45 protein-coding genes (2 of these 45 only partly in view) are annotated in these 57671 nt (G+C 71.0%); 18 read left to right on the forward strand and 27 right to left on the reverse strand.

The annotated features are described in order from the left end of the window. Positions 1-437, reverse strand: partial view of a DNA polymerase gene (locus OEB96_RS16635; protein WP_266216920.1) — the beginning only. The gene continues 1228 nt to the left of window position 1, outside the view; only the first 437 of its 1665 coding nucleotides appear in the window; its start codon is at positions 435-437; its stop codon lies beyond the left edge, outside the window. Positions 438-514: 77 nt separating this feature from the next. Between OEB96_RS16635 and OEB96_RS16640 the strand changes: the two genes are divergently transcribed. Further along, a complete protein-coding gene (locus tag OEB96_RS16640) occupies positions 515-1414 on the forward strand; it encodes a ribulose phosphate epimerase (RefSeq protein ID WP_266216921.1) in 900 nt (299 codons plus the stop codon). A gap of 31 nt (positions 1415-1445) precedes the next feature. On the opposite strand, the gene OEB96_RS16645 is transcribed toward OEB96_RS16640, so the two are convergent. The 8 genes from OEB96_RS16645 to rplM all read right to left on the reverse strand — a co-directional run bounded on the left by OEB96_RS16645 (position 1446) and on the right by rplM (position 10060). Further along, complete coding sequence (locus OEB96_RS16645) at positions 1446-2468, reverse strand: class I SAM-dependent methyltransferase (RefSeq protein ID WP_266216922.1); 1023 nt, start codon at positions 2466-2468, stop codon at positions 1446-1448. 31 nt (positions 2469-2499) lie between these two features. Next, the gene (locus tag OEB96_RS16650; protein ID WP_266216923.1) at positions 2500-2907 is read right to left on the reverse strand and encodes a hypothetical protein; all 408 of its coding nucleotides are present in this window, start codon (positions 2905-2907) and stop codon (positions 2500-2502) included. A gap of 18 nt (positions 2908-2925) precedes the next feature. Beyond that, positions 2926-4137 (reverse strand): hypothetical protein, encoded by a 1212-nt coding sequence (locus OEB96_RS16655; protein WP_266216924.1) that lies wholly within the window; start codon positions 4135-4137, stop codon positions 2926-2928. Positions 4138-4269: 132 nt separating this feature from the next. Continuing rightward, positions 4270-4809, reverse strand: a complete 540-nt coding sequence (locus OEB96_RS16660; RefSeq protein WP_266216925.1) for a TlpA family protein disulfide reductase — start codon at positions 4807-4809, stop codon at positions 4270-4272. Between the two features lie 48 nt (positions 4810-4857). Next, the gene (locus OEB96_RS16665) at positions 4858-6996 is read right to left on the reverse strand and encodes a UbiA prenyltransferase family protein (protein WP_266216926.1); all 2139 of its coding nucleotides are present in this window, start codon (positions 6994-6996) and stop codon (positions 4858-4860) included. A 26-nt stretch (positions 6997-7022) separates the two neighbouring features. Further along, a complete protein-coding gene (locus tag OEB96_RS16670) occupies positions 7023-8996 on the reverse strand; it encodes a MopE-related protein (protein ID WP_266216927.1) in 1974 nt (657 codons plus the stop codon). A 177-nt stretch (positions 8997-9173) separates the two neighbouring features. Continuing rightward, positions 9174-9572, reverse strand: a complete 399-nt coding sequence (gene rpsI / locus OEB96_RS16675) for a 30S ribosomal protein S9 (protein WP_456320258.1) — start codon at positions 9570-9572, stop codon at positions 9174-9176. Between the two features lie 53 nt (positions 9573-9625). Next, complete coding sequence (gene rplM, locus OEB96_RS16680) at positions 9626-10060, reverse strand: 50S ribosomal protein L13 (RefSeq protein WP_266216928.1); 435 nt, start codon at positions 10058-10060, stop codon at positions 9626-9628. 175 nt (positions 10061-10235) lie between these two features. Here rplM and OEB96_RS16685 point away from each other — a divergent pair, with 175 nt between their 5' ends. The 5 genes from OEB96_RS16685 (at position 10236) to OEB96_RS16705 (ending at position 16362) form a co-directional block, all read left to right on the forward strand. Then, entirely contained in the window at positions 10236-11213 is a 978-nt protein-coding gene (locus OEB96_RS16685; protein ID WP_266216929.1) for a GGDEF domain-containing response regulator, read from the forward strand. Positions 11214-11244: 31 nt separating this feature from the next. Next, entirely contained in the window at positions 11245-12135 is an 891-nt protein-coding gene (locus tag OEB96_RS16690) for an NAD(+)/NADH kinase (protein WP_266216930.1), read from the forward strand. 159 nt (positions 12136-12294) lie between these two features. After that, entirely contained in the window at positions 12295-12645 is a 351-nt protein-coding gene (locus tag OEB96_RS16695; protein ID WP_266216931.1) for a hypothetical protein, read from the forward strand. A gap of 316 nt (positions 12646-12961) precedes the next feature. Beyond that, positions 12962-14266: a hypothetical protein gene (locus tag OEB96_RS16700; RefSeq protein ID WP_266216932.1), complete on the forward strand. Its 1305-nt coding sequence runs from the start codon at positions 12962-12964 to the stop codon at positions 14264-14266. A gap of 5 nt (positions 14267-14271) precedes the next feature. Further along, positions 14272-16362: an MFS transporter gene (locus OEB96_RS16705; RefSeq protein WP_266216933.1), complete on the forward strand. Its 2091-nt coding sequence runs from the start codon at positions 14272-14274 to the stop codon at positions 16360-16362. Here OEB96_RS16705 and OEB96_RS16710 read toward each other — a convergent pair. Both OEB96_RS16710 and argS read right to left on the reverse strand, forming a co-directional pair. Further along, entirely contained in the window at positions 16281-16835 is a 555-nt protein-coding gene (locus OEB96_RS16710) for an HIT family protein (RefSeq protein ID WP_266216934.1), read from the reverse strand. The genes OEB96_RS16705 and OEB96_RS16710 overlap by 82 nt on opposite strands. 110 nt (positions 16836-16945) lie before the next feature. Then, entirely contained in the window at positions 16946-18808 is a 1863-nt protein-coding gene (gene argS / locus OEB96_RS16715) for an arginine--tRNA ligase (protein ID WP_266216935.1), read from the reverse strand. A gap of 148 nt (positions 18809-18956) precedes the next feature. Here argS and recN point away from each other — a divergent pair, with 148 nt between their 5' ends. Together recN and OEB96_RS16725 are read left to right on the forward strand one after the other, a co-directional pair. Beyond that, entirely contained in the window at positions 18957-20696 is a 1740-nt protein-coding gene (recN, locus tag OEB96_RS16720; protein WP_266216936.1) for a DNA repair protein RecN, read from the forward strand. A gap of 38 nt (positions 20697-20734) precedes the next feature. Then, positions 20735-22033: an AAA family ATPase gene (locus OEB96_RS16725; protein WP_266216937.1), complete on the forward strand. Its 1299-nt coding sequence runs from the start codon at positions 20735-20737 to the stop codon at positions 22031-22033. Between the two features lie 676 nt (positions 22034-22709). Here the strand turns inward: OEB96_RS16725 and OEB96_RS16730 are convergent. From OEB96_RS16730 to OEB96_RS16745, 4 genes are all read right to left on the reverse strand, one after another. Next, positions 22710-22949, reverse strand: a complete 240-nt coding sequence (locus OEB96_RS16730; protein WP_266216938.1) for a hypothetical protein — start codon at positions 22947-22949, stop codon at positions 22710-22712. Then, positions 22946-23710, reverse strand: a complete 765-nt coding sequence (locus tag OEB96_RS16735) for a hypothetical protein (protein WP_266216939.1) — start codon at positions 23708-23710, stop codon at positions 22946-22948. Before OEB96_RS16735 ends, OEB96_RS16730 begins: the two co-directional genes overlap by 4 nt. Positions 23711-23764: 54 nt before the next feature. Continuing rightward, positions 23765-26353, reverse strand: a complete 2589-nt coding sequence (locus OEB96_RS16740) for a protein kinase domain-containing protein (RefSeq protein ID WP_266216940.1) — start codon at positions 26351-26353, stop codon at positions 23765-23767. A 172-nt stretch (positions 26354-26525) separates the two neighbouring features. Further along, positions 26526-28028, reverse strand: a complete 1503-nt coding sequence (locus tag OEB96_RS16745; RefSeq protein WP_266216941.1) for an OmpP1/FadL family transporter — start codon at positions 28026-28028, stop codon at positions 26526-26528. Between the two features lie 211 nt (positions 28029-28239). On the opposite strand from OEB96_RS16745, the gene OEB96_RS16750 reads away from it, so the two are divergent. Then, on the forward strand, positions 28240-29295 hold the full coding sequence (locus tag OEB96_RS16750; RefSeq protein WP_266216942.1) for a hypothetical protein: 1056 nt from the start codon (positions 28240-28242) through the stop codon (positions 29293-29295). 61 nt (positions 29296-29356) lie between these two features. After that, positions 29357-30343 (forward strand): hypothetical protein, encoded by a 987-nt coding sequence (locus OEB96_RS16755; protein ID WP_266216943.1) that lies wholly within the window; start codon positions 29357-29359, stop codon positions 30341-30343. Between the two features lie 123 nt (positions 30344-30466). Here the strand turns inward: OEB96_RS16755 and OEB96_RS16760 are convergent, their stop codons facing one another. From OEB96_RS16760 to OEB96_RS16775, 4 genes are all read right to left on the reverse strand, one after another. Further along, a complete protein-coding gene (locus OEB96_RS16760; RefSeq protein ID WP_266216944.1) occupies positions 30467-31516 on the reverse strand; it encodes a coiled-coil domain-containing protein in 1050 nt (349 codons plus the stop codon). Positions 31517-31553: 37 nt separating this feature from the next. Beyond that, the gene (locus OEB96_RS16765) at positions 31554-32531 is read right to left on the reverse strand and encodes a coiled-coil domain-containing protein (RefSeq protein WP_266216945.1); all 978 of its coding nucleotides are present in this window, start codon (positions 32529-32531) and stop codon (positions 31554-31556) included. 432 nt (positions 32532-32963) lie between these two features. Next, positions 32964-33914, reverse strand: a complete 951-nt coding sequence (locus OEB96_RS16770; RefSeq protein WP_266216946.1) for a PLP-dependent cysteine synthase family protein — start codon at positions 33912-33914, stop codon at positions 32964-32966. Between the two features lie 142 nt (positions 33915-34056). Next, positions 34057-34446, reverse strand: a complete 390-nt coding sequence (locus tag OEB96_RS16775) for a DoxX family protein (RefSeq protein WP_266216947.1) — start codon at positions 34444-34446, stop codon at positions 34057-34059. A gap of 95 nt (positions 34447-34541) precedes the next feature. Between OEB96_RS16775 and OEB96_RS16780 the strand changes: the two genes are divergently transcribed. Then, a complete protein-coding gene (locus OEB96_RS16780) occupies positions 34542-35507 on the forward strand; it encodes a LysR family transcriptional regulator (protein WP_266216948.1) in 966 nt (321 codons plus the stop codon). Positions 35508-35529: 22 nt separating this feature from the next. Here OEB96_RS16780 and OEB96_RS16785 read toward each other — a convergent pair whose 3' ends face one another. Both OEB96_RS16785 and OEB96_RS16790 read right to left on the reverse strand, forming a co-directional pair. Next, positions 35530-36582, reverse strand: a complete 1053-nt coding sequence (locus OEB96_RS16785) for a hypothetical protein (protein WP_266216949.1) — start codon at positions 36580-36582, stop codon at positions 35530-35532. A gap of 80 nt (positions 36583-36662) precedes the next feature. Then, positions 36663-37598 (reverse strand): exopolyphosphatase, encoded by a 936-nt coding sequence (locus tag OEB96_RS16790; RefSeq protein WP_266216950.1) that lies wholly within the window; start codon positions 37596-37598, stop codon positions 36663-36665. Between the two features lie 161 nt (positions 37599-37759). On the opposite strand from OEB96_RS16790, the gene OEB96_RS16795 reads away from it, so the two are divergent. Beyond that, positions 37760-39631, forward strand: a complete 1872-nt coding sequence (locus tag OEB96_RS16795) for a hypothetical protein (protein ID WP_266216951.1) — start codon at positions 37760-37762, stop codon at positions 39629-39631. A gap of 13 nt (positions 39632-39644) precedes the next feature. Here the strand turns inward: OEB96_RS16795 and OEB96_RS16800 are convergent, their stop codons facing one another. The 5 genes from OEB96_RS16800 to recC form a co-directional block, all read right to left on the reverse strand. Beyond that, positions 39645-40928, reverse strand: coding sequence for an RNA polymerase sigma factor (locus OEB96_RS16800; RefSeq protein ID WP_266216952.1), 1284 nt, complete (start codon positions 40926-40928; stop codon positions 39645-39647). Further along, positions 40925-41320 (reverse strand): YciI family protein, encoded by a 396-nt coding sequence (locus OEB96_RS16805; protein ID WP_266216953.1) that lies wholly within the window; start codon positions 41318-41320, stop codon positions 40925-40927. The genes OEB96_RS16800 and OEB96_RS16805 overlap by 4 nt, the downstream gene beginning before the upstream one ends. A 122-nt stretch (positions 41321-41442) precedes the next feature. Continuing rightward, positions 41443-43323, reverse strand: coding sequence for an exodeoxyribonuclease V subunit alpha (recD, locus tag OEB96_RS16810; protein ID WP_266216954.1), 1881 nt, complete (start codon positions 43321-43323; stop codon positions 41443-41445). Then, positions 43320-47021, reverse strand: a complete 3702-nt coding sequence (gene recB, locus OEB96_RS16815; protein WP_266216955.1) for an exodeoxyribonuclease V subunit beta — start codon at positions 47019-47021, stop codon at positions 43320-43322. Before recB ends, recD begins: the two co-directional genes overlap by 4 nt. Continuing rightward, positions 47018-50404: an exodeoxyribonuclease V subunit gamma gene (recC, locus tag OEB96_RS16820; protein WP_266216956.1), complete on the reverse strand. Its 3387-nt coding sequence runs from the start codon at positions 50402-50404 to the stop codon at positions 47018-47020. Before recC ends, recB begins: the two co-directional genes overlap by 4 nt. A 142-nt stretch (positions 50405-50546) precedes the next feature. Between recC and OEB96_RS16825 the strand changes: the two genes are divergently transcribed. The 3 genes from OEB96_RS16825 to OEB96_RS16835 are packed head-to-tail and all read left to right on the forward strand — an operon-like array spanning position 50547 to position 54250. Next, positions 50547-51191, forward strand: a complete 645-nt coding sequence (locus OEB96_RS16825; protein WP_266216957.1) for a CAP domain-containing protein — start codon at positions 50547-50549, stop codon at positions 51189-51191. Between the two features lie 12 nt (positions 51192-51203). Further along, positions 51204-52919, forward strand: a complete 1716-nt coding sequence (locus OEB96_RS16830) for a DUF1592 domain-containing protein (RefSeq protein ID WP_266216958.1) — start codon at positions 51204-51206, stop codon at positions 52917-52919. Between the two features lie 11 nt (positions 52920-52930). Next, a complete protein-coding gene (locus OEB96_RS16835; RefSeq protein ID WP_266216959.1) occupies positions 52931-54250 on the forward strand; it encodes a DUF1552 domain-containing protein in 1320 nt (439 codons plus the stop codon). Here the strand turns inward: OEB96_RS16835 and OEB96_RS16840 are convergent. Beyond that, on the reverse strand, positions 54245-55648 hold the full coding sequence (locus tag OEB96_RS16840) for an N-acetylmuramoyl-L-alanine amidase (protein WP_266216960.1): 1404 nt from the start codon (positions 55646-55648) through the stop codon (positions 54245-54247). The two genes, OEB96_RS16835 and OEB96_RS16840, sit on opposite strands and share 6 nt — an antisense overlap. Before the next feature lie 217 nt (positions 55649-55865). On the opposite strand from OEB96_RS16840, the gene OEB96_RS16845 reads away from it, so the two are divergent. From OEB96_RS16845 to OEB96_RS16855, 3 genes are all read left to right on the forward strand, one after another. Further along, positions 55866-56642, forward strand: coding sequence for a metallophosphoesterase (locus OEB96_RS16845; RefSeq protein WP_266216961.1), 777 nt, complete (start codon positions 55866-55868; stop codon positions 56640-56642). Between the two features lie 72 nt (positions 56643-56714). After that, the gene (locus OEB96_RS16850) at positions 56715-57479 is read left to right on the forward strand and encodes a lytic transglycosylase domain-containing protein (protein ID WP_266216962.1); all 765 of its coding nucleotides are present in this window, start codon (positions 56715-56717) and stop codon (positions 57477-57479) included. Between the two features lie 107 nt (positions 57480-57586). Continuing rightward, positions 57587-57671, forward strand: the 5' end (the start) of a protein-coding gene (locus OEB96_RS16855; protein ID WP_266216963.1) for a ribulose phosphate epimerase. 866 nt of this gene lie beyond the right edge of the window; 85 of the gene's 951 nt are visible here — the first part of the coding sequence; its start codon is at positions 57587-57589; its stop codon lies beyond the right edge, outside the window.

Genomic DNA, 57671 nt, shown 5'->3' on the forward strand with positions numbered 1-57671 from the left:
GAGGCGAGCAGCACCGCCGCCACCTGGGTGCAGCCCAGACGCAAGGGCGTGGGAGCATCGTCGCGGCCGGCCCAGGTCAGCAGGCGGTGCACCGTGAGCTGTGCCCCGTGGGTGACCACGTAGGGGCCGGAGGGGTCGGCCAGCCAGGCCAGCAGGGGCTCTGGATCCAGCGTCGTGTCGATCGTCCACACGCGGGCCTCGGAGCCCTCGGTGGCGGGGACGGCCAGCGCCACCGCGCCGGGGCAGCCGCCGCGCCAGTCGTCGGCATCGTGGCGACCGCGGGTGGGATCGGGTCCGATGAAGAGCCCCACCGCGGCGGGGGCCTCGCCGTGCAGGGCGAGCACTTGGTCGCGCAGCGCGTCGGCATCGTCGAGCGCGTGAGCGTGGGACGTGGGCCACGGCGGCAGCGCAGGGGCCTCGGTTCCCGTGAGGGGCACGCGGCGCAGCATAGCCCTCGTTTGGCGTTCGCCGCTCGCGCTCGCCCGTGCGAGCGAAATGCGGGACAGTGGATGACATGAGACGGGGCATCGAGACGCTCGGGTGGGTCGTGGGCATGGCCGTGAGTGGGGCATGCGGGAGCCCGGCCACGCCCGGCGACTCGGGCGAGTCCGCGAGCACCGGAGCCGACGAGGGCACCACCTTCGGAGGCGAGGGGGGCTCGGGTCAGGTGCTGACCACGGGACCCAACGCCACGAGCACCGGTCCCGACACGCCGGCCGACAGCAGCGGCGACGACGTATCCTTCTTGCTGCCCCCCGATGGCGGCGGGGCCAACGAGTGCGATCCTACCGCGCAGGACTGCCCGATGGGCCAAAAGTGCACCGCGTGGGCCAACGACGGCGGGAACTTCTGGAACGCCACCCGCTGCGTGGAGGTGATGGGCGGCAACCAGCCGGGGGACTCGTGCATGGTGGAGGGGAGCGGCGTCAGCGGGATCGACGATTGCGACGCGGGGGGCATCTGCCTCAACACCAACGAGGAGAACATCGGGGTGTGCATCGCGTTCTGCATGGGTGAGCAGCTCGAGTGTGGGACGGGGGACGCCTGTGCGGTCTACAACGACGGGGTGCTGCCGCTGTGCCTGCCCGGCTGCGACCCGCTGCTTCAGGATTGCCCGCCGGGCCAGAGCTGCATCGACACGCCCAACCAGACCTTCATCTGCTTCCTCGATGCCTCGGGCTCGGGCGGAGCCGACGGTGACGCGTGTCCGCCTGCCGACGGCGAGAACTCGTGCGATCCGGGGCAGTGGTGCGGGCCGGGCAGCTTCGGGTGCGATGCGGGCAACTGCTGCACGCCGTACTGTGATCTCGGCGCGCCCGATTGCATCGCGCCCGACGAGTGCGTGAGCTTCTTCGGTGATCCCGAGGCGGCGCCGCCGGGGTTCGAGAACGTGGGCGTGTGCGTGCTGCCGTGAGCGGCGGCCTCGTACGCTCGCAGGCCGGGGCTCAGGCGCCGCCTTCGGCCACCTTCACGAACCGCAGCGTGCTGCGGTCGCTCTCGCCGATCGCCTCGTACTTGGCCCGGTCCGTCTCCCCGAGCTGCAGCGTGGGCGGCAGCGTCCACACGCCCTTGTCGTAGTCCTTGGTGTCCTTGGGATTGGCGTTGACGTCCGAGCGTGCGTCGAGGCGGAAGCCGTAGCCCTCGACCTTCTGCACCAGCCACGGCTCGGGCAGGTAGCCCTTGGGCGCGCTCTGGTCCGGATCGGCATCGTCGGTGGCGCGGTGCTGCACCACCCCGAGCACGCCACCGGGCTTCAGCGCCTGGTGGATTGCGGGCATCAGGCGGTCCCACATCCCGGCCCGGTGCACGTTGTGCATCATGCGGATCACCAGCACCATGTCGAGCGAGTCGGGCTGGCCGAGCACCGGTGGCGCCTGGAGGTCGGGCTGGGTGACCGTCTGCACCTTGGCGTAGAGGTTGCCCGGCGCGGTGAGGAACAGCTCCACCGCCCGCGCACCGTAGCGCTGCTGCGGGTCTTCCGAGGTGCCGTCGTACCCGGTGAGGTAGAGCGTGCCCTGCTTGGCCAGGAACGGCGCGAGGATCTCCGTGTACCAGCCGGCCCCCTGAGCATACTCGAAGACCTTCATGTCCTGGCGCAGGCCGAAGAACACGAGCGTCTCCTTGGGGTGGCGGTGGCGATCGCGATCGGCGTTGCCAGGGGCACGGTGGGGGCTCGCCAGGATCGCGTCGAGGGCTGCCTCGGGGGTGGGGTAGCCGGCGCTCACGAGCGCGTCGAGCTCGGCCTGCAGCTCGGGGGTGAAGCGGGCGCTGATCTCCTTGGCGCGCGCCTCCTGACGACGGAGCTGGGCGGCGAGCTGCGGCGGGAGATCGTCGGTCTGCGCGGCGGGAGCGTCGGTGGCCGGAGGTGCGTCACCGCTCGCGGGCGGATCGGAGGGCGGCGGGTCCTTGCTGCACGAGAGGCAGGCGAGCAAGGCCACGGCGAGCAACGAAGAGGGGAGGCGTCGCATCGGGCGTGGTTATAGCCCGGCCGAGCGATCGTCACATCGTCGATGGGCAGGCGCTGTTGTTCATCAGGCTGGGGTCGATGTCGGTCGGGTACAGGCAGACGCAAGAGGCGTCCTGCGCGGACGGGCACACCAGCACGTCCTCGTAGCTGCGCGAAGAGCAGCTGTAGAGCGCTCCCTCGCGCAGGCATTCGCAGCCGGGTTGCGTGCCCACGGCGCAGCCCTCGCCCTTGGGTCGGCACCAGCCGTAGGGGGTCTCGTTGGATGCCTCGGCCTGATATCCGGTGCGGAAGCACTCCTGGCTGTTGAAGCAGTCGTCGGCCTCCGCGCAGTCCTCGTTCTCGAGTACGGCCTCGTCCACGCACGCTACGGCCGTCCCCAGGCCGAGCAGGAGCGCGATGGCGACGGAGCGAAGGGCGGAAGGGTAGATGCCTCGGTTCATCGTGGTGGTTCCAGTTGGTTAGAAGCGCACTCGAGCCGCGACACCAGCCCCGTTCGGCATCGGGCTGGGCCCGATGAATGCGCTGCGCTGTTGGTTGAGCTTCTTGAGGCGGGTGTTGGCGAATACCGCGAGCGCCAGCCCGAAGCCGGCCGCCGCCGCGCCACCGATGAGGAGTCCGGCGCCCACGTTGATCTGGCTGATCGCCTTTTGCCGAGCTTCACCGGGATCGGTCTCGGCCACCGTGCCCTTGCCCTTGTTGCGCACGTACACCCCGCCGTAGAGCGCTCCCAGGCCGCCGAGCGCAAGGATGTACCCGGTGGCGGTGAGCGTGCCCCACAACTTGCGCTTCTTGCTGTACTCGTCATCGGGCATCGTCGGCCCGGTGTCCGGCGTGGCGGAGCCACCACCGCTGGTCGGCGAGCCGCTTCCCGAGCTGGCCACGGTGCTCCCCCCGTCGCCGAAGATCCGATCGATCGGCACCACCTCCACCCGCAACAGCGCCCCGCATCCGGGCGGCGCATCGATGTCGGACTGCGAGGCGGCGGCGCAGGAATCCTCGCTGCCGTCCTGCTTGAGCACCTCGCGCTCGGTGCCGCTGCTCGCCCCGACGCCGACGTTGCCGACCTTCACGCCCGCGCCCACGTCGGCGCTCGCGCCCGCGTAGAACGAGAACGCGCCCACCGTCAGGCCCGTGATCACGTGGGTGGCCTCGTCGCAGCGGCCCTCGAGGTCGCGCTCGTTGAACACGGCGCGCTCGGCCTCCTTGCGGCCGACGATGATCATGTCGACGTTGAGCTGGCCGGCTCGCTCGAGCTTGGCCTCGAGGCCCACCGCGCCCACGGGGAGCTGGGCGTACAGCTCGTCCATGCTCTTGATCTTCACGCCCTCGCGCTTTTGATTCAGGCCGAGGTAGCTGTAGTTGCCCTCCACGGTGCAGTTGGTGAGCACCTCCATCTCGCAGCCCTGGTAGCGCACGGCGACCAGGCTGCGGGTGGCGCGGGCCTCGAGCGCGGCACGATCGGCCGCGGGCCACTCCACCACCAACGGCTTGGCCGCGCTGGCCTTCACGCCGCACTTGGTCTGTCCGGTCTGCGTCGCGAGGTCGGGCGAGGTCGCGAGCTGCTCGGACGGCGTGCCCTTCTTGGGGCAACCGGTCGTTGCGGCGACGATGAGACCCGCCGCCGCGACGGCCAGCAGGCGAGAAGGACGACGATGCGAGGCCGCTGCCATGGCGAGGGCGAGCATAAGCGGCCGATGGCAGCCGGTGCTAGTCCTCGTGCCGGGGCTCGACACCGGGCATGCGTGTCGCGCTCGACTCGATGGTGCGTCTGGAGGGCAGGGCGATCCGCGGATCGCGGAGTCCTACCCCCCGAAGGCCGCGATCGCGGCCGCGAGGTCGTCCTCGCCCTGCCCAGGGCCGCCGACCCACTGCACCACCCCTTGCGCATCCACCACGAAGGTCACGGGCATCTCGCTCACGCGGAACCGCCCCGCGAGCACGTTGCCCTGGTCGTGCACCACGGGGAACGACAGTCCGAACCCGTCGACGAGCGCCTGGGCGTCCGAGGCGTACTCGTCCTCGCTCACTCCCACGAACGCCACGTTGGGGTGTTTGCGATGCAGCTTCTCGGCCGCGGGCAGGGTGTGCTTGCACGGCTCGCAGTACTTGGCGAAGAACTTGATGACCACCACCTGGCCGCGCAGCTCCTTGGTGTCGATGCGGGCCCCGGCCAGGGTGGGGCGGGCGAAGTCGGGTACGCCCTGCTGCGCGAGCGGGCTGGGGGCGCTGGGGGGCGGCCCCGCGGGTCGACAGGCGGCTGGTCCCAGCGAGGTCGCGCCAACCACGACCAGGGCGAGCGCGAGGGAGCGAAGCGAGGCGGGCGAGGTCACGGCCGAGATCACAGCGGGATCCCTAGCAGAAAACCGGGCCTCGTGGGTGGTGACGGCGGTCTACCAGACCTCCACCTCCCCCAGGGCGGCGAAGTTGCGCTTCTTGCCCTTGATCACCACCCCGTGCTCGCCGCGATCGCCCTGCGGCACGCTGATGTCGAAGTTCTGTCGCTCGTTGCGGCGTAGGCCCACGATGAGCTCGTGCGGGCCGGGCTGGATCTCGAGCGCCGGGGCCTCGAACTCGAAGCGGTGGAGGATGTAGTCGCCCTCTCGCCAGAGGTTGGGAGGGTAGATTCCACCGGTGAGGTCGTGCGGCTCGCCGTTGATGCGACTGGTGCGGTCCTTGAGCAAGCGGGCGTAGATCTGCGAGCCCCCGGGCAGCGGGCGGAGCACGCGGATCGACAGCTGCAGCGTCGCCTTGCGGCCACGGACCACGGGCTCGGTCACCTCCCAGCCGATGATCTCGATGTAGTTCTCGAAGCGCAGCATGGTGGGGTGGCGCAGCGGCTGCGGCTCGTCGAACAACACCCCCGGGATCGGGTTGCGATCCTCCTCGCCGCTCGGCAGGAGGTTGGCCACCAGGCGTAGATGGGCGTGGTGGTCGTCGAGGACGAAGAGCGGCCAGCCATTTTGGCGATGATCCTGGTGCAGCGCGGGGAGATCTCGCTCACGGATGAGCGCCGCGCGAGGCTCGTCCGCGCCGAGGTAGGTCGCCAGCTCGCGGCGGCTGGCCAGCGTGAGCACGTCGCCGGGGCCATGGAGCGACAGCCCCTCGTCGCGGACGCGGTGGTTGCCGAGCTGCGGGGAGAGGACCCCGGCCTCGACCAGCGCACGGTGGTGCTCGAGCACTCGACGCGGCGAGAGCAGATCGCAGGTCTCGGGCACCAGTCTCTGGGCGTAGCCCCACGCGCCAACCAGGGTCGCGGCACCGAGCAGCATCAACGGAGCCGCCGCGCGTCGGGCGGGATCCATCCGATCGAGCAGGCGATCCACCCGATGTCCCCGCCCGCCCGCAGGGGCCAGGAGGCCCGCCAGCAGCAGGGCCCAGAGCGCGGCCGAGCCGATGCGGCCGAGCCGCTCGGGCGCCTGCAGCTGCTGCCCGGGGAAGGAGTGCTCGCCCTCGAAGGCGAACAGGGGCACCGTCACCCGGCCTGGCGTGCGCGAGGCATCCTTGCCCACGACCAGCATGCCGAGGACGACCACCGTCAGCGCGAGTCGGCGACCGGTGCGATCGGTGCGTGGATCCTGCATCCACTCGACGGCCGCGGCGGCGCCGAGCGCCGCGGGCACGATGATCGGCAGCGGCACGGGGCCGTAGACCAGGCTCCAGCCGCTCGCGATCGTCACGCCGAGCCCGAGCCATAGCGCGGGTAGGCGATCGCGTCGGCCGAGCAGCGCCCCGGCCACACACAGCGGCGCCCACGGAAACAGGCCGTAGCCGAGGTCCTCGAGGCCCGCGGCGAAGCGACGGTTCTCGGGCTTGTCGATCAGCACGAGGTCCTTGGCGGCGCCCAGCAGCGGGATGTAGCCGTTGCCCTGGCGCAGGCTCAGCATCACCGCGATCCCCAGCGTGACCACGAACCCGAGCCACAAGAAGACCGCGATGCGGGGGTGGATGCAGGCTCGCTCGCCGTCCGGCGCGCCGGGGCGCTCGACCGAGGCCGCCACCGCGAGGGCGCCCAGCGGGAGTGCTCCGCCGATCGCCAACCCTGCGCTGGCCACCGACAGCGCGAGCAGACCCGCCGCGACGATGCCCGCCAGGCTCGCGCGCACGAGGCTCGGGCTGCGCAGCGCCAGCAGGCCCATCAGCACCGCGGCCACGCCGAGCGCCTCGGCCACGGGGTTGCCCAGCGCGGTGCGGCCCGCGACCGCCACCACCGGGAATGCGAGCGCGAAGCCTCCCGCCAGCAGGCTCACCCACGGGGATGCGCCGCGGCTGCGCGCGACGCCGGTGGTCATCGCCACGAGCGCGATGGCGGCGAGGGCATGGGGCAGCCGCAGCCCGACCTCGCCCCCCAGCACGGCGTACGAGCGCTCGCGCAGCAGGTCGGGCAGCCACGGGCTGCGCACCAGATCGCTCATGCCGGCGCCGAGGGCCGCGAGCACGCGGTCGAGCGCGGGGAGCTCGGCGTCGCTCCAGAACCCGTGCGTGCCCAGGCCGGGGAGCAGCACGACCGCGGCCACCAGTGCGGCGATCACCGCGAGTGCGGGCGGGGTGGACCGGACTAGAACTCGCACTGCGAGGTCGCCTCGTTGCAGGTCGAGCCCGGGGCCACGAACGGGCACACGTCGCCGAAGAACGAGGTGCACGGGATCCCGCACACGTCGGCCGTGTGGTCGTAGCAGATGTGACCGGGGGCGCACTCGAGGTCGTTGTTGCAGCGGCAGTTGAAGTCGTCGGGGATCCCGTTGTCGTTCATGTCGGTGCCGTTGCAGCACTCGGTCACGTAGAAGTCGCTGGCGCTGCAGTCCTCGTCGGCGCAGTCGATGGTGCCGTCACAATCGTTGTCGAGACCATCGGTGCACGCGTCCACCCCGAACTCGGCGGTGGGGTTGGCCCCGCCCACGCACCCGGCACACCCGGGAACCAGCGTGCAGTCCGGGTCGGCGCAGTCGGCATAGACGTCGCCGTCGTTGTCGATCACGTCGTTGCAGATCTCGGGCGGGTTCTCGATGATCTCGACGTTGAGCTGCCACGGACCCTCGTTGGGCCCGCCGAACGGATCGATGGTGTAGCCGTCGAGGAAGATGAAGTAGTTGCCGGGCTGCAAGAGCACGAAGTCGAGCGCGGCCGACCACATGAAGCCGCCGCTGTCGTCGTCGCAGCCGAGCTCCTGGCCCACCGTGCACGAGCCGGCACGCACGTAGAGCACCGAGTCGAACGAGGTGCCGACCGAGGTCAGCGTGACGTGCGCGGGCTGGAACAGCACCAGGCGAAACACCGCCTCGCCGGCCCCACCGCCGCACGTGCCCTCGGTGTTGTTGGTGTGGCCGGTGGTGTCGCCGAAGAAGGTCCCGCTGGCGAAGATCGACTGGGCGGTGCCGCAGTTGCTCTGCCCGATCACGCATATGGGGGCGCCAAAGCAGTCCGAGTCGTCGCAGTCGATCGCCCCGTCGAAGTCGTCGTCGAGGTCGTTGTTGCAGATCTCGGGCTGGATCGGGCAGCTGGGGTGGAACACGCACGCTTCGTCGGCGCAGTCGATCTTGCCGTCGCAGTCCTCGTCGACGCCGCCCGTGCACTGCTCGGGCATGCACATGGCGCAGGCGGCCGAGACCACGCACGCGGGGTCGGCACAGTCGACCAGCCCGTCGCAGTCGTCGTCGGTGCCGTTGCTGCAGTTCTCGGGCACGGGGGGGCCCAGGCAGGTGCAGGGGAACAGCCCCTCGCAATCGGGGTCGGCGCAGTCGATCAGCCCGTCGCAGTCGTCGTCGGCATCGTCGTCGCACTGCTCGACCTGCGCCATGCAGGTGCAGGCGGGGTCGGGCAGGCAGTCGGGATCGTTGCAGTCGATGGCGGCGTCGCAGTCGTCGTCGAAGCCGTTGACGCACAGGCCGGCCTCCGCCGCCGCACACCCGCAGGCCGGGGTGCCGATGCAATCGGAGTCGTTGCAGTCGACGGTGGTGTCGCAGTCCTCGTCGGCCCCGCCCGTGCACTCCTCTCCGGCCGGGTCGGGCACGCAGCCGCAATCGGGCACGCCGTCGCATGCGGGGTCGAAGCAGTCGGCGACGCCGTTGCAGTCGTTGTCGTCCGCGTCGAAGCAATTCTCGGGCGCGCCCGGGAAGGTGTTGGGGTTGAGGTCGTTGCAGTCATTGCCGCCGCACTCGGGCGGCGGCACCCCGTCCTCGTCGTTGTCGCGCAGCACGGTCACGCACACGCCGTCCTCGCACGAGCCCACCAGGCAGGGATCGGGCGAGTCGCACTCGAGATCGATGGTGCAGAAGAGCGGGGGAGGGGGCGGATCGACGGTGGTGTTGGTATCGGTGGCCGTGATCGTGGTGGGCGGCGGCGGCAGATCGTCCCCGGAGGTGGGCCCCGTGGTCGTGAACGTGGTGGTGGGTCCGTCGGTGAGCGTGCCGTCCTCGGTCTCGGTGCCACCGGTGCCGTCGGCTCCCGACACGTGGACCTCGAGATCGGTGCGTCCGCACCCGCTGCCGAGCATCAGGCCCAGCGCGACCAGGATGACCGCGTAAGCTCGCATTCCTGTCACAGACTATCAGGAGATCGTGTCGTGGCGAGCGTCGATCCGCTCCGCGCCAGTACCGCAGCCCCATGGGGGAGCGGGCCAGACGGCCCGGTCGCTGCGGCCGCCCCAACGAAAAAGGAGCGCAGCACCGTGGTGCCGCGCTCCCCCCATGGCGCGCGTCTCGTTGGGATCTCAGCGCTTGCTGAACTGGAAGCGAGCGCGGGCGCCCTTGCGGCCGTACTTCTTGCGCTCCTTCTTGCGGGCGTCGCGGGTGAAGTAGCCCGGTGCCTTGAGCGCATCGCGGTACTCCTCGCTGACGCGCAGCAGGGCGCGCGCGATCCCCAGGCGAATGGCCCCGGCCTGGCCCGAGAGCCCGCCGCCCTTGACCGTGCACCACACGTCGTACTTGTCGGAGGTGTTGGTGGCGTAGAGCGGCTGCTCCACGATCTTGAGGTTGGTGGGGCGGGTCAGGTACTGCTCGGCGTCACGGCGGTTGATCGTGATCGTGCCGTCGCCGTCGTACATCCACACTCGAGCCACCGCCGTCTTGCGGCGCCCGGTGGCGTAGAACTTCATCGTTTCGGTGGCCATCGTATCCAGTGCTTCGGTGAGTGGGCCGGTCTAGTCGTCCGTGGTCGTCCAGTTTAGCCGCCCAGCTGGAACGCCTTGGGGTTCTGGGCCGCGTGCGGGTGCTCGGCGCCTGCGTAGACCTTGAGCTTCTTGAAGGTGGTCCGCCCCAGTGCGTTGCGGGGCAGCATGCGCTTGACGGCCTGCTTGATCACTTCCTCGGGCTTGGTCGCCAGCACCTCGCGGGCGGTGGCGTGCTTCATGTTGCCGAGGTAGCCGGTGAAGCGATGGTACTCCTTCTGGTCGAGCTTGCGCCCGGTCAGCTTCACCTTGTCGGCGTTGATCACGACCACGAAGTCGCCGGCGTCGAGGTGGGGAGTGAAGATCGGCTTGTGCTTGCCGCGGAGCAGCGTGGCGATCTGGGTGGCGGCTCGACCGAGCGTGGCGCCGTCGAGATCGACCACCCACCACTCGCGCTCGAGCGTGGCGGTATTCGGGTATGGCGTGGCCATGGGGGCGGGAGCCTTACGTCACGCCCTGGGGGCTGTCAAGGCGAACGAGGCACCCGGGGAGCCGTCTGCGCACTTCGCGGGGGACCACCGGTGTGAGGGGAGATCGGGTGGTTTCCCATTGGTCCGAGCGATCGGCTGTCGGTTTGCCCGTGAACGGGCATACTACGCGGGACTCGTGAACGCAGCAGCTCCTCAGGGCGCTCCCGCCAAGGTCTTGGTCGCGGACGACTCCGACACCGAGCGGGCCGCGGCGCGTCAAGCGCTGACCGAGGCCGGGTACGAGGTGGTCGAGGCCATCGATGGACAGCATGCCCTCGAGGTCTTTGGCCGCGAGCGCCCCGATCTCGTGTTGCTCGACGTGGTGATGCCGAGGCTCACCGGACTCGAGACCTGTCGGATCCTCAAGGCCAAGACCCAGGCGACGTACCTGCCGGTCATCATGGTCAGCACCCGGAATTCGGTCAACGCCCGGGTCGAGGGGCTGCGCTCGGGGGCCGACGACTACCTCGGCAAGCCCTACGATGCCGACGAGCTGCGGGCCCGGGTGGAGGCGCTGTTGCGTACGCGCAAGGTGCTGCGTGACAGCGGCGACGGCGGGCGTCCGCCGCCGCTGCGCGAGGGGGCGGTGGGCGACACGGCGCCGCGTGGGGACATCGACCGGTCCGATCCCGCGTTCACGCGTCGCCTCGAGGAGGAGTTCGATCGCGCCGAGCGCTACAGCGATCCGCTCACCTGCCTGCGAGTGGAGCTCGACCAGTACGAGGCGATCCTCACCGATCACGGCTCCGAGGTCGCTGGCGAGTTCACGGTCGCGATGCGCGAGGTCGTGGGCAACAGCATCCGCAAGATCGACCTCGTGTACCGAGCCGGGGATAGCGGCTACCTGCTGGTGCTGCCCAACACCCACTTCCCCGGGGCGCTGGCCGTGGCCGAGCGCGTGGTGCGGGACATCCGCAAGCTCCGATCCGGCGCCGCCCCCGAGCTGCGCACCACCGTGAGCGTGGGCGTGTCGTTCTTCCCCAACAAGGACACGCATTCGCTGCAGGACATGCTGCAGCTGGTCGACGCTGCGCTCGATCGGGCCAGGGGCGAGGGCGGAGGGTTCGTGTGCCTGTATCAGCACCAAGGGTATCTCTACCGTCCCGAGGACTAGCCGTGGCGTCCGTCCGTTCGTTTGGGTCGTGATGGATCGCAACGCCATCGTCGAGGTCGGCGCGGTGCGGCTGGTGTGCCGCGATGGATCCACGGCAACCGACGCGGCCGTGGCCACGGCGGTGCGCCTGCGTCAGGCCGGGATCGAGGTCAACCTGCCGCTCGAGCTGGCTCAGCGGATGGGCGATCGCATGCCCTCGGGCTGTGCGGTGCTCGACCTCGACGACCGCGAGGAGCGGCTGGACCTGGTGCTGGCGCTGGGGGGCGACGGCACGCTGCTGCGGGCGGCTCGTCTGGCGGCCGAGCGCGACGTGCCGCTGATGGGCATCAACCTCGGCACGCTGGGCTTCCTGGCCGCGTATGGAGCGGGGCAGCTCGAGGAGGCGCTGGCGGATGCCGTTGCGGGCAGGCTGACGTGGCGCCCGCGCCTGCGCATGCACGTGACGGTGCGGCGCAAGGCGGGACCGTGGGAGTGCACCGGCAGCAACGACGTCTACGTCAAGCACGGCGAGCTGCCGCGGATGATCGATCTCGGCACCAGCGTGGGCGGCTCGCCGATGGCCCGCTATCGCGCCGATGGCCTGCTCGTGTGCACCCCGATGGGCTCGACCGCCTACAACCTCGCGGCGGGGGGTCCGATCGTCAATGCGGGGACCGACGCGTTCACCATCACGCCGATCTGTCCGCACAGCCTCACCCATCGCCCGGTGGTGACCTCGGCCAACGAGCCCATCGGCGTGGTCTACAGCGGGCCCGTCGACGCGGGGTCGGCCACGCTCTCGGTCGACGGGCTCTGGGGCAGCAGCCTCGAGGTGGGGGACGAGATCGAGGTGACGCGGGCGGAGCGGCCGCTCAAGCTCGTGCCACCGTCGGCGTCGGTGTTCGAGGTGCTGCGGCACAAGATGGGGTGGAGCAAGGAGTAGCGGGGGCGGGGGTCGAGATCAGCGGAGCGGACGAGTGTGGCGAACGGCGCGTCGCGGCGTATCTTGCACTTGCAGCTCGCCCCAGCATTGACGTCGTTTCCGTACCATCGAAGCGTGGCAGGGATGCAATCCACCGCCCGCGTCGAAGACTGAGTCGTAGTGACCTCGTTCCATGATCGGTCGTCGGGCGCGCTGCCGCTTCGCACGTCGCGGTGGTTTGCCTGGGTCGATCGCATGCCGCCCTGGCCGGGCGCGCTGCACGTGACCGGGGTGGTGGTGATGTCCTCGGCGGGCTACGACGTTCGGCTCGTTCCGAGTCCGCAGCAGCGCGATCCCGATGTGCTCGTGCTCGAGCTGGAGATCACCGAGCGACCAGGGTCATGGCCGCGGGAGGTCACCCCGATCACGGTGCGCTACGATGGCCGGCCCGAGGCGGGAACCTACGAGAAGGTGGTGGTGCGGCTACCCAGCGGGCAGGAGATCCCGCTGCCGTTCGACGAGACGTTCTAGCCCTGCCCGCGCCCGAAGCGAACGCGCGCAACGTCCGGCGACGAGGAGCGTGTGGCGCGAGGCCGCGGGCGGGTGAGGATGCACCACGGCGAGCCCCCGCGTGGCTTGGGCGCCCGGGAATGTCTCGGGGCTCTGAGGCGTGCCTGGCGGCGGTCGCCCCGACGAGCGGTCTGGGCGACACTTCGAGCGGATCGGGATCATGGGACGAGCTGCGGCAGGGCTCTGGGTAGCGGGATTGCTCGCGTGTACGCACGGGGGCTCGCCGTCACCGCCTGCGCCGATCGCCACGGTCGAAGTCCTGCCCAACCCCCAGCCCATGACGTCGGCCGCGATCGAACCTCAGTCGGGTCCGCGTTCCGAGATCGTCGAGGGCTTCGATCCGCCGCCATGGTTGCTCGAGGAGCCTTCGACCCTGCACGTCTCATGGGCCGACCTCGTCGTTCCCCTGTCCACCGTCCCACCTTCGATCACGCCGGCGACCCCGGCCTGGCCCGAGGACGTGGAGACCTCGCCACCCCAGGCCCCGCAGCCCGTGCTCGAGCCCCGGCCGTGTCGCCGCGAACACTACCTCGCCCACGACTCGCGGCCGCTACGAACCGTTGCACTCGAGTACGACGCTCGCGGGCGCGTGGTGGACGAGCGCATCGACGAGGACACCGATGGGACCATCGATCGGCGGCTTCGCTACACCTGGACCCGCGACGACGTGCTCGTGCGAGTGAGCGAGCGGCTGGCCCCGGAGCCCACCTGCGACGGGCTGATGCCGGCGATCGTCTACGAGACCACCCATCACTACGACGCGCATGGGGTGTGGCTGGGCTCCCGGATGGAGCAGGGCGGCCAGCTCGTCTCGGAAGGTCCGTGGCGCAGCACCCTCTATGACGAGCGTGGACGTCCGGTGCAGTGGACGGAGCACCAGCACGGCGAGTTCCTGCGTGCGGTCACGCTGCGGTGGGACGAGCGCGATCGCTTGCTCGAGCGCGCCACCCATGCCCGGGAGCCGCTCGTGGTGGAGCGCTGGCACCACGGCGCCGACGGTCGCGAGCGCTACCACGCGCGCTGGGACGCGGGCACGTGGTCGGTCGAGCGCGAGCGGCTCGATGATCACGGGCGCGCGGTCGTGGTGCAGCACGACCACGATGGCGACGGTCGCGTCGATACCCACGAGCGGCGCTCCTACGATGCCGCGGGCCGCGAGGTCGAGCGCCGGCTCGACACGGATCTCGACGGCGAGCCCGACCAGCGGATCGTGCAGACCTGGCAGCACGACGAGGCGGGCCGCCTGCTTCGCTGGTCCCGCAAGCAGGAGGACAGCTGGGTCGAGGACTTCGAGGAGCATCGCTACGATGCCGAGGGTCGGGAGGTCGAGCGCCGGTCCGAGTACAACCGGGCGGTGATCTCGGCCGGCGATCTGATCGGCTACGTCGAGCGTGAGCACTGGCGCGGCGAGCACGACGAGCGGGGGCGGATCGTCCGCGAGCACGTGCTGCAGGGAGAACTGGGGCCCAACGAGCGCATCGAGCTGCGCTACGACTGTCGCAAGCCCTATGTGCGTCACCCGCGGCGCAACCCCCTCGACCACCCGGAGACGGCGGCGCAGTGCTTCGAGGTGTTCGAGTGATCGCGGTGCTCCGCCACGCGGGCTTGCGTCGATTGTGGGCGGGCGACCTGGTCTCGATGCTCGGAGACTGGCTCACGTACGTCGCGGTGGGCGTGCTGGCGATCGAGCACGGGGGCGCGCTGGCTGTACTGGGGGTGCTGCTGGCCCATACCGTGCCCCGGGCCCTGGTGGCTCCGTGGGCGGGGCGGGTGGCCGATCGTCACGATCGTCGTACGGTGCTCGTGCTCGGCAGCATGGTGCGGGGCGCGACGGTGCTGGGCATGGTGGTCGCTGCTTCGGCGGATGCTTGCGGCTGGGTGCAGGCACTGCTCGTGGCTCGCATGGCGGCGGGGGCCTTCGTCGATGCGGCGGCCGGCGCGGCGGTGCCTCGCTTGGTCCCGAGCGCGGTGCTGCCCGAGGCCCACGCGCTGCTGGGCACCACGTGGAGCGTGGTGTTCGGGGTGGGCGTGGCCGCGGGCGGTGTGGTAACGGCGGTCGTGGGGCCGGTGGGGGCGCTGGTGGCCGATGCCGTCACGTTCTTCGTGGCTGCGGCGATCTACGCCGGGCTCCCGCGTCTCGACCCTTCGCGCGATGGCGACGATTCCGGTCGAGCACGACGCTGGTCCGAGGTGCTCGCGTATGTCTGGGCCCGTCCGTCGCTGCGGCGCGCGGCGCTGACCAAGGGACCGGTGATGCTCGCCAATGGAGTGGCCTTCGTGCTTGCCCATGCGATCGCGGGTCGCGAGCAGGGGGCGGCCGTGGCGATGACGCTGGGCACGCTGCATCTGTGGCGGGCGGTCGGCACCGGGATCGGACCGATCCTGTGGATTCGGATTCGGGCCCTGCGGGGCACGGAGACCGGCCTCCGCGCTGCGCTGGGGGTGGTGGTCCTGGGCGTGGGGACGTTCGTCGCCGCCGATGGGGTGGCGCTATTGTGGGGGCTGGCGTGGAGTCTGGGATGGTTGGGTGCGCTGCTATGGGGCTTGGGAGTCGGCGCACACTGGGCCACTGCGGCTGCCCGCCTGCAACAGCTCACGCCCGATCCCCTGCGAGGGCGGCTGACCGCGATCGATCTGGTCGTCCACACCGCAGGGCAGGGCCTGGGCGGGCTGCTCGGGGCGATGGTGCTCGCGCTCCTCGCCTGTCGACCGACGCCGAGGCACGAGCCGATCGCGACCGTACCGACGTCGACGAACCATGAGCCCGAGCCCACTCCGACTTCGACTCCTCGTCCGCTCACGCTCGAGCAGCGTCTCGATGCCCACGCCGTGACGGCCGATGATCACGTGCGCCTTGTCCTCTACACCTGGACCACGCCGCTACAGATCGAGGCCCTGCGCGCGGGTGGTCCCCTGCTGGTGGCCGATGCGTCGACGGGAGGGCATGCCTCGCCCTTCAATCGCCGGCTCGCCGAGATGGTCGAGCAGCGTCGCCCGGGCCATGAGATCGCGGCGCTGTTGCACGAGCGTCCCGGGCTCACCAAGCGTCGCTACGCGTGGCCGAGCCCGTTCGGTACCGTGCTGGGCAAGGGTCCGCAGCGCTACGGCTCGGCGCTCATCCGCGTGGAGCTGCGCCCGCAGGCGGTGTTCGCCGCGCTCGATCCCTCCGTCGACCCGCCGTGGCGGTTTCACGACGGGCGGGGGCGGATCGTGTCCGAGGCCGAGATCCTGGCCGAGCCCGGGCGGCTGGGCGTGGTCTACCACCAGCAGCTCGGCGCGCACGAGAGCATCCCGTTTCGCGAGCACGTGCTGTGCAACGAGGCGATGGTGGCGAAGTGGTCGGTGGGAACGGCGGAGATCCGCGAGCGAGTGGAGGCCGAGCGCGCGCTGATGCTCGAGCTGGCCGAGGGCCCGTTCGGCGAGGCAGCCGCCGCGGCCTTCACCGCGGTGGAGCGCTGGCAAGCGTGGCCGCAGTGGATCGATCCCCTGCCTCCGCCGACCTTGCTGTCGCGCTGGCACCGAACCCTGGCCTTCGACAACGCGCGCTATCGGCCCACGCCCGCGCACCTGCGGGCCATTGCCGATGCGCTCGCCGATTATGACCCGACGGGTCCCGAACTGTGGGGTCCGGCGCCGTCGGACTCGGGAAGCGGCAACGCGAGCCAGGCCTCGCGATAGGCGTCCCGCAGGGTCTCCCACTCGGCGGGCTCGCCCACCCACACGCCCTCGGACCAGCTGAAGATGTCGGCGGGCTTGTCGTCGGGCTCGTAGAGCGGGATCACGTGCACGTGCAGGTGGCGGGAGGTCTGGGTGAGCTCGCCCGCGCTGCTGCCGGTGCTCGCGACGTAGCAGCGGCGGGGGCGACGAACGTGCTCGATCACCCGCGCCGCGTGCAGCGACAGCCGACAGGCCTCGAGCCAGGTCCAGGGGGCGACCTCGGAGTACGAGACCACGTGGGCCTTGGGCATGATCATCAGGTGGCCCCAGCGGCGCACGTAGCGGGGCAGCATCACCAGCATGTGCTCGTCCTCGTGCACCGCGTACACCGGACCCACCGCACGATCCCGGATCGCACACATCAGGCACGACGGCTCCCCGCCTTCGGTCCGGATGCTCGCGAGCGCCTCGGCGCGGGAGATGAGGCGGGGCACGTTGCGATCATGCCCCGGTGGCTGGCGCTCGACCACCGGGAGCTGCCCCCGACGGCAACGATCGTTCCATGGCCGGGTGGGCTACGGCCGGGTGGGCGACGCGTCGGCGCCTACATCCGCTGCGGTGCCTCGATCCCCAGCAGTCCCAGTCCCCACGTCAGCCCCGCGAGCGCTGCGCTCACCAGGACGAGCCGACCGTCGAGCACGCTGCCCTCGGCGCTGAGCACGTGGCACTGCTTGGAGTTGCTGAACCGGTTGATCGCCTTGGCCAGCTCGAGCAGGTAGTTGCACATCACCGACGGTCGCAGCTCCTGGGCCGCGCGGTGGGCCTGCGGCCCCAGCTGCGCCAGCGCCAGCAACAACCCACGCTCCTCGGGCTGCTGCAGCGCCGCTCCGGCCGCGCTCAGGCGCTCGGCGTTGCTCGTCAGGGTGGGGTCGAGTCCCTTGCCCGCCTCCTCGGCCTTGCGAAGGATCGACCGCATCCGCGCGGCGCTGTACTGCAGGTACGGCCCGGTGTCGCCCTCGACGGCCAGCCACGCGTCCATGTCGAACACGATCTTCTGCCGGACGTCGTGGGCCAGCATGCCGAACCGGATCGCCCCCAGGGCGACCTGATGGGCGACGAGCGCGATCTCCTCCTCCGACCACTCGCTCGTGTACTTGGACAGGTAGTTCTCGCGCAGGTGGCGGGTCATCCGCTCGCGCAGCGCGGAGAACAGGATCACGTTGCCCTTGCGCGTGGCCATGGCCCCGCTGGGCAGCTCCACCATCTCGTAGGGCACGTGCTCGCTGCGCTCGGCCTGCTCGAAGCCCATCTTCTTCAGCGTGAGGAACACGTGGCGAAAGTGGTCGCTCTGGCGCACGTCGACCACGTAGATCGAGCGATCGATCTCGTGCTCCTCGAACTTGAGCTGGGCCAGCGCGAGATCCTTGGTGGCGTAGAGGCTGGTGCCGTCGCGCTTGCGCAGCATGAAGAACGGCATGTGCTTGATCTCCTCGTTGAAGATCCCCACCGCCCCCTCGCTCTCCACGAACACGCCGCGCTGCAGGTACTCTTCCACCATCCGCAGGCCGAGCTCGTCGACCTCGCTCTCGTAGAACACCCGGTCGAAGCTCACCCCGGACCAGCGGTAGATCTCGTCGAACTCCTCGAGCGACCACTGCCGGGTTCGCTCCCACACGGCGATCAGCTCGGGGTCGCGAGCCTCGAGCTTGCGCAGGATCTCGGTGGTGCGGGCCTTGGCCGCGTCGAGCGAGGCCTTGGCGGCGGCATCGCCGGCCGTGGCGGCCTCCTCCCAGTCGGTGAGCTGGTTGCTGGCGGCCGAGTACAGCTCGCCCAGCCACTCGCCACGCGCATGGTCGGGGGGCGTGCGCTTGGCCTCGTCGAGCACGTCGAGGTACCACCACAGGCACTTGGCGATGTGCGCCCCCACGTCGCCGAGGTAGTTGGCTGCGACCACCTGGTAGCCGTCGGCCCGCAGCAGGCGCACGATCGAGTCGCCCAGGCAGAGGTTGCGCATGTGCCCCACGTGGAACGCCTTGTGCGTGTTGGGCTGCGAGTACTCGACCATGACCCTCTCGGCGACTCGTTCCGCGACTCGTTCCGCGACTCGCTCCGCGACTCGCTCCGCGCGAGACGGCGGCGCGGGCGTCTGCCCGCGGGCGAGCGGCGCGAGCACCAGCGGTGCGGCGTGCTGCAGATCGAGGCGGAGGTTGACGTAGGGACCGGTCGGGCGAGCCTCGGCCACCAGCCCCTCGCGGGGGATGGCCGTCGCGATCTCCTGGGCGATCGCCGGAGGGCTTTTGCGCAGGACCTTGGCCAGCCGGAAGCACGGGAACGCCAGATCGCCCAGATCGGGGTTGGGGGGCGTCTCGATCAGGGCGGCAACGTCGCCAACGTCGAGGGCGGCGGCTTCGGGCAGGGCTGCCACCAGCACGTGGGCAGCAGCCAGGACCAGGGGCGAGGTCTCCATATGGCCGGCAAGCCTAGTCGCGAACCCGGTCCCTGGCCACCGCAGCGGCTCGTGGACGCGACCGGCTCGCAGATGCCCGGGTTCGTCGGTGGGGTTGGTGTGCCCGGTGTACCCGGCCTGCCCGCCCCTGCTAGCCTCCCGCGGCGCCATGCTCGGCTACCTCCGCATCCGCGGCCTCGCGCTGCTCGACGACGTGACCCTGGAGCTGTCGCCCGGGATGAACGTGCTCACCGGAGAGACCGGCGCGGGCAAGTCGATCATCGTGGAGGCGCTGTCGCTGCTGCGAGGAGCGCGAGGCCGGCCCGAGCTCGTGCGCCAGGGAGAGGAGGCAGCCACCGTCGATGCCTGCTTCGAGCCCGGCGCCAGCATGTGGCCGCGGCTGCGGGCCGCGTTCGAGGAGCACGGGGTGCCGGCCGACGAGGAGGAGCAGGTGGTGCTGCGACGGGTGGTGCCCCGTAGTGGTCGCGGGCGCTCGTTCGTGCAAGCCACGCCCACCACCCAGGCGGTGCTGTCGCGGGTGGGCGAGCTGCTCGTGGACATCTGCAGCCAGCACGAGCATCACTTCCTCACCCATCCTGCGCGGCACCTCGAGGTGCTCGATGCATGGGCCAAGCTCGAGGGGGCGCGGACCGAGCACGGTCGGGCCCATCGCGCGCTCCGTGACGCGCAGGACCGCCGTCAGGCGCTGCAAGAGCGGGCCCGGCAGGCTGGCTCGCGCAGCGACTATCTGCGCTTCCAGATCGACGAGCTCGAGGCGATCTCGCCCCAGCCAGGCGAGCACGAGGCCCTGCGTCGACGGCTGGGGCTGTTGCGCGACGCCCAGCGCTGGGCCGAGTTCGCTCGCGATGCCCATGTCTCGCTCTACGAGGCCGACGACGCGATCGCGAGTCGCCTGGGCAGCCTGCTCGATCGGGCCCGCCGCGGCGGCGAGGGCTCGGAGCTGCTGGCCCAGATGCAGGAGCAGCTCGCCGCGGCTCAGGTGGCCTGCGAGGAGGCGGCGCAGGCGGCCGCTCGCTTCGCCGAGGAGCTGGAGATCGAGCCCGGAGAGCTCGAGCTGGCCGAGGAGCGCATGCACGAGCTCGAGGGCCTGCGCCGCAAGCACGGCGTCGAGGTGGATGCGCTCGCCGACGAGCTCGAGCGGATGCGCGAGGAGCTGGCCTCGCTCGAGCGGGTCGAGGACGACCTGGCCGGGCTCGACGACGAGGTCGGTCGGGCTCGTGACGCGTGCATGGGCAGCGCCAAGCGTCTGCACGATGCTCGGGTGGCGGCGGCCGAGGGCCTCGCCCACGCGGTGCAGGCCGAGCTTCGCATCCTGCACATGCCGGGCGCACGCCTGGCCGTGCAGGTGCAGGCGCCCGACCCCACCGAGCCCGGACCCACCGGCATCGACCACGTGCAGTTCCTGTTCACCGCCAACCCGGGCGAGCCCCTGGCCCCGCTGTCGCGGGTGGCCTCGGGGGGCGAGCTGTCGCGGGTGCTCTTGGCCATCAAGAACGCGCTGACCCACGAGGATCGCGTGGCCACGTATGTGTTCGACGAGGTCGATGCGGGCGTGGGCGGGGCGGTCGCGGTGGCGATCGGTCGTCGGCTCAAGGCGGCGGCGGCCGGGCACCAGGTGCTGTGTGTGACGCACCTGCCGCAGATCGCGGCGTTTGCCGACGCCCACTATCGCGTGGACAAGCGCACCCACAAGGGGCGCACCATCACTCGGGTGGCGCGGCTGACCGACGACGAGCGGGTGGAGGAGCTCGCGCGCATGCTGGGAGGCGAGGCGGTCGGGCCGAGCGCTCGCGAGCATGCGCGGCAGCTCCTGGCCGATGCGGCGGGGACCAGGATCAAGGCGAGCAAGCGGCCGGCCGCGCGGCGCAAGACCGCCGCCGCGCGCTGATCCGCGCCCACCGCCGGGCGTTGGTCTATCATCCTGGCATGCTCTCCCGCCTGCACACCCGTGACGTGGGGCCAGCGTCGGAGATGACGCTCGAGCTGGGGAGCCGTCTCAATTTGTTGACCGGCGACAACGGCCTGGGCAAGAGCTTCGTGCTCGATGTGGTGTGGTGGGTCCTGACCGGGAGCTGGGCAAGCGCGGCGGCGCTGCCGAGTGGCGGCAAACCCCGAATCGAGTACGAGGAGCGGGGAGGCGGCAAGGTCGTCGCGGAGTTTTCGTTTGCCAACCAGCGGTGGGGTTGGTCGTCGGTGAAGGGGCGGGCCCCTCGAGGATCGGTCCTCTACCTCGGTGTGGATCGACTCTCGGCGTTCGTGCTCGATCGCAATCGCTTCCCGGAATCGATTGGGCAGCTGGACGTCGACTCTCACGCCGAGCCTACCCACTTCTCGTTCACCGGCCGCGATCTCTGGGATGGCATGTCCGATGCCTCTGGGCGGCCGATCTGCAACGGCATCGTTCGCGACTGGGTCAACTGGATGCGCAGTCGATCCGCCGGTGAGGCACGGCCGGCGGGCATACCGGCGCCGTTCGATCTGCTCGAGCAGGTGCTCGCGGTCTTGTCACCCGGACCGGACGAGCGCTTCGTGCCCGGACCCCCTCGTCGGGTCACCGTCGCGGACTCGAGGGAGATTCCCACCTTGCGCACTCCGTGGGAGCGCGACCCTGTTCCGATCACCCTCGTATCGGCCGGGATCAAGCGGGTGCTCGAACTCGCCTATGCGCTGGTTTGGGCCTGGTTCGAGCACGTGCAGATCGCCGAGCTGCTCCACCAACCACGTCAGCGGGAATTGCTCATCCTCGTGGACGAGCCCGAGACCCACCTGCACCCCAGGTGGCAGCGCACCATCTTGCCTGCGCTCGTCGAGGTGGCCAAGGTCCTCGACCCGTCCTTGAACGTGCAGCTCTTCGTGACCACGCACTCGCCGGTGGTGCTCGCCTCGATCGAGACCATCGTCGAGCCCGAGCGAGATCGTCTGTTTCACTTCGATGGTCGTGGCGCCGACGTCCACGTGGATGCGCTGGACTGGGTCAAGCAGGGAGATGCCGTGGGTTGGCTCAGCTCTGCCGTGTTCGAGGTCGAAGGTGGCGGCCGGTCGCTCGAGGCCACCCGCACGATTCGTTGGGCCGATGCCTTCATGCTGGGCCACCTCGACGAGATTCCTCTTCATCTACGAGACAGGCGGAGCCTCGAAGCCGAGCTGCGCCGGGTCCTTGGCGGTGATGACGAGTACTGGACGTACTGGTACGAGCCCGAGCCCAAGGGAGACGTGGCACAGTGATCCCCGTGAGGGCCGGGCCCGAACCGGTCGGGTTCGACGAGCGCACACGGCAACCGGGGTTGCGTTGGCTCGAGCAGACCCGCTATCTCGACCGTGGCCGACCACGGAGCCTGTGGGGTTGGTGCGCCGAGCCCCTGCGAGAGGTCTTCCACGAACGTTGTGGATGGTTGGCCATGTACATCGCGGACGGCGAGGTCGATCACTTCATCAGCTGGAACGAGTGTCGCCAGGAGCATCCCCATCTCGCGTACGAGTGGACCAACTACCGCTATGCATCGCCGAGGATCAACAGTCGCAAGCGTCAGGCACGAGCATTGCTCGATCCATTCGAGGTCCAGCATGGGTGGTTCCGTGTCGAGTTGCCATCCCTGCAGTTGGTGTGCACCGAGCAGATCCCTGCCAAACATCGCGCCCGAGCGGAACGGACCTTGGAGGCTCTGGACCTGATCAGGGGGACGCGCGTCCGTCGACTTCGCGAGGGATGGTTGCGTCGGTATCGCAAGAATCAGCTATCCCTGCACGGGTTGCTCGATTTCGCACCGCTCGTGGGCGAGGCGGTGTCTGCCTTGCTCGAAGCCCCCGAGGACACTCTGTCCGTCGAGCTTCGGGCCTATCGACACCGATTGGTCTCGGATCGCGAGCAGGCCGGGGCCACAGTCCCCCGAGCGTGAGTCGCTCAATCCGGGGCGTCGTACGCTCGTCCGCCGAAGCGGGGGTTGGCCATGATCTCGCGTGCGAGGCGGTCGCTGAAGTGGCTGCCTTCCTTGGCGTAGGCGTCGGCCTCCGTCGCGTGAAGACGCACGCGCACCGCCGACATCGCCATCCCGCCCACCACCACCTCGATGACCAGGGCGCCGCTGCCCTCCCGGAGCACGCGATACATCAGCGGGCTCCGGTACAGGACCTCTTCGCTCACTGGATCTCCTTCACGGCAGCCTTGTCGACCGGCGCGTTGATGACCATCACCTCGGGCACGTTGCCGGAGGTGTAGCCGCCGAACTTGAAGCAGTCCGTGTCCTCCTCGCTCTGGCACTTCCACACGCCGGGGTCGCTGTCGACGGGCAGGCGCACGCAGGCGTCGGGGGCATCGTGGAGATCCAGCGTCATCATGCGCAGCGGGCCCTCGAAGTTCTTGGCGGGCAGACCGAGCGCCTGACCGATCACGGCGGGATCGTGCACGTCGCCGTTCATCGACTTGGTCACGGCCTCCTCGATCACCTTGGTGGGCGCGGCGAACAGGTAGCAGCCGGTGTCGTCGCAGCGGCCGAAGTTCGTGGCTCCGGTCTCGACCACGAAGTTCTGGTACGGCGTCTCCTTCATGAGCCACGAGACCTTCATGTCCGGGAAGTTCTTTTGCAGGTGCTCGACGATGCCGTAGGGCTTGGCCCGCTCATCGGCCTCCTTGGAGGTGGCGGCCTGCTTCTCGTCGCAGGTGCCGGTGGAGACGGCGGCGATGGGCGCGGACGGCTGCGCCGGATCGGCGGCGATGGGCTCGGGCGCCTTGGCGTCGGCGGGCTCGGGCGCCTTGACGTCGACGGGCTCGGGCGCCTTGGCTTCGGTCTTGGCGGGCGTCTTGGCTTCGGCCTTGGGGGCGGGTGCCTTGGCTTCGGTCTTGGCGTCGTCGCAAGCGGCGAGGAGGAGCGCGCCCGTCAGGGCGAAATGGATCGTGCGTGGCATCTTGGAGCCTCGAGTGTTTCGTCGTCTTGGGTGGGGAGCAATGGGAGTCGGGGATCATGGCCACTTGGCGATGCACAGCGGTCGTGGCCCCTTCTTCTCGGCATCGAGCGAGGTGCTGGTCTTGGCCGGGAGCGCGAGCACGGCTGCCTTGCCCTTCCACAGCGCGGTGGTCCAGTACTTGCCCTTCTTGACGTGGGCCGCGAACTTGCGCGCGGTCTGGGGACCGGCGAGCGTCCAGCTCGACACGCCGACGAAGGACTGCTTGCCGAGGCTCTTGCAGTAGGCCCGGGCCTCGGCGTGCGTACCCGAGGGCCCGGGCTTGGCGAGGGTGAGGTAGCGACCCACGCGAATCGTCCCGGGCGGGGTGGGGGGCGGATGGGCGGGGTCGACGATCGACCGACCCCCACCGCCATCGTCGTCGTCGTCGTCGGGATCGGGGCCCTCGGGGATCCCGGTGGTGGGCTCGTCGCCGAGCACGAGATCGTCGTCGGTGGTGGTCCCGGTCGGCGCCCCGGTGGTCCCGACGTCGGTGGGTTCGCCGCTGGTCGTCGTGGCGGCCGCGGTCGTATCGCCACCGGCCTCCGTGCTGTCCTGGGTCTCGATGCCGCCCCCGCTGGTGCTCCCCCGATCGCCGGCGTCGATCTCGGCCTCCGCCGTGGTGGGGATGTCGTCGATCACCGTCGACGGAGCCCTGGCGCTCGCGACCGGGTCGTGGCCCGGCTGGTCCGGTCCACGCGTGAGAGCCACCAGCACGCTCGCAACGATCACCGTGACCCCGGCGATCAAGAGCCACGCGCGTCGATCGGGTCGCGCCGGCTTGCGCGATTCCTCCATCACGCGGCGCCGCGTCGTGGGCAGCAGGGTGTCGGGTGGAGCGGCATCGTTCTCGCTGGGATCGTCGCCGTCACCGCGCTCCCGGGCCGCCCGCCCGGCCTGGCTCGCTTCCCCGTGGCCAGTGCTCCGTGGTCCCACGGAAACGGTGGGCGGGGCCGGTTCCTCTCGGCTGGGCTCGCCATCGACCACCACGCCCGCGAGCGCGTCCTGGTCGAAGGGCTCGAGCGCGTCGATCAACGCCTGGGCGCTCTGGAAGCGCTCCTCGGGATCCTTGCGGAGGCATCGCTCCACGATCTCCACCAGCTCGGGAGGAACGCCACGCACGAGCTCGGGGATGGGCGTGGGATCGTCGGTGGTGACCATGAGCAAGGTCCCCGCCACGCTCGGACCCCCGAACGCGGTCTTGCCCGTGAGCGCCTTGTAGAGGATGGCGCCCGTGGCCCACAGGTCCGTGCGCACGTCGGCCCGCGAGGCTCCCTTGAACTGCTCGGGCGACATGTACTCGGGCGTGCCGAGCAAGGCTCCGTGCTCGGTTTCGACCTCGCTGCTGCCGTCGGTGAGCTTGCTGACCCCGAAGTCCATGATCTTGACCACGGGCGAGCCGACCTCGGGCTGGTGCACGAACAGGTTCTCGGGCTTGAGGTCGCGGTGGATGATGCCGCGTCGATGTGCGGCCTCGAGCCCCGCGAGGGCCTGCCGCACGATGCCGGCCGCAAGCGAGGGATCGAGGCGCTCCTCGTCGCGGATGAGCTGCCCCAGGCTCTTGCCGCGCAGCCGCTCCATCACGATGTAGGGACCGAGCGGCCCGATGCCGAAGTCGAAGATCTCGCAGACGTTGGGGTGGCCGATGCGCCCGGCGGCCTTGGCCTCGGCGCGGAAGCGGGCCACGGTCTCTTCGTCGCGTCCGGCCTCGGGGCGAATGAGCTTGATCGCCACCGGGCGCTCGACCAGCGTGTTGATGGCCGCCCACACGGCCGCCATGCCGCCCTTGCCGAGCTGTCGCACGAAGCGGAACTTGCCGTGCAGCACCCGCCCCTCGAGCGGCAGCGGCATGTCCGTGTCGGGGCACTTGAGCAGATGCGGCGGGTGGTCGCCGCCGCAGTGAGGGCACCGCGGCAGCGTCGGGCCGTCGGGGCGCGCCGCCTCGTCGCTCACCCGCGGGAGGGTAGCACGGCCGGGGCCAGCCGGGAGCAGGGCCCTCGTGGGGGGAGGCGTGCGCGGGGATGGCCGCCGAACGGCTGGGGTCCCCCGCCCACGATGGCCCGACTCGCGCGGCGGGAACGAGCACGGACCACGCGTGGGGCTCGCCGCCATGCGACGTGCGACCGCGTGCCGGAACGCGGCCCTACCGAGCACCGCGCCGAGCGTTCCGGTGTTCACGCCGTAGCCCGAAGAGAACAGCGAGACCCCGCGCTCGGGGGCGCCGAAGAACTCGAGGATCGCATGCTCGAGCTCGGAGTGGATCCGGAGCGTGCCTCCATTGATGGGGGAGCTCGCGGCACCGAGCCCATGACGATCGAGCGCCGCCTTGGCGGCCGCGATGACCTCGGGGTGATAGCCGAGCCCGAGGTAGTTGTAGGACGAGAGGTTGATCAGCCGCAGCGGGCGTCCATTCCTGCGCTCGGCGCAGACCTCGGGCCGCGAGGCCCCCTCGCGGATCGGCTCGTAGACGTACTGGTCATCGGCCTCCGCCGCCTCCCGCCACGCGGCAAAGCGCTCGTGCTCCGGTGCCTCGCCGTCGATGCTCCGCAGGAACGTGTCGTACGAAGCATCGAGGTACTCGGGGCGGCCACTTGCGGCGCTCGGCATCGGTCACCCTGCCAGAGCAACCGCCGTGCCAGCGACCGATCACCCGATCCCTCGGCCCTCGCGAGCGGTCGTGCGTGCGGGTGTGCGCCGCTTCGATGCGGTCGTGCGTGCGGGTGCGCGTCGCTTCGATGCAGGCGTGCGTGCGCTCGCGCGGCCGCACGCCCTGGGCGGGCTACTCGAAGATGTCGTCGTCGCCCGGCTCCACCTCGCTACCCTGGGCGGGGTCGAAGGTGCTGACATCGGGCGCGGTGGGCGGATTCGCAGGCGCGTCGCTTCCGGGCCGGTGCCCCCGGCTGCGGCGCTTGCCCAGCAGCTCGGCGAAGCGCAGCTCGATCCCCACGTTGAGGATCTCGTAGCGGGAGGAGAACCGCCCCGCATTGGCCGGGACGCCCGACAGCCCGTCACAGTCGTCCGGGCACGGCCGGATCGGTCGCTGCTGGAGCACCTTGCCGTAGAGCTCGGTGACCTCGCGCGACTGCTGGAACACGTGCAGGAAGCCCACCGTCCCGTAGATCCCGCGACCACCCGCGGTCAGCCCCGCGCCCACGCCACCGCGCATGAACGAGGGGAAGTCCAGGTGCGAGTAGTTCTTGGGCGTGGCGCCGCTCTCCCAGTAGCCGCCCGCGCGCAGCGTGAGGTGCTTGGGGATCACGTGGACGTCACCGCCCAGGCGCACCGAGACCGTGTCCTTCCAGTGCTTGGCGAGGTGAAGGTCCTCGACTTCCTGGCCCGAGATCCGTCCTTCGACCTGTACGTCGTAGGCATCGATCACCGACCAGTTCTCCCACTGGGCCATCAGCTCGAGGTCGAACCACTCGCGGCCCTTGGTCTCGTGGATGTAGCGCACGCCACCGCGGACATAGGCCGGCAGGGTCAGCGGCAAGGTCACGCGGATGTCGTCGGTGACCAGGGTGGGCTTGTCCACCTCCATCGTGCCCTCGGCCTTCAGGAACACCGGGACCACGCGGCTGGCCAGGCCCAGCTCCACGCGGCGATGAGGGCGGTACCAGAGGCCCACGATCGCGGTGCCCGAGGTGCGGTCCTTCAGCTTCAGGGTGCTGGTGAGCTGGGTGCTGTTCTCGTCGGGAACGGGGCTCAGATTGGAGGTGAAGCCGCTGTCGATCACCAGCCCGTAGTCGAGCGCGATGAGGTCCACGTACTGCGCGGTGATCCCCACGCCGAACACGTCGCGCAGCTTCCACGCCGCCGACAGCGAGTAGTTGGCCATCAGCACGTTCATGTCGGTCAGCATGAACGACTGCGGACCATACGCAGGATACTCGAGCCGGCCCACCGCGTGCGGGCCGTACACGCCCGCGCCGAAGGTCCAGTTCTCGAGCCCGAAGTCGGTGGAGAGCGCCGCGAACAGCCCCAGCGGGAACAGGGAGCGGTCGCTCCTCACCTCCTCGAAGGTGGTGCCTGCGTCCGCTCCCCATCCGTCCGACAGCGGTGCCCGGGCAAAGCGAGTGTCGTGCCAGATGAGGCTGTGGTTGTAGAGGAAGTGGGTCCCGCGGAGCTTGGCGAGGGCGCCGGGGTTGTAGTGGATCGCGGTGGGATCGCTGACCCCCACCACATTGGCGCCGCCGCGGCCCAGGGCACGGGCGCCGGCGTCGGGGATCTCGAAGCCACCGGCTGCGGCGATGGTGGGCACGAGCGCTGCGGCGAGCCCCGACATCAGCATCGCGGAGAAGGCGAGGGTCGACGCGTGGCGGCGAGCGGGAGCGTTGGCACGTCGTGCCCGACGGCTCGCGGTCGTTGCCGGCGCCACTGCGGCCATGGAGCATGGACGATGGATGGGATGGCCCGTGGCGAGGTTCGACACGAGGGCATTGATGCATGGGCGAGCACGAGAGAGCAAGGGTGTTGGTGAGAACTACGCTGCGAGCATGGTGAAGCGATCATCAACCGTCGGCGCGTGGACGTTGGGGGTGCTGAGCTCGGTGGCCTGCGGAGACGATGTCGAGCCGAACGTCTTGCCCACCACGACGTCCGAGGGCAACGCCGCAGGCTCCACGGCCGCGGCCACGACGGCCGCGGTCACGACGGCCACGGCCACGACGACCACGGCGGCCACCGATGGTGGTCCGGTGCCCGACGTCACGGCGGGCACCACCGCGGGGGATCCCGCCGTGATGCTGCCCGCGACCTACCGCTTCGACTGCCTCGACGTGATCGAGCTGGGCGACAGCGACGGTGACGGCCAGGCGGATGGCAATGCGTTCCAGGCGGTGCTGCTCGAGGACACCTGGATGGACGACATCGCCGGGCTTCGCCTCAACGTGCTGCTCACGGTGCAGTCGCGCGACGAGGCTGGTGGCAGCGCCGAGCTGCGCGTCGGCTCGGGCGTGGGCAGCAGCGAGACCGACCTGTGCGTCGAGCCCTCGAGCGCCTCCGAGATCCGGTCGGCTGCCTTCGATGCCGAGCACGCGCAGTGGCAGCCGTCCAACGCGGCTGGGGTCTGCGCCGAGCCGGCCGCGGCGGGAGGAGTCTTCGGCGGCACGTACACCCTCTCGCTGGGGCCCTCGGACACGATCTACATCTACGCCGAGGAGGACGACGGGACCGCGCTCAATTGTGTTCCGGGTGGGGTCCCGGGTGGGGTGCCGGGCGAGGCCCCCAATGCCGTGCCGCTGCGTGCGATCCAGGCCACGATCACGGTCGACGGCGGCCCGGACGAGGCGATCGCGGCGGGCCGGCTCACCGGGTGCTTGCTGGCCTCCGAGGCCGAGGATCTGTGCTCGTGCCTCGGTGACTGTCAGGGCTCCGCGTTCCCTCCGTGTGCCGGGTGCCCGGACGGGTCGGTGCCATTGTCGGATCTCCTCGGTACGATCGGTCCGACCAACGAGTGCACCGCGACCATGGGCGCGACCGCCTACGGGTTGACGGTGGGCTTCACGGCTCACCGTCTCGGGGTCGACGAGCCCGTGCTCTGCGGCGGCTAGGTACGGCACCCCGGTGGGCCATCGACCGGCCGCGAGGCCCCCGTGGTACGCTCCTCCCGCAATGGCTTCGAGGCGGCGTTCGTGGGGCTTGGTGTGCGGTCTGGGGCTCGTGTGCCTCTCGGCGTGTCCCGACCCGGAGGATCCACCCAACGTGCTGCCGTCCGCCGATGGAAGCGGCAGCAGCGGCGATGCGACCGGCGAGCCCAGCACGGGAGAGCCCGACACCAACGTGGAGACCTCGGCCGACACCACCGAGGGCACCGCGTTGATGTTCCCCGTGACCTACCGCTTCGACTGCATCGACGTGATGGCGATGGGCGACAGCAACGGCGACGGGCAGGCCGACGGCGACGCGATCCAGGCCACGCTGCTGGAGAACACCTGGACGTCCGACATCGACGGTCACAAGCTCAACATCATGCTCACGGTCGCCTCGCGCGACGACGTCGCGGGCATGGCCGAGCTGCTCATCGGCTCGGGCATCGGCACCAGCAACGATGATCTCTGCGCCGAGCCGACCACGGCCTCCGATCCCAAGCCGGCCATGTTCGCGGCCGGCGAGGCGCAGTGGCAGGTGAGCGGAGCCTCGGACGCATGTGCCGAGCCGGCGGCCGGGGGGGCCACGGCCGGCGGGACCTACACGTTCGTGCTGCCCCCGTCGGACACGATCTACATCTACGCCGAGGACGACGACGGCACCGTCTTCAACTGCGTGCCCGGAGGAGAGGCGCCCAACGCAGTGCCCCTGCATGCGATCGAGGCCACCGTGACCGTCAACGAGTCCGAGCAGATCTCTGCGGGGGTGCTCACCGGGTGCCTGGTGGAGTCCGAGGCGCAGAACCTGTGCTCGTGTCTGGGTCAGTGCTCGGGCTCGGCCAACCCCGACTGCGGCGGGTGCCCCAACGGCTCCATTCCACTCGCGCAGCTGCTCGGCGGCGTGAGCCCCACCGATCGCTGCACCGGGATCATGGGAGAGACCGCCTTCGACATGACGGTCGGGTTCACCACGCGGCGGATCGGGGTCGACGATCCGATGGTCTGCGGGTAGGTGAGGGATACTTGACTCCATCGTTGACGCGGATCGTCGACGAGAACAACGCGGCGAGCCGCGGGTCGGGGCAGCCTCCTGCTGCCCGCGACCCGCGGCCCTTCGGACCAGCCCCTGCCAGGGCTACTTGCTCTTGGGCGAGTTCTTGGCCTGCTCGAGCGCGATCTCCTTGATGGCCTCGAAGCTCGAGGCATTGGAGGCGCCGTCGATGGCCTTCATCGCCAGCTCGGTGGTCTGCTTGCGGGCACCCTCGAGCTGACGCGACAGCTCGGCGATCTGGGCCTCCTGCTTGGCGATGGTCTGCTCGAGCGAGTCCACCTTGAGCTCGAGCACCCGCCGAGCACCCTCGTGGTCCTTGGTGAGCAGGTCGGACTGCGCCTTGGTCTGGCGCCGTGCGATGGCCATGCCCTCGGCCTCGGCCTTCTTGGCCGCGGTGTCGCGCTCGCTGGTCCACGTCTCGTCCTTGGCGCGCAGCTCGGCGTACTCCTGCTCGCGCTTGGCGAGCTGCTGCTCGCGTGCCTTCCACTCGGAGGCCTTGCGCTCGCGCAGCTCCGAGAGCTCCTGCTCGAACTGCTTGCGCGCCTGCTCCTGCTCGTCGGTGTGCTGCTCCTTGGCGCGAGCCAGCCCGTAGTCGTACTCGGCGAGGTCGCGCTTGCGGGCCTTCTCGAGCTCGCGGGCGGTCTCCTTGGCCTTGCGCGCCTGGGCGTCCTGCTCGGCCTTCCACTCGGCCCGCGCCGCCATGAGCTCCTTGTCGGTCGCGTCCTTGCGCTCGGTGAGCTCCTTGTCGGTCGCGTCCTTGCGCTCGGTGTAGCGTGCGACCAGCTCCGCGAGCGTGTCGTCGCCGACATCGATCCCGTGCAGGGCCTGCAGCTCGCTGGTGACGGCGCTGGCACGGTCGCGCAGGGAGGTGAGCGTGGTGGCCTCGGCGGTCAGGTTGCCCTGCAAGGCGCTGGCCGACTCGCCGATGTTGGTGGTCAGGCCGCGCAGCCGAGTGATGATGTCGGCGATCGACAGCTCACCTCCGGCCGGCGCCTCGCCGGGAGCCGGGGGCAACGCCTTCATGGGCTTGGGATCCGCGCTCTGCTGGGCGCGGAGCGCCTTGAGCTCCCGCATGGCGGAGTTGTAGGCCGAGAGGATCTCCGTCTTGGTGCTCTTGTTGGTGACGGTCTTCATGATCGTGTTCTCCGAGGTGGCAGGGGCTAGGGATGGCTCAGGCGTTGTGGTGGAAGGCTTGCGATGCGAGGTCTTGCGACTTGGCGATGGTGGAGTCGAGCTTGGAGGACAGCTCGGTGATGAGGCTCGCCTGTCGTGCGATCCGCTCCTCGAGGGTCTGGACCTTGAGCTCGAAGACCTTGATGTCGCTCTCGTGCTGCTTCACCAGCAGCTCTTGCTCGTGCTTGGCGTCGCGGTGGACCGAGGCGATCGCCTTCTCGCGCGCGTCCTTGGCCGCCTTGTCGAGCGCCTCGGCGAAGCCGGCCACCTTCGTGCGCAGCTCCTCGATGCGGCCGGCATCGTCGCTCAGTACCTTGTCGCGCGCGGCCCAGTCCTTGGTCTTGCTGGCCTCCTGCTCGGCGAGCTCGCGCTCCACCTCGCGGCGCTGCACGGCGCGCTGGTCGGCCTGCACCTGGGCGAGCCGGTTGTGCTCGTAGCCTCGCTCTTCCTCGGCCAGCTTGCGCTGCTTGGCCAGCTGCTCGGCCTGCTCCTCGTTGGCGCGCTGGGCCTCCTCTTCCTGCTTCTTCCAGCCCTCGCGGGTGGCGGCCGTCTCGTCGCTCAGGGCCTTGCGGGACTGAGCCACGCGCTCGTCGAGCTCGGCCAGCGAGCGGCCGTGGTCCTGCTCGAGCAGCGCGAGGGCCTCGGCCGCGACCACGGTTCCCTGGAGCTGCTCGAGGCGGGCCCGCTCGACCTCGATGGCCCGACGCAGCTGCCCCAGCTTGCTCGTCTCGGCATCGAGCTGCCCCGCGATCTCGTCGACCGCCCGCCCGAAGCCCAGCTGCAGCTTGGCCAGATCGTTGACGATGCTCTCGACGGTGTAGGCCGCGGCCTTCTGCACCAGCTCACGATGCTTGCGCTGCTCGGCCTCCTCGGCCTTGGTGGCGATCTGCGAGGCGCGGGCCTGCTGGCGACGCAGCAGCGCGTCGAACTCTCGCTGGATGTCTTGACGGGTCTTGGGCTCTTGCAGGGTGGTCATGGTTCCTCTTGGCAGTACGGCAGGGGTTGGGCCCGTGACGAAGGCGCACGGGTCCGAGTGCGATCGGGATCGCGAAGGAGATCGAAGGTCGATGGACCAACTGGTGGCCGCGTGCGGCGTCACCACGCGTCGCAGGAGGTCATGGCCGACGTCGTGGCACGACGGTCGCGGCCATGGCATGGCACGGACGGATGCGAGGCGGTGAGCGGCCCCGGTCGGTGGCCGGTCGGCGGCGGGTCGGCGGGGGCCGGCCCGTCGGGAACGAATGCAGGATGACCGACGATCGGGGGGGCGGCCAGGCGCCACGGCGGGGCTGGCGACGTATTCTGTCAGGAGGGGGCGAGGCCGCTCATCGGCGCTCTGGGGCCCCCGTGGGGCGCATCATGGGGGCCGCAGGCCGTCCGAGAGCGCGTTCGCGGCCGCGCACGGCTGTCAGCAGGCGGGCTGGCCCCACGCCTGCATCCACGGCTGCGCCCGATAGCGGTCCCACGAGTCGGGCAGCACGGTGACGACCGGTCCGTCGAGGCCTCCGCGGGCCGCCAGTCGCAACGCGGCCACCACGTTGGTGCCCGCCGAGCCGCCGACCAGCAGGCCCTCCTCGCGGACGAGACGACGGGCCATGGCGAAGCTCTCTTCGTCGGTCACGCGCATGGCCTCGTCCACCACCTGGCGATCGAGGTTCTCGGGGACGGTGGAGCCTCCGATCCCTTCGACCTGGTAGCTGCCATCGAGCCCGAGACGACCGGTCTCGATCCAGTCCGCGAGGGCCGAGCCCACCGGGTCGGCGAGCACGACCCGTGCATGGGGGACCTTGGCGCGAAGGCATCGGCCCACGCCGGTGAGCGTGCCGCCCGTGCCCACGCCGGCCACGAACGCGCCGATCCGGCCAAGCGTTTGCTCGACGATCTCCGGGCCGGTGGTCTGCTCGTGGACGAGCGCGTTGGCGGGGTTGCGGAACTGATCGGTATTGAACCAACCGTGCTGCTCCGCCATGCGCTCGGCCACGTTGCGAAAGTTGTCGGGGCTGGTGGGGGGAGCGTTGGGCACCACCTCCACGCGAGCGCCCAGCGAGCGCAGCACGGTGCGCTTGTCGACCGACATCTTCTCGGGCATCACGCATACCAGCCGGTAGCCACGCACGGCCGCCACCAGGGCCAGGCCCACTCCGGTGTTGCCCGCGGTGGCCTCCACCAGCGTGTCGCCCGGGTGCAGCACATCGCGAGCCTCCGCGTCATCGACGATGGCCAGCGCGATGCGATCCTTGACCGAGCCACCTGGGTTCATGTGCTCGCACTTGACGAGCACTGGCACGGGCAGGCCGGCCGCGATCTGCCGAAGTGGCACCAGCGGGGTGCGGCCGATGTTCGCGAGGAGGTCTGGCACGGTGGGGTCCCAGCCTAGCTTGTTTTCGCGCGGAGGAGGGTGAGACCCCGGCGGTGGTGACCGGGAGCGTGACGCTGGAGGGACCCGGCTGGAGCGTGGCGGGGAGCTTTGCGGCGACGTACTGCCCGGATCTGAACGAGTACTACATTTGTGAACGAGGGGTGCTCGCGAGCATCCGATCTGCCGGCCGCAGCGCCCACGAGGCCGCCACGAGCCCGAGCAGCACCAACGGCGCCACGAGCTGACCGACCGCATCGCCCACCGCGAGGTGCGAGACCATGGCGCCGGTCAGATCGAACACCATCCCCGCGTACGCCCACTCCTTGAGCCGGGGCATTCGAGGCACGACGATCGCGATCGCGCCCAAGAGCTTCCACACCCCGAGCAGCAGCGGGACGTAGGCCCCGTACCCGAGGTGCGCGAACATGGCGACGACCTCCGGCGAAGCGCTCAGGTCGAACAGGCCCCCCGCGGCGAAGGCGAGGGCGAGGAGGCCGGTGGCGGCCCAGTAGGCGAGCTTGCGGTGCTTCATGATGGCATCTTCCGTTGGATGGCCCTACTCTGGTCGCGTCGGGCACTTGGAACAATGCATCGACAATTGCCATCTGTTGCTCGAAAATGATCCAAATGGCGGATCCCATCGAGACGAGCGAGCTGCTGGCGTTCGTGCGGGCCGTGGAGGTCGGGTCGCTGTCGCGAGCGGCGGCCGAGCTGGGGGTGCCGCGGGCGACGGTCAGCCGCCGTCTCCAGCGCCTCGAGCAGCGGCTGGCGACCCGCCTGCTCCGTCGCACCACGCGGAGCCTCGCGCTCACGCCCCCGGGCGAGACGTTCTATCGCCACGCCCGCCTCGTGCTCGACGCGGTCGAGGGCGCGGAGGCCAGCGTACGCCATGCGGGCGGACCGATCTCCGGTGACCTGCGCGTGTCGGTGCCACCGATGCTCGAAGCGGGGTTCTTCGCGATGCTCGTCGAGTTCGCCAGGGCCCACCCCGCGGTGCGCTTGCAGGTGCACTTCTCGAGCCGCCACGTCGACCTGCGACGCGACGGCTACGACGTCGCGATACGGGCGAGCACGACGCTCGAGCCGGGCTTGGTGGCGCGCACGCTGGGGCGCATGCCGCTGGTCGCGGTGGCCTCGCCCGACTACCTCGCCGAGCACGGCACCCCACGCCGGCGTCAGGATCTCGCCAGGCACCGCTGCCTGCTCGGCTTTGCCCGGGGCGAGCTGCCGCAGTCCCACTGGCCGATCGGAGGGGCCCAGGTCCACGTCGAGGGCTCGTTCTTCACCAACGAGGTCACCCTGCTCGCCGATGCGGCCGTGCGCGGCCTCGGCATCGCGCTCGTGCCTCGGATCCTGGTCGAGTCGCAGCTCGCCCGTGGCGCGCTCGTGCAGGTGCTCCCGGGGGTGCTCGAAGGCGAGAGCCGGATCTCCGTCGTCTACCCCGAGCGCGAGCTGGTACCTCCGCAGGTCCGTGCCTTCGTCGACACCGTGGTTGCCTGGGCGCCCAGCCACCCGTCCCTGTCGCCGGCCAAGCCGACCAGGGCCCGGCCGGCGAGGTCCCCCAGGGAGCCGCGCAGGAGGCGGGCGACGTAGGGCCAATGCTCTCGCGCTGCCATCACCCCCACGGCCGGCGCAGCAGCACGCCGGCCCCGAGCATGATGGTGGCGGCGATTGGCCCGTTGCCCAGCATCACGTTCATGTCGATGCGGAGCTCGAGCCCGATCCGCTCGCGCAGCAGGATCGAGACCGGCCCCGCGAGCCGAAGGTGAGGACGCACGGTACCGTTGCGATCGAACAGCACGCCGAAGCCCGGGACCAGCAGGTCGAGCATGGAGAACGCACGCAGGCGGTTGGGGCCGGAGCGGTCCTCCTCCTTGGGCGCATAGACGGTGCGCCCGACCAGATCGAGGCCCACGCCGAACAGGGGCGAGCCCATCGCGTGGATCAGGGTGAAGTCGAGGTCGGCGCCGAATTGGTTGCCGAGCCAGGCGGCCCCGACGAGCCGCTGCTTGGCCGGGATCTCGAGCTGGTAGCGCACGCCGGCCGTGACGATGCCACCGACGGCGAAGTACTCGTCGTCGGCGTCGTCGAATGCCACCCCGAGCAAGGGCACGCCGGTGCTCTCGAACGACCATCCAGCGGGGGCGATCCACGATGGTGGCCGCGCGGGAGGCCGAGGTTTGGGAGTGGTGGCGATCGATGGGGGGGCGGGCGGAGGCTGGGGTACGGGCAACGGCTCGAGCGGAGGCTCGGGCTCGAGCGGAGGCTCGGGCTCGAGCGGAGGCTCGGGCTCTCGATGCCGACGCACCGCGTCGACCAGGGGCCGCAGCTCGGGCTCGCGCTCGAGCCTCGCGAGCAAGACTTCGTCGACCACGCTCAACGCGGGAAGCTTGGCGACCTCTCGAGCCAGATCGTACTGCGTGCCGAATCCGAACGGGCACGCGGGGACCTGACACGCGCGCACGGCCACGATCGCACCGCAGCGGTCGTCGGAACCGCAGACGTCGGTGCCTTCCAGCAGCTCGGGTGACCAGGCGGTACTCCCCGAGAGCAAGACCACCGGCGTGTCGGGCCCGGCCCCGCGGAGCCGGCCGGCGCGCGGTGGATCCTCGGGCACGGTGCCCAGCAGGGCCAGCGAGATGGCCACGGAACCAAGCCCCCCGTTCATCGGTGCTCCCGTCCTCCGCGCTGCACGACCCGAGGATACGCCGAGCCTTTCGGACCGGCGATGCCCAACGACGACTGCGCTCAGCCGTCGGCGGTGATCCGCCCGATGAGCTGCTGCAGCACCGCTTCGGCCCGGTCGTTGTCCACCTGGCACGTGCCGGCCGCCTCGTGCCCGCCGCCGCCGTACTCGAGGCACAGCTTGCCCACGTGGGTCTTGGACGAGCGGTCGAGGATCGACTTGCCGATCGCGAACACGGTGTTCTGCCGCTGCCGCCCCCACATCACGTGCATCGAGATGTTGGTCTCGGGGAACAGGGCGTAGATCATGAAGCGGTTGCCGGCCCAGATGCTCTCTTCCTCGCGCAGGTCGAGCACCGCGAGCCCTTGGTGCACGGTGGTGCAGCGGATCAGCTGCTCGTGCTGCTTGGGCGCGTGCGCCCGGTAGAGCTCGACGCGCTCCTTGACGTCGGGCAGCTCGAGGATCTCCTCGACGGAGTGATCGCGACAGTAGTCGATGAGCTCCATCATCAGGTGGTAGTTGCTGATGCGAAAGTCGCGGAAGCGCCCGAGGCCCGTGCGAGCGTCCATGAGGTAGTTCAGCAGGATCCAGCCGGTGGGCTCGAGGATCTCCTCCTTGGACAGCCGCGCCGCGTCGCACTTGTCGACCGCGACCATCATGTCGTCGGAGACGCGGGGGAACTTCTGCTTGCCGCCGTAGTGGTCGTAGACCACCCGCGCGGCGCTCAGGGCGTGCTCGTCGATGATGTGGTTGGCCCGCTTGCCGCTCGCGCGCTCGACCTCGCTGGCGTGATGGTCGAAGCAAAGACCGATGCCCTCGACGTAGGGCAGGTTGGTGCTGATGTCCCGCTCGGTGACCTCGATCTTGCCGTCCTGCATGTCCTTGGGGTGGACGAAGAGGATCTCGCTGGGGTCGATGAGGTCGAGCTCCTTGAGCAGGACCGCACAGACGAGGCCATCGAAGTCGCTACGGGTGATCAGCCGGTGCTTGCTCGTCACGCAGGTGAGCATAGAGGACGCCCGGGGTTTTGGGGCGCGTCAAGGCGCTCGGACCGAGGATTCCGAGCGTCGACGCGTCGTCGCGGGCACGCGCTCTGCGCAATTGTGCGCTGGTGCCTTGGTCAGTCGAGCGCCTGGGATACTCTGCGCTCGCGAGTGGCATGTCCGTTCGGTCCAGAGCCGATCGCCGCAAGGGCCCGCCTTCGTCCTCGATCCGCGAGGACCAGCGCGAGCGGCTGGCCACGTGCGAGGTGTCCCCGTGGACGCCGGACGACGCCATGGTCGATGACGACCACGCAGCCGTGCTGGTGCGTCTGTTCGAGGTGACGGGGGAGCGCGGCTTGCCTCTGCCGGGCGGGTTCACCCTCGACCCCGGTGCACTCGAGGTGCTTACGCTCCCGACTCCGCTCTTCGATTGGCAGCGACCGCTGGCGTATCATCCCCTGTTCGGGCTCCTCGTCGGCCACTCGTCGGGGCAGGCAGCGCTGTGGTCGATGGCGCCGGCCTGGCACACCTGGACCACGCGCGAGCCGACGCTGTCCCAGACCCTGCGTCATGCGGCACGCAGCTGGCCCGAGCTGCTCGACCTCGCGCTCGGTCTGGGAGACGCCCTCGGCCGCGCATACGTGCTCTGGATCCGCCTCGGCGAGGCCCGCCCGCTGGGCGAGCTCGACGCGACCCGCTGGCACCTGCATCGCCATGCCCTCGAGGCGCAGCGCGCTGACCACTGGCGGCGTCTGGCTCGGGCGCTGGCGATCGCGAACCCGCACGAGGTCGGTGTGGTGGCCTCGCGCGACGAGACCACGCTCGCCATGGCGTTCGGAGCGGAGGCGCTGGTCGCCTCCGATGATCCCGATGCCATCGAGCGGGCGCTTCGATGCACGTCGGCAGCGGCCGAGCTGGCCGCGCCGCACGCCTTCGGTGAGCGTCGCGGGCACGGGCTCTCGCCATCGCCGGCGCACGGGCTGTGCTATGCGCTGCCCGACCACGAGGGGGACGGCACCAGGGTGGTGGCGCAGCGCGAAGGTACGGCCTTCGTGTGGAGCTTCGACCATCGGGGGCAGGCCTCGCAGAGGCTCGTCGTCGAGGCGGGGCACAGTCCCGGCGGCTGCGTCCCTCGCCTCGATGGCGCCTCGCCGCGCCTTCGTCGTGCGCTCGCCCGCATCGGCGCCTTCACGGCGCCCTCGCTGCGCTCGGTCGAGGGCGTGCAGGAGTGGCTGGAAGCGCGGCGCAGCGCGGACGCGTGGCGGGTGCTCACCGACGTAGAGGCGCAGGTCGGTGGCCTCGTCCTCGGACCTTCGTGGGGCCTGACGAGCCCGGACCGGCTGGGGCCGTATCTCGTGCTTCGCGACCGACGGACCCTCGAAGCGATGGGCCTGAACGCCCCCCTCGATGCGGATCCCGACCACGATGACGCGCCGCCGGCCGACCTCGTCGCGCATCCCTGGCCGTTCGTGTGTCGGCGCGGAATCCTCCTGGCCGTGATCGGTCATGCCAACCCGCGGATCGAGTCTGCGTACTGCGTCGACGCGGACGGCACGGTGTACTTCCTGGACCACGAATTCGACGACCTGCGAGTGCTCGCCGTCGATGCCAGGACCATGCTCGAGAAGACCGCGCTGTTCACCGAGCTGCGGGCGGAGGGGCTCGGGCCGATGATGCACGCGGCGCTCGCGGTGACGCTCGACGTCGGAGAGGCGCTGCCTGCGGCGCTGGGCTTGTTGCGCGTGGAGGAAGCGAGCGATCGAGTCAGCTCCACGTGGGTCACCGAGGACGCGATGATGCTGGTCCACCACGCGCACCGGATCCGGCCGGCGGCGACCGAGCTGTTCATTATGGCGCCCGACCGTGCCGTCGCGCTCGCCCGTGGCCTTCGGGCGGCGCTGCCTCCCGACGCGCCGATCCGCGTGCGCTACAACGATGCCAACCCCGCCAGCCTCGCGCGCAAGCGGGCGCTGCTCGGAAGCCGCATCGATGGGCTCGACTGGACGCCCGACCATCGCTGGGGGCGGTGGGAAGCCGACCCTCCCTGACCTGGAGCTCCCGTCAACCAGGGACTCGAGACGGGCGCTCGAGCTGGCTCCGAAGCCGTGCCGCTCGCATGCGCAGGTAGTCGCGCTCGGGGACGCTCGCGGTCAGCTCGGCCGCGCGCTGGTAGCCGGCGATCGCGGCCTCTGGATCGTTCGCGCGCTCGAAGAGGTGGGCCCGCGTGGCGTGCAGGCGGTGGTGCTGGGCGACCGTGGGGTCGTCGTCGAGCGTGGCCAGCAGCTCGAGCCCCGCAGATGGGCCATGCACCATCGCGATCGCGATCGCACGGCTGAGGGTGACCATGGGACCGCCGGCCATGCGCTCGAGCACCTCGTAGAGCGCGAGGATCTGCGGCCAGTCGGTGGTCTCGAGCGAGGGGGCCTCGTCGTGCAGCGCTGCGATCGCAGCCTGGAGGGCGTAGGGGCCCGGGGGTCCGCGGGAGAAGGCATGGTCGACGAGTGCCACGCCCTCGGCGATTGCGGCGCGGTCCCAGCGGCTCCGATCCTGTGCGTCGAGGGGCACCAGCTCGCCTGCCGGTCCGGCTCGGGCGGCCCGGCGGGCGTCGGTCAGGAGCATGAGCGCGAGCAGGCCGGTGACCTCGCCGTCGTCGGGCAGGCGCTCTTGGAGCAGGCGGGTCAGTCGGATCGCCTCGTTCGACAGATCACGGCGGTGCAGCGCCGCGCCGGCGCTGGCCATGTAGCCCTCGTTGAATCCCAGGTAGAGCACATGGAGGACCGCACGCAGTCGCGCCGGGCGCTCGTCGGGAGTGGGCAGCGAGAACGGTGCGCCCGAGCCCTTGATGGCCTGCTTGGCCCGGCTGATGCGCTGCGCCATGGTGGCCTCGGGGACGAGGAAGGCGCGGGCGATCTCGGCGGTGGTGAGCCCGCCCACTGCTCGCAGGGTGAGCGCGATCGCGGACGCGGTGGTCAACGCGGGATGGCAGCACAGGAACAGCAGCACGAGCGTGTCGTCGTGCTCGGGCGCGATCCCACGATCGAGTGCGGCGGCCAGCTGGTCCTCGGGGGGGACCAGGCTCACCACGATCGACTCGCGACGGGCGCGGGCGGCCTCGCGACGCAGGAGATCGGCGAAGCGTCGCGAAGCCACGTGCACGAGCCAGGCCCGCGGATCGCGGGGCAGGCCCTCGTGTGGCCACTGTCGTGCGGCCGCGAGCAGGGCCTCCTGCACGGCATCCTCGGCGGCCGTGAAGTCGCGGATGCGGCGAGCGACCACGCCGAGCACCTGCGGCGCCAGCCGACGCAGCAGGGGCTCGATCGCGAGGGGCTCGGTGGGCAGGGTCACGGCATGTCTTGGGGCGGGGCGCTCATCACCTGTCGCACCTCGATGCCAAGGTAGAGCGGCTCACCGCCGGGCCCGGGGGCGGTCGAGGCCTTGGCCGCGATCTGGTAGGCGCGCTCGGGGCCCTCCACGTCGACGATCCAGAAGCCGGCGAGGAATTCCTTGGTCTCGGGGAACACGCCATCGGTGATCGGCATGCCGTCGTGGCTGGCGCGGACGAGCTTGGCCTGCTCGGGGCCGGCCAGACCCTCGGCGGCCACCAGCTCACCCGAGGTCGAGAGGTCCATCGCGAGCTGCTTCATGAACTCGATGTGCGCCTGGATGTCGTGGGGCGGCCACTTCGCGATCTGGTAGGGGCCGCCGCTGGGGGTGTTCATCATCAGCATGTACTTCATGGGATTGCCGTCCTTCGTGGGTTCGGGGTGAGTGCACCGGGCTCGGGTGCCGGGTTCGGGGGGTAGTCGCAGCCGAGCCCGGGTTCTCGACATGGGTCGAAGAAAAAGATCGCGGCGACTCGTCACCCTCCCCAAAGCGCCTCGCGCAGGCCCGAGGCGCGGTCGATCCGCCGCCGCACCGCCTCCTCGAGCACCTGCGGCGTGCCGTACACCACGATCTGCTTGCGGGCGCGGGTGATCGCCGTGTAGACCAGCTCGCGCGTGAGCACGGGTGAGACCGCGGCGGGCAGGCAGAGCGCCACGCGCTCGAATTCGGAGCCCTGGCTCTTGTGCACGGTCATCGCGAACACGGTCTCGTGGGGCGGCAGCCGGGCGGGGGCCAGCCAGCGCAGCCCGCCGCCGGCGGTGCCGAACACCACCCGCGTCTGCCCATGCGCGTCGCGGTGCGTGAAGCCCACGTCGCCGTTGTAGAGCTCGAGCTGGTGATCGTTCTCGGTCACGATCACCGGCCGCCCGTCGTACCAGACGTCGCGCGTGCTGATGAGCCCGGCCCGTGACAGCAGCTCCTCCACGAGGCGGTTGATCGCGAGGACCCCGTAGCGGCCCTGGCGATGGGGCGACAGCAGGCGAAAGCGCCCGAGCGCCTCCAGGCGCTCCTCGGGCTCGCGGCCCCGCATCAGGCCCTCGAAGCCCTCGAGCACCGCCGGTCGCAGGATCTCGGACAGCTCGTCCTGCTCCGACAGCTCCACCCACGCCACGGCGCCCGCGTGCGTGCCCACGCGGTCGGGTGGGACGGGCTCGCCGAGCGCCCGCACCGTGGCCTCGCCGTCGCCGCGATTGACGGCGCGAGCCAGGCCCCCGATCCCGCCCTCGGCCGAGAACCGATAGCTGTGCGCGAGCTCGACGATGCAGTCGCCGATGCCCGGGGTTCCCGCCTCGCGCGGATCCTCGGGGAGACCGCGCTGCCCTGCCACGCGCTGCAGCTCCTGGCGAAACTGCGGCGAGTAGCCCGGCCGCGCGTCGGTGCGGCACACGTCGCCGAGGATGGCCCCGGCCTCCACCGAGGCCAGCTGGTTCTTGTCGCCCAGGAGCACCAGGCGCGCGCCCGGAGGCACGGCGTCGACGAGCTTGGCCATGAGGGCCAGGTCGACCATCGAGGCCTCGTCGACCAGGGCCAGGTCGACCGGCAGCGGATTGGTCGAGTCGTGGGTGAAGTGCGTGGGGGTCGAGGGGCGAAAGCCCAGCCCGCGGTGGATCGTGGACGGCTGGGTGGGGATCGATCGGCGCACGGCGTCGTCGATCGGCAGCGCCTGCAGCCGCTCGCTGATCGCCTCGCCCAGTCGCGCCGCCGCCTTGCCGGTGGGCGCGAACAGCTGCATCCGCAGGGGACGATCGCCCCGCGCCAGCGCCTGCTCCTGCAGCAGCGCCAGGATCCGCACCACGGTGCTGGTCTTGCCCGTGCCCGGCCCGCCCGAGATCACGGTGAGTCCACGCTGGGCGGCCACCACGGCGGCCAGGCGCTGCCAGGGATCGGCCTGGTGCTCGCCGCGTTCGGAGAACAGGCGGTCGAGGCCATCGCCCAGCTGGCCGGGATCCACGTCGCCCGGTCGTCGCTCCACCCGCTCGCGCAGGCCCTTGGCCAGCGCGGTCTGGTAGCGCCAGTACCTGGCGAGGTAGAGCCGAGCCCCGCCGTCGAACACCAGCGGGGTGGGGCGCTCCCCCGCGCTCACCAGGGGGCTGGCGGAGAGATCCATGGCCCACACCGAGAGCCCGGGGAGCACGACGTCCAGCGGCTGGCCCTCCTCGTCGAGCAGCGGCTGCGACAGCACGCGGTGCAGGTCGGCGCACACGTGCCCGTGCCGCACGGCGCGGCTGGCCAGCGCGGCGCCCAGGAACACCGACTCGGGCTCGTCGGGGTGCAGCCGCGCCAGCCCCCGGGCGAAGTGCATGTCGAGCACCGAGAGCACGCCGGCGTCGAGCAAGCGCTGCAAGAGCGGCGTCACGACAGCGGCCCTCCCCGCAAGAGGTCCGACAGCGCGTCGATGCGGGCCACCGGCGGTCGATCGAAGAACACGCCGCGCGTGGGCCCGGCCGCCGGGGTCATCCCGCGCAGGAACAGGTAGAGCACCCCGCCGAAGTCCCGCTCGTAGGAGAACCCGCGCAGGGTGCGTCGCAGGTGGCGGACCAGCGCGACCGTGTAGAGGTGGTACTGCAGCACGTAGTGATCCTCGACCATCACCTGCCCGAGCTGCTTGGACGCATAGGAGGAGAGGTCGTCGCCGAGGTGGTTGGTCTTGTAGTCCACGAGGAACCAGCGATCGCGGTGCACGAACACCAGGTCGATGAAGCCCTTGAGGAACCCGCGCAGCGGAGAGAAGCCCAGGCGATCGACCTGCTCGGGGTAGCCGGGCGGGAGCCCCTGCCCGTGGCGTCGAAACATCGCAGCCAGGCGCTCGCGGGTGAGCGCGATCGCGTCGTCCTGCTCGCCGCCGGCGGTGGGCAGGATGAACTCGAGCTCGTTGCGGCGCCGCGGCTGGCTCACGCCGTGAAGGCACAGCGTGGGGTCGTCGGCGACGAGCGGGGTGTGGAGCACCCCGTGCAGCGCGGCCTTGACCGGCTCGCCAAAGCCCTGTCGCGCGTAGCCGTAGGCGAGCAGCTTGGCGTCGAGCAAGGCGTCGCGCTCGTCCGGCGGCGCCTGGAAGTCGAGGTTCTCGAGCACGTCGTGGAAGAAATTGCCCGCCTTTGCGCCGCGGGGAAACTCGGCCAGGGGGATGGTTCCCTCGGCGGTCGGGGGCGAGCCGGGGCGGGGGGCGTCGGGGGCTCGCTCGTCGCGATCGCGGCCCTCGCTGGCCTCGCCTCGGGGCTGCTCGCGATCGGCGATCATGGTGGTGAAGCTCGCGGTGCGGCGGCTGCGGTCGATCGCCACCGCCGGGCGCCGCGCCAGCAGCTCGATGTCGGCGGCCGGCGGCGTCTGATAGGGGATCGCCTCGCCCTCGTCGAGCGCGGAGATCGCCCAGGCGCCCGCGCTGCGCTGCCGCAGCCACGCCATCATCTGGTCCTCGTCCTGATCCTTGAGCTTGGCCGCGATCTCCTCCGGATCCCACGGCACGTCCTCGGACACGAGGGGTGAGCCCAGCAGGTAGCCCAGCGGTGAGTGGTGGCTGCGGTAGAACCCGCCCCACACCACCACGCAGCGGTGCCGCGCGCGGGTGACCGCCACGTAGAGCAGCCGCAGGTTCTCGGCCGCCTTCTCGCGCCGGGCGATCGCGATGTGCGGGTCCTCGTCGCGCTCCTTGCGACCGCCCTTGCGCCGCACGTCGATCTTGAGGCGATCGTCGTCCTTCGGATCGTGAAAGAGCAGGTTGTCCTCCTCGTCGGCGAACAGCCCGCCGCCGTCCCAGAGATAGGGGCAGTAGACCACCGGGAACTCGAGGCCCTTGCTGCGATGGATGGTGATGAGCTGGACGGCCTGGTCGTCGCGCTCGAGCCGGAGCTTGACCGCCTCGACCAGGCCCGAGCGAGTGCGTCGCTGCTGCTGGAACCACCGCAGCAGCCCCGCCGGCCCCAGGTGCTCCCTGGTGCTGGCGGTGTGGAGCAGCTCGGCGAGGTGCAGGAGGTTGGTCATGCGACGCTCCCCGTCGAGCATGGCCAGCAGCCGCGCCTGGGTGCTGCGCTCGGACATGAGCGCTCGGAACATCTGCACGAAGCCCCGCTCGACCCACTGCTCGTGCCAGCGCCGAAAGTCGTCGATCCACCGGTTCCACTCGGTGTCGTCGTCGTCGGCCATGGCCTCGAGCGCGTTGGCGCTGACTCCGAACAGCTCGGTGGTGATCGCGGCTCGCAGGAGCGCGCTGCGGGTGGGCTCGGCCACCGCCCCCAGCACGCGGTAGAGCTCGTCGGCCTCGGGGGTGTCGAACACGGTGGCGTCGCCGTAGACCACGCCGGGAATGCCCAGGCGTCGCAGCTCGCGCTGCACCCGGAGCGCCTGATCGTTCTTGCGCACCAGCACGGCCACGTCGCCTGCATGCAGCGGTCGCGTGCCCGACCCGGTGTCGAGGGTCACCCCCTGGGCCAGCAGGCGCGACACGTCGGCGGCGACGAGCGCCGGGATGTTGTGCTCGGCCCAGTCGGCCGTGATCTGCTTGGTGCGCACGTGGGCGGTCGCCCGTGGCTGTACCTTGAGCTCGAACGCGGGCAGCGGCTCGCCGTCGACCCACAGCGCCGCCGCGGCTCCCGGGCGCGGGCGCACGGGAGGAAAGCCGATGTCCTCGAGCAGGAACGGGCGCCGCACGTCGAACAGCCGCTCCACCGCGGCCAGCAGCGGCGGGTCGGAGCGCCAGTTGGTGTCCATGGTGAAGCGCTGCGAGCCCGCGGCCTTGCCCGCGCGCAGGTACGTGAACACGTCGGCCCCGCGGAACCCGTAGATCGCCTGCTTGGGATCGCCGATGAGGAACAGCGGCTGCTTGGTGCCGCCGTAGAGCGTGCGGAAGATCCGGTACTGGATCGGATCGGTGTCCTGGAACTCGTCGATCAGCGCGGCTCGGTAGCGCTTGCGCACCTGCTCGGCCAGCTTGCGTCCAGCCCGCCCGCGCAGGGCCTTGTCGAGCCGCTGCAGCAGGTCGTCGAACGACTGCACGCAGAGCGCCACCTTGCGTCGCGGGACCTCGCGGCGGAGGTGCGCGACCAGGCGGCGGCGCAGCTCCACCTCGCGCTCGCGGTGATCGTCCTCGAGCGGCAGCTTGGCGGCGTGCAGCCGGGCGCAGGCGCCGAAGAACTCGTGCTGGGGCGGGGTTCCCCCCGCGCGCGTGTGCTTGACCGAGGTGGCCTTGGCCAGGGCGTCGGGCAGGAACTTCTCGAAGCCCACCGAGCCGAGCTCGGGCCCGGGCTCCTCGCTGCGCAGGAACGCATCCATGGCGAGGAACCACATGGGCATGTCGTCCTTGCGGTAGCGGGCCTTGTTCAGGTAGGGGAAGCCCAGCAAGAGCGCCTTGATCTCGTCGCGGTCGCGCCACCACAGCTCGCGGACTTGCTGGTAGGCCTCGGCGTAGGCGGTGGCGGGGGGCAGGTCGGCGAGCTCGACGCGCTCGGGGACCACGGGCGCGTCGATGTGGCGCAGGCACAGGCGCGCCAGCGGCATCAGGCGCTCGGGCGAGAGGTTCTCGCGGTGCAGGTGCCGCACGAAGCGGGCGTCCGAGCCGTAGAGCTCGCGGGCCCAGAAGTCGCACAGCACCTGATCGACGACCGGCTCGTCGTCGATGATGAGCTCGGTGTCGAACGCAACCCCGCTCTCGAACGCCGAGTCGTGCAGCACGCGGTTGCAGAACCCATGGATGGTGGAGATCGGGGCCTCGTCGAACGAGCGCAGCGACAGGGTCAGGCGCTCGCGATCGAGCTCGGCATGGCCGGCGGCGCGACGCCGAGCGACCAGCGCGGCGAGCAGCGGATCGGGGGCTCGCTCCGTACGATAGGTCTCGAGCGCCGCCCGCAGCCGCGCACGCACGCGATCGCGCAGCTCGGCCGCGGCGGCCTCGGTGAACGTGACCACCAGGATCTGATCCACGCCCAGGCCCCGCTCGAGCATCAGGCGCAAGAACAGCGTCGCGATGGCGTAGGTCTTGCCCGTGCCCGCGCTGGCCTCGATGAGGTTGGTCCCGTCGAGGCTGGTGCCCAGGGGATCGAAGCCCCGTGCCGGCGCGCTCACTCGTCCTCGCCCTCCTGCAGGTGCTCGAGCAGGGGATTGAACACCCGCCGCGACAGCGAGGCGAAGTCACCGCCCAGGAGCGGGGGATCGAGCAGCGAGAAGCCTTCTTGCAGTGGATCGAGATCGCCGAAGATCCGCGCGAGGTGGGGGTCGTCGTTCTCGGTGTGGCCACGGCCCGTCCACTCCGAGTGGGCGATCATCCGCGCCTCGGCGTCGTCCTTGCCCTCCCGGAGCGCTTGCACGTAGGCCAGCGAGGAGCGCGGGAACAACAGCAGCGGGCGCTGCTGACCGGCCAGGTACAGGCGCGCCAGCTCGTCGAGCCGCTCGGTCGCGTCGGGGACGGGCTGCATCCGGCAGACCCGTGCCCCGCCGGGCTTCTCGGGGCGGCCCACCAGCACCGTGCGCGGGGTCTGGTCGTCGGGCCGCAGCGCGCACAGGGTCAGGTGGCGGATCCACGCGTCGAGCAGGTGCTTGGCCCGGATCTGGCCGTACTGGGCCCGCACCATGGCCGCGGGCCAGCGACGGTCGAGCTGGCCCACCAGGCGCAGGGTGGGGAGCGACAGATCGAGGCTGAGGTTGGGCAGCCGCGGTCCCACGCGCAGCCGTCGAGCCACCGCCGCGATCGGATCGGTGTCGAGCGCGATCGCCTCGTAGAGCGAGTCGCCGGCGGCGCCCAGCGGCAGCAGGCCCATCGCGCGCAGGAGCTCGCGCGAGCGCAGCGCGGGCAGCTCGTCGAGGCGGTGCTCGAGGATCTCGGTGCCGGCCTTCCACTGCTCGAGGGTGTCGAGCTCCATCGGCTCGCGATCGCTGCGGTCGCGGACCCACTCGCTGAGGTTGATGCCCAGCCGGCGCTTGAGCAGCTCGGCGGCCGGCTGCTGGAAGAACCGCACCAGGCGGTCGAGGGGCAGCGGCCGCTCCTGCTCCTCTTGAGGCGGCGGGGGCAGCAGCGCGTCGAACAGCTCGATGCGCGGGCGTCCCTCGGTACCCGTGTGCAGCGCGCGTGCGCCGTCCTCGTAGGCGGCGGCGTAGCTCCACAGCCGAGGGTCGGCGTCGGCTCCGAAGTAGCGCGGCGAGAACGGCTGCATGGGGTGGCGCAGCACCAGCTGCTGGCGCAGGCGGCCGGGGCCGGGCTCGTCGCGGGTCACGAACGACTCCTCGAGCACGTCGAGCAGCTCGCTGACCACCACCGACGGCGGCAGGTCGGCGTTGTCCTGGATGCTCTGCCCCACGTAGCTGATGATCACGCGGCGGCGCGCGGCCAGGAGCGCCTCGAGGAACAGGTAGCGATCGTCGGCACGCCGCGAGCGGTCGCCGGGGCGCGGGCGCTGGGCCATCAGATCGAAGCCCACGGTGCGACCGGTGCGGGGGAACGCACCGTCGCTCATCCCGAGCATGCACACCACCTCGAACGGGATCGTGCGCATGGGGAGCATGGCGCAGAAGGTCACGCCGCCGGCCAGGAAGCGCTGGGCGGGGCGCTCTTCTTCGAGCCGCTCCTCCACCAGCACCCGCATCGACGGCAGCGGGATCGTCCCGTCGAACCCGGCCGCGGCCGCGTCGGTGACCAACCCCTCGATGGCGCGCCGCAGCTGCTGGTGCTCCCACGCGGCGAGGCCCTGGGTCGAGAGCATGTCGTCGGCGAGGGCGGTCAGCGCCTCTTGCCAGCCCTCGGGGGTGCGGGGGCGGTCGAGCTGGGTGAGGTGGGTGAACAGCCGCTCGCACAGCTCCGCGAGCTTGCCCAAGAGCTCCGCGTCCTGGCCCTCGATCTCGTCGTAGGGCAGCACGCCCGCGAAGGTCATGCGGTTGCCGCCGGGCAGCCCATAGCCGAGCAGCAGGCGCTGCAGCCCGAAGCGCCAGGTGTTCTGGTCGTAGCGCGGCTGGCCGTGCTCGCCGCGGTGCTGTCCATCGACCCCCCAGCGCACGCCTGCGGCGCCCACCCACTCGGTGATGGTGTCGAGATCCTCGGCCGTGATCTCGAAGCGGGTGTGCACCGCCTCGACCGCGATGAGATCGAGGACCTCCGAGACGGTGACGCGGCTGCCCACCAGCCCCAGCAGGCGGTGGAAGGCCTCGATGGTGGGGCTCTCGGCGCGCACCGAGCGATCGGCGATGCAGTAGGGGATGAAGCTCGGCTCGCGGTGGTCGCGTTCGAACACCGCCTCGACCAGGGGCGCATACGTGTCCACGTCGGCCATCAGCACCACCACCTGGTGCGGCGCGATGCCCTGGGCGCTGGGCCCGGACAGCAGATCGAGCAGCTGGTCGTGCAGCACCTCGACCTCGCGCATGGGCGAGTGGCAGGCGTGGAACGTGATCGAGCGATCATCGGGCTCGACCACCTTGGGGGGTGGCGTGGTCAGGCGGGCGCGCGGATCATCGGGGTCGCGTACCTCGCCCCCGCGGTGACGCAGGTGCAGCACGTCGGCCTGCAGCTGGCCGAGCATGGTGCGGGTGGGAGGCTCGCGGTAGAGCGAGGGCTCGGCCTCCTCGTAGTCGAGCTCGCGCTCGAGCACCAGCTGGAAGTCGCGGCCGACCGCGCCGAACGAGGCCAGCAGCGGGTTGCCCTGGTCTGCGATTGGTCCGGCGAGGGGTCCTCCATCCGACCCGCTCGCCGGGTCCCGTAGTGCGCGCAGGGCCTCCCGTCCCGAGCGCAGCTCGGCCCAGTACTCGTGGCTCGGCGACAGCGCGAACATGTGCACGGGCACGTGGCGCGACAGCGCGCCGAGCACCTGCACGTAGAACGGGGGCAAGGTGGACACTCCGAACACGCACACGCGTGCGGGCAGGGCATCGCGGTCGAAGTCGCCCCCGTCGAGACGGCGGAACACGTTGCGCGCCAGCGCGGGTGGGTGGTCGGGTCCCTGGCGGGCCACGATCGTTCGCCACAGACGGGCCTGCCAGTGGTCCTCCTCGCCGTCGTCCCAGGCCAGCACCATGCGCGGGCGATAGACCGCGTAGCGATCGAGCACCTCGGCGATCCGCTGCGCGAGCTGGAAGCGCGCCTGCCCGCGCGAGTCGTCGGCGACGTAGCGTCGCAGCTCCTCGAACGGTGGCGTGGGCAGCAGCTCGGGCAGCGCCGCCAGCACCGACCACAACAGGCGCTTGCGCTCGAACGCCGCGGTGAGGTCGCCCGCCGGCTCGGCGTCGGTGCGCGGTCCCAGCACCGTGGTGAACAGCTCCTGCACGAAGCGGCGCGGGAACGGGAAGCTGCCGCCCACCCAGCCGTCGAAGCGCTCGGCCAGGCGCATCGACAGCCACACCGCCATGGCGCGGCTGTGCACCATCACGGGCTCGGGGTGCAGCGGGCCCGCCACGGGCTCGCGCAGCACCTCGGTGAGGGCGTCGAGCAGGGCCTCGACGCGATTGCTCCTGTAGACCTTCATCCCGTACGCCGTGCGCGGGGGCGGGCAGGCCCCGAGGGAAGGTGGGGCAGGCGGGGCCCGTGGGGCAGCGACCGAGCCTGCCGCCGGGGACCCCGACAAGCAAGGCTTGTTGGACCTTCGGTCCCTGGCCTACCGTGGGGGCATGCAGCGCGGAGCGAAGTTGGGGCATCGCATTGGCCTGGCGTCGTGGCTCGGCTGGGCGGTCGCGTGTGGGGGAGACGACGAGCCGGGCGACGACGGCGCGTCGGAGAGCGGCGCCGTGGACGGACCGGGTGACGACTCGAGCGGGGGCGAGCCTCCGGCCGCGGCCGACGTGCCCGACATCGACTACTGCGCGGACGTGGCCGGCTGGGACGAAGGGTGGCGGGCGTTCGAGCGCGAGGTGGTCGAGCGCGTGAACCTGGCCCGCGCGCACGGAGGCGATTGCGGCAACGGGGGCAGCTTCGACGCGACCGGTCCGCTCGCCATGGAGTCACGGCTGCGCTGCGCCGCACGGGTGCACAGCCTCGACATGATCCAGCGTGGCTTCTTCGATCACGTCAACCCCGACGGGCTCGATCCCTTCGATCGCATCGAGCTGGCCGGCTACTCGTTTCGCGCCTCGGGGGAGAACATCGCGGCCGGTCAGACCACGCCGCAGGAGGTGGTCGACGGCTGGCTGCTGAGCCCCGGACACTGCGCCAACATCCTCAGCCCCGACTACACCGAGATCGGCGTGGGGTACGTGTTCACGCAGACCGATCCGTTGGGGCACTACTGGACGCAGACGTTCGGGACGCCACTCTAGGGGGCGGGCGTCATGCACCGCCTCGCTCTGGTCGCCCTCGCTCGCCGCGTGCTCGGCCCGTGCCTGCTGCTGCCGCTCGCCACGGCCTGCGGCGACGACCTCCCCGATGCGGACGCGCCTCCATCGCGGCACGACCCGCCGTTGCTCGCCGCACCGCCTCAGACCCTCGCCGCTCCGCTGCGCCGGCTCACCCGCAACCAGCTCCACCACACGGTGCACGACCTGCTCGGCGATGCGCTGCCTCCCACGCTCGACGTACGCGAGCTGCTCCCGCCCGACGACGAGCACGGCGGCTTCGCCAGCAACGCCACGGTGCCCACGACCACCCTCGCCGCGCAGCAGCTCGAGCGCGCCGCCGAGACCATCGCCGACGCCGCCGTGGCCCGTCGCGAGCACCTGCATCCGTGCCTCGGGCAGCTCGATCCCGAGCCCGCCTGCCTCCACGAGTGGATCGATGCCCTGGCCCCTCGCGCCTGGCGACGGCCGCTGTCCCCCGAGGACGTCGCGACCCTCCACGCCCTGGTCGAGCCCACCCCCGTGCCGGCCGAGGTCGACGACGATCCCACCGACGCCGCCCTGCGCCGCACCCTGTCGGCGCTGCTGCAAGCCCCCGACTTCCTCTACCGCATCGAGCGTGGCGAGCCCACCGAGGACCCCGCCGTCCTGCGCCTGACCGACCACGAGCTCGCCGCTCGCCTGTCGTACCTCGTGTGGTCGTCATTGCCGGACGAGGCGCTGTGGGCCGAGGCGGCGGCCGGGCGCCTGCGCGACCCGCTTGGGCGAGGTCGGCAGCTCGACCGCATGCTCGCCGATCCCAGGGCCGCTCGAGGTCTGCTCGACTTCCATCGCCAGTGGCTCGAGCTGGACGACTTGCCCGTCCTCGACAAGGACCGCAACGTGTTCCCCACCTTCGATCCTGCCCTGCGACCGCTGCTGCAGCGGGAGTTCGAGGCCTTCGTGGAGGCCACGCTGCTGCGCGGAGACGGTCGCCTGCCGACCTTGCTGCTGCATCGCACCACCTTCGTCCCCCCCGCGCTCGCGCTCTGGTACGGCGACGACGCCGGCCCCACCGCCGTGCCGCCCGAGCGGCTTCCCCACCAGCTCCCCGCGGATTGGTCGCCCGTGGCGCTCGAGCCCACGCGTCGCGCGGGCGTGCTCACCCTGCTGCCGGTGCTGGCCACCCACGCCAAGGCCGAGCGCAGCGATCCGGTGGCCCGCGGTACGCTCGTGCGACGGCGGCTGCTGTGCGACGCGCTGGCCGCCGCTCCGCCGCAAGTCCCCATGCCGCCGCCATCCGACCCGGCCCCCGGCCGCTCGCAGCGCGACCAGCTCGAGCAGCACGCCGAGGACCCCGCCTGTGCGGCCTGCCATGCGCTCATCGATCCGGTGGGGCTGGCCTTCGAGCCCTACGATGCGATGGGCGCGTTCCGCTTCGAGGATCTCGCCGGCAACCCCATCGATGCCACCGCCTGGGTGGAGGACAGCGACCTCCAGGGGACGCTCGACGGTCCGGTGGCGCTGGCCGAGGCGCTCGCGGGCAGCGAGCAGGTGCACCGCTGCTACGCCACGCAGTGGTTTCGCTACGCCCTCGGCCGCCCCGAGACCCCCGACGACGCACCGACCCTCGAGGTCGTGCAGGCCCGCTTCGTCGAGGCGGACGGCCACTTCCCCACGTTGCTGCGAGCGCTGGTTCGGTCCGAGGCGTTCGGCCACCGGAGGGTGCCATGACCCGTCGGAGGATGAGCCGTTGGACGCGCGGGCACGTGCGTCGTCGCGCCTTCCTCCGCGCGCTGGGCCTGGGGGCCGCCGCGGCGCCCTGGGTGCCGTTGCTCCCCTCGCACGCCGAGGACTCGCCCGTCCCGCGACGCGTGATCTTCGTGTGCTTCGCCCATGGCGTGGCGCGTGACCACTGGTGGGCCACGCCCACCGCCGAGGGCCTGTCGCTCTCGCCCATCCTCGCGCCGCTCTCCGATCACGCGGCACGCCTGACCGTGATCGAGGGCCTCGACAACGCGCCGGGCCTCGGCCAGGTCGGCGATCAACACAACATCGCCGTGGGCACGCTGCTCACCGCGATGCCGCTGCAGGCCGATCTCGGACCCGGTGGTCACTACCTGCCGGGCGGTCCTTCGATCGATCGGCGCCTCGCACCCCATCTCGACGATCCCGACGCGCCCGCGCGGCCGCCCCTGCACCTGGGCGTGCGCACGCAGGGCTTCAGTCTCTCGGCCCTCGACGCCGGTCGACCCGTACGAGCCAACGACGATCCTCGAGCGGTCTACGAGTCGTCGTTCGGCGAGCTGTCGCTGCCCGCCGCCGATCGCGAGCACCTTGCCGCCCAGCGCACGGCCGCACGCGGGCTCGCCCGTGCTCGCCTCGAGGCGCTCGTTCCCACGCTGCCCGCCGACGATCGCCAGCCCTTGCGCGATCACCTGCACGCCCTCGACGCGCTCGAGGCCAGCCTCGATGCGCTCGGGCCCCCGCCGCCCGAGTGCCTCGTGCCCGATCCTCCACCCGAGGTACCACACCCCACCACGCCCGCCGACGCGGACGTCCCCACGCTCGTCCGCGCCCAGACCGAGCTGGCCGTCGCCGCGCTCTCGTGCGACCTGACCCGCGTGATCACGCTGCAGTGGGGCTCGTCGGGCAACGACGGCCTGCGCCACGTGTGGCAGGGATTCTCGCAGGAGTTCCACACGCTGGCCCACCTCGCCAACGGCGACGATCCCCACGCCCACGCACGCTTCGCGCAGATGAATGCGTGGACCATGGAGCAGCTCGCCGCGCTGCTCCATGGTCTCGCCGCCGTCCCGCAAGGGGATGGCACGCTGCTCGATCACACGACGGTCGTGTGCTGTAGCGGCCTGTCGGTGCAGCACCACATGGGGGACCTGCCCGTGCTGGTCGCCGGCGGTGGTCTGTCCGGGGGACGCGTGCTGTCGTCACCCGGCGTTCCGATCGCGGCGCTGTGGCTCGCGCTGGCCGAGCACCTCGGTGCTCCGCTCGAGGCCTTCGGCGATCCCGAGCACGACGTGGGACCGCTGGCGGGGCTGTCATAGCCCACGACGTCGGCGCAGGCCGAGGAGCCCCAGCACCCCCAGCGCGATCGCACCCGTGCGGCCGGGGCCGCCCTGGCCACGGCATCCGCAGCCCTCGTCGCCCTCGCCCAGGCCCGGCGGAAGCGCCGGATCGTAGCCATCGTCCGAACCCGCGGTCCCTCCCGGAGGGCCCGTGTCCTCGGCCCCTCCGGTCGTACCCGGCTCGCCGCCGGTCGAGTCACCACCGCTGTCGTCCAGACCTCCGCTGGTGTCGTCGCCGCCGGGATCGGGCACGGGATCCACCCCGATCACCACGCGCGCCCCGGGATAGACCTCGAGCGCCACCGATGCAGTCGCGAACTCGTAGCCGTCGCCGGTCACGTCGAGCGCATGGTCGCCCTCGGGGAGCCCGGTGAAGCCAAAGCGCCCCTCGGCATCCACCTCGATCGCGGCCCCGCCCGCGAGGCTCACCTGCGCGCCGACGGCCGCGGCATCGAACGGGTCGCAGGCGCCGTCGAAGTGGCCCGCGAAGGCGTAGCCCCATCCGGCCAGCTCGGCGGCGCAGGGGCTGCCGTCGTCGAGCACCAGGCGGCGATGCCCGATGAAGTCGCCCTCGTCGTGGAGCACGACCAGCTCGGTCCCCGCGGGCACCGAGCAGCGCTGATCATCGGCCAGCGCGTCCGACGGCTCCGGCGTGGCCTTGAGCCACGTGTCGGTGTTGGCGGTCACCGTACACGCGCGGCTGCGATCGACCACCACGCCCCGGATCTCCCCCTGGGGCACCACGTCGTGGATGAGCGCCATGTAGAGATCCCAGTCCCAGTTGGGCCCCGGATCGGTGTGCGTCTGGTTGGGCAGCTCCACGTGCCCCACGATGTGGTCGCGGTCGAGCGGCAGGCCGTGCGAGTCCGCCAGCCAGCGCGCCAGCCGGGCCGACTCCAGGTACATCAGCCACGTGTACCAGTCGGGATCGTCGACGAAGCCCTCGTGCTCGATGCCCAACGACACCGAGTTGCTGTTGCCCACGTGCCATGCCCGGTCCTCGTGGTGCACCATCTGGGTGACCTCGCCATCCGACGATCGCATGCAGTAGTGGGCCGAGACGTTGGATGCCGGGTTCTGGAACCACGAGATCGAGCCCGCATAGGAGCCCTGCATCGTGTGCACCACCACGTACTGCACGGTGCCCATCCCGTCGAGCGTGTAGTTGGAGGAGTGGGCCGGGGTGAAGCCGACCGCGCGCGGATACTCGGAGGGCGCACCCGAGACGGGGGGCACCGCGAGAGTGGGATCGTCGTACTCGGGCGGTCGCTGGTGATGGTCGTGACCATCGGGTTCCTGTGCCGAGGCGCTCGATGCGGCGAGCGCCAGCGTGAGCGTGGTTGCGAGGGTGACAAGGGTGCTCCGTCGACGCGTCATGGCTCCCATCCCCGGTATGCCCCAAGTTCGACCCCACGGGGTGGCCTTTCGACGAGAATCCTCGCGAGAAGGGACGGCGCGGATGGCTCGATGCCCAAGGCGTCCCACGCCGATTACGCCTCATGAGGCGGTATGCTCCGCGGGCACCGCCCAGGGGCCGGTGGTTCGCCCGTCTCGGGCGCACCAGCCCGACTGACGCCGGACGCCCGGATCTCCCATGCGGATCGCAGCGCTCTCCGACTTCCACATCGGTGCCCGTCATCACACCGACGGGTTCCGCCACGATCTCGCCCGCTTCGCTCGCTTCCTCGATCGCCTCGAGGCCGAGCACGACACCATCGTGCTGCTCGGCGACATCTACCAGACCGATCACTCCTTGTGGCCCACCGAAGGCGCGGCGCGGCGGATGCTCGAGCGGGCCCGCCGACGCGTGGCCGTGCTGGCCGAGCGCTTCGCAGCGCCGCCCTACGTGCACGTGTTCGGCAACCACGACGCGATCGCCGGACCCGCCCTCGGTGCTCCCGAGCACCTGCGCCTGCCGGGACGCTTTCCCGCGCTCTTCATCCACGGCCACCAGTTCGATCCGATTGCCGTCGAGGCGCGCTGGGCCGCCGAGCTCGGCACGTGGAGCACGGGCCGCCTGCGCGCCGTGGGGATGCGGCCGCTGGCCTGGTGGCTCGAGCTCCGCGACGTCGCGATCAAGGATCGCCGCTTTCGCGGCCCCGACGGTCCCTACGCTCGCGGGGCACTCGGGCTGATGCGCGAGCACGGCGCCCCGATCGTCGTGATGGGCCACACCCACTGTCCTGGCATCACGCCGCTGTCTCGGGGCGCGATGGCCAACACCGGGACCTGCAGCGGTGGCCGGACCATGTGGGTGAGCATCGACACCGAGCGGGGCACGATCGAGGTCCATGGCGTGGGAGCGCCCATGCATCATGCGTTGCCCGACGCGCTCGCTCGCGGCCCATCGGGGGCTCACGGGGGCACGTAGCGGTCGAGGGCGTGGTCTGGGGCCCCGAGCTTTCGCCTGGGCGATCGTGGGTGGGGCTGCTAAACGGCGAGGATGCGACGATGCCTCCTCGTGGCTGCTCCCGGCTGGTTCCTCCACTGGGGCCTCGCCTGCAGCCCGGTCGGCGGCGAACCGCCGCCCGAGCCAGCCCCGACCGTCGCCGTGGTCCCCGAGCCGCTCGAGCCTCGGCCCGAGCCGATCCCGCCGGCTGCAGTAGAGCCGGAGTCGCCGACCGAGCCGGCACCCGAGCCCGAGCCCGAGCCCGTGCGTCCCCCGTGGAGCGCCGACGACGAGCCGCGGATCCAGGAGATCCAGCCCCTCGTGGCCGAGGCCGCGGCCGCCCATGGCGTCGATCCCCACCTCGTCAACGGCGTGATCTGGGTCGAGAGCAAGTTTCGCCCCAAGGCCAAGAACCGCAGCGGTGCGCGCGGGCTGATGCAGCTGATGCCCAAGACCGCCAAGGCGCTGGGGCGGGCGCTGAAGCGCCCCGCCAGGGTCTACGACCCCGAGTTCAACGTCCACGCGGGGACCTACTACCTGTCGCGCATGCTCGCGCGCTTCGACGGCGATCGGTCCCTGGCGCTCGCCGCCTATGCGCGCGGGCCCGGTCGTGTGCGTGCCTGGGTCGACGCCGGAGAGCCGTTTCCCGCTGGCGTCGTGCGCTTCGTCGAGAAGGTCGAGCATGCGAGCGCGGCCTTCGAGGCCATGGGGTGGCCCGAGCCCGAGCCCGAGCTCGAGTCCGAGTCGGCCACGGAGGTCGACCTCGAGTCGGCCGGCCCGGTCGAGCCAGGCGCGAGCCAGGCTGCCGAGCCGCAGTAGATCGCGTGCATCCTCGCACCCGCCCAGACCTGCGTTCCGCCGGAGCCAGGGGCGCACTTGTGGGAATTGAGGGGTTCGGTGGGCTCGATTTCGTGTATCCTCGCGTCATGCAACGTCGTCGGCTCGTTTCGTGGTCGTCCTTGGGCGCGGGAGCGCTCGGGCTCGTGTTGTTCGTGGGTTGTGGGACCAAGG

The sequence above is a fragment of the Paraliomyxa miuraensis genome, assembly GCF_026337845.1.
GTDB lineage: Bacteria > Myxococcota_A > Polyangia > Nannocystales > Nannocystaceae > Paraliomyxa > Paraliomyxa miuraensis.

Excerpts from the sequence above, each read along its gene's own strand:
- OEB96_RS16780 (WP_266216948.1), top strand. The coding sequence starts at position 34,542 with ATGGCGGATCCCATCGAGACGAGCGAGCTGCTGGCGTTCGTGCGGGCC.
- argS (WP_266216935.1), bottom strand. The coding sequence starts at position 18,808 with ATGGAGACCTCGCCCCTGGTCCTGGCTGCTGCCCACGTGCTGGTGGCA.
- OEB96_RS16830 (WP_266216958.1), top strand. The coding sequence starts at position 51,204 with ATGCACCGCCTCGCTCTGGTCGCCCTCGCTCGCCGCGTGCTCGGCCCG.
- OEB96_RS16765 (WP_266216945.1), bottom strand. The coding sequence starts at position 32,531 with ATGACCACCCTGCAAGAGCCCAAGACCCGTCAAGACATCCAGCGAGAG.
- OEB96_RS16775 (WP_266216947.1), bottom strand. The coding sequence starts at position 34,446 with ATGAAGCACCGCAAGCTCGCCTACTGGGCCGCCACCGGCCTCCTCGCC.
- OEB96_RS16745 (WP_266216941.1), bottom strand. The coding sequence starts at position 28,028 with ATGTCGGGGCTCGCCGCAGCGCTCGTGCCCACCATCGCCGCAGCCGGT.
- OEB96_RS16670 (WP_266216927.1), bottom strand. The coding sequence starts at position 8,996 with ATGCGAGCTTACGCGGTCATCCTGGTCGCGCTGGGCCTGATGCTCGGC.
- OEB96_RS16760 (WP_266216944.1), bottom strand. The coding sequence starts at position 31,516 with ATGAAGACCGTCACCAACAAGAGCACCAAGACGGAGATCCTCTCGGCC.
- rpsI (WP_456320258.1), bottom strand. The coding sequence starts at position 9,572 with ATGGCCACCGAAACGATGAAGTTCTACGCCACCGGGCGCCGCAAGACG.
- OEB96_RS16690 (WP_266216930.1), top strand. The coding sequence starts at position 11,245 with ATGGATCGCAACGCCATCGTCGAGGTCGGCGCGGTGCGGCTGGTGTGC.
- OEB96_RS16645 (WP_266216922.1), bottom strand. The coding sequence starts at position 2,468 with ATGCGACGCCTCCCCTCTTCGTTGCTCGCCGTGGCCTTGCTCGCCTGC.
- OEB96_RS16700 (WP_266216932.1), top strand. The coding sequence starts at position 12,962 with ATGACGTCGGCCGCGATCGAACCTCAGTCGGGTCCGCGTTCCGAGATC.
- rplM (WP_266216928.1), bottom strand. The coding sequence starts at position 10,060 with ATGGCCACGCCATACCCGAATACCGCCACGCTCGAGCGCGAGTGGTGG.
- OEB96_RS16805 (WP_266216953.1), bottom strand. The coding sequence starts at position 41,320 with ATGAAGTACATGCTGATGATGAACACCCCCAGCGGCGGCCCCTACCAG.
- OEB96_RS16735 (WP_266216939.1), bottom strand. The coding sequence starts at position 23,710 with ATGCCACGCACGATCCATTTCGCCCTGACGGGCGCGCTCCTCCTCGCC.
- OEB96_RS16825 (WP_266216957.1), top strand. The coding sequence starts at position 50,547 with ATGCAGCGCGGAGCGAAGTTGGGGCATCGCATTGGCCTGGCGTCGTGG.
- OEB96_RS16795 (WP_266216951.1), top strand. The coding sequence starts at position 37,760 with ATGTCCGTTCGGTCCAGAGCCGATCGCCGCAAGGGCCCGCCTTCGTCC.
- recC (WP_266216956.1), bottom strand. The coding sequence starts at position 50,404 with ATGAAGGTCTACAGGAGCAATCGCGTCGAGGCCCTGCTCGACGCCCTC.
- OEB96_RS16840 (WP_266216960.1), bottom strand. The coding sequence starts at position 55,648 with ATGACGCGTCGACGGAGCACCCTTGTCACCCTCGCAACCACGCTCACG.
- OEB96_RS16750 (WP_266216942.1), top strand. The coding sequence starts at position 28,240 with ATGGTGAAGCGATCATCAACCGTCGGCGCGTGGACGTTGGGGGTGCTG.
- OEB96_RS16655 (WP_266216924.1), bottom strand. The coding sequence starts at position 4,137 with ATGGCAGCGGCCTCGCATCGTCGTCCTTCTCGCCTGCTGGCCGTCGCG.
- recN (WP_266216936.1), top strand. The coding sequence starts at position 18,957 with ATGCTCGGCTACCTCCGCATCCGCGGCCTCGCGCTGCTCGACGACGTG.
- OEB96_RS16640 (WP_266216921.1), top strand. The coding sequence starts at position 515 with ATGAGACGGGGCATCGAGACGCTCGGGTGGGTCGTGGGCATGGCCGTG.
- OEB96_RS16755 (WP_266216943.1), top strand. The coding sequence starts at position 29,357 with ATGGCTTCGAGGCGGCGTTCGTGGGGCTTGGTGTGCGGTCTGGGGCTC.
- OEB96_RS16740 (WP_266216940.1), bottom strand. The coding sequence starts at position 26,353 with ATGCCGAGCGCCGCAAGTGGCCGCCCCGAGTACCTCGATGCTTCGTAC.
- OEB96_RS16835 (WP_266216959.1), top strand. The coding sequence starts at position 52,931 with ATGAGCCGTTGGACGCGCGGGCACGTGCGTCGTCGCGCCTTCCTCCGC.
- OEB96_RS16850 (WP_266216962.1), top strand. The coding sequence starts at position 56,715 with ATGCGACGATGCCTCCTCGTGGCTGCTCCCGGCTGGTTCCTCCACTGG.
- OEB96_RS16650 (WP_266216923.1), bottom strand. The coding sequence starts at position 2,907 with ATGAACCGAGGCATCTACCCTTCCGCCCTTCGCTCCGTCGCCATCGCG.
- OEB96_RS16725 (WP_266216937.1), top strand. The coding sequence starts at position 20,735 with ATGCTCTCCCGCCTGCACACCCGTGACGTGGGGCCAGCGTCGGAGATG.
- OEB96_RS16785 (WP_266216949.1), bottom strand. The coding sequence starts at position 36,582 with ATGAACGGGGGGCTTGGTTCCGTGGCCATCTCGCTGGCCCTGCTGGGC.
- OEB96_RS16845 (WP_266216961.1), top strand. The coding sequence starts at position 55,866 with ATGCGGATCGCAGCGCTCTCCGACTTCCACATCGGTGCCCGTCATCAC.